51 protein-coding genes and 1 tRNA gene (2 of these 52 running past the window's edge) are annotated in these 57,215 nt (G+C 73.3%); 25 read left to right on the top strand and 27 right to left on the bottom strand.

Annotation, left to right across the window (positions count from 1 at the left end; translation table 11 throughout):
• The 6 genes in view from FHX74_RS16245 to FHX74_RS16270 are tightly spaced (at most 12 nt apart) and all read right to left on the bottom strand, a layout consistent with a single transcriptional unit that may run on beyond the window.
• Positions 1-1,224, bottom strand: partial view of a UvrD-helicase domain-containing protein gene (locus FHX74_RS16245; RefSeq protein ID WP_182561233.1) — the start only. The gene continues 2,640 nt to the left of window position 1, outside the view; the window shows 1,224 of its 3,864 coding nt (coding positions 1-1,224); its start codon is at positions 1,222-1,224; its stop codon lies off the left edge, out of view.
• On the bottom strand, positions 1,221-4,637 hold the full coding sequence (locus FHX74_RS16250) for an ATP-dependent helicase (RefSeq protein ID WP_328823868.1): 3,417 nt from the start codon (positions 4,635-4,637) through the stop codon (positions 1,221-1,223). The genes FHX74_RS16245 and FHX74_RS16250 overlap by 4 nt, the downstream gene beginning before the upstream one ends.
• Before the next feature lie 12 nt (positions 4,638-4,649).
• Positions 4,650-6,506 (bottom strand): hypothetical protein, encoded by a 1,857-nt coding sequence (locus FHX74_RS16255; protein ID WP_182561234.1) that lies wholly within the window; start codon positions 6,504-6,506, stop codon positions 4,650-4,652.
• The gene (locus tag FHX74_RS16260; protein WP_182561235.1) at positions 6,503-8,443 is read right to left on the bottom strand and encodes an outer membrane protein assembly factor BamB family protein; all 1,941 of its coding nucleotides are present in this window, start codon (positions 8,441-8,443) and stop codon (positions 6,503-6,505) included. Before FHX74_RS16260 ends, FHX74_RS16255 begins: the two co-directional genes overlap by 4 nt.
• Positions 8,444-8,447: 4 nt before the next feature.
• Positions 8,448-9,674 (bottom strand): phosphoserine phosphatase SerB, encoded by a 1,227-nt coding sequence (serB, locus tag FHX74_RS16265; protein ID WP_182561236.1) that lies wholly within the window; start codon positions 9,672-9,674, stop codon positions 8,448-8,450.
• A complete protein-coding gene (locus tag FHX74_RS16270; RefSeq protein ID WP_328823869.1) occupies positions 9,671-10,423 on the bottom strand; it encodes a pirin family protein in 753 nt (250 codons plus the stop codon). The genes serB and FHX74_RS16270 overlap by 4 nt, the downstream gene beginning before the upstream one ends.
• An 80-nt stretch (positions 10,424-10,503) precedes the next feature.
• Here FHX74_RS16270 and FHX74_RS16275 point away from each other — a divergent pair, with 80 nt between their 5' ends.
• The 3 genes from FHX74_RS16275 (at position 10,504) to FHX74_RS16285 (ending at position 11,835) form a co-directional block, all read left to right on the top strand.
• Positions 10,504-11,016: a DUF427 domain-containing protein gene (locus tag FHX74_RS16275; protein WP_182561237.1), complete on the top strand. Its 513-nt coding sequence runs from the start codon at positions 10,504-10,506 to the stop codon at positions 11,014-11,016.
• Positions 11,013-11,360, top strand: coding sequence for an MGMT family protein (locus tag FHX74_RS16280; protein ID WP_182561238.1), 348 nt, complete (start codon positions 11,013-11,015; stop codon positions 11,358-11,360). Before FHX74_RS16275 ends, FHX74_RS16280 begins: the two co-directional genes overlap by 4 nt.
• 271 nt (positions 11,361-11,631) lie before the next feature.
• Entirely contained in the window at positions 11,632-11,835 is a 204-nt protein-coding gene (locus FHX74_RS16285) for a cold-shock protein (protein ID WP_182561239.1), read from the top strand.
• Positions 11,836-11,945: 110 nt separating this feature from the next.
• Here the strand turns inward: FHX74_RS16285 and FHX74_RS16290 are convergent, their stop codons facing one another.
• On the bottom strand, positions 11,946-12,734 hold the full coding sequence (locus tag FHX74_RS16290; RefSeq protein WP_182561240.1) for a FadR/GntR family transcriptional regulator: 789 nt from the start codon (positions 12,732-12,734) through the stop codon (positions 11,946-11,948).
• 299 nt (positions 12,735-13,033) lie between these two features.
• On the opposite strand from FHX74_RS16290, the gene FHX74_RS16295 reads away from it, so the two are divergent.
• The 3 genes from FHX74_RS16295 to FHX74_RS16305 all read left to right on the top strand — a co-directional run bounded on the left by FHX74_RS16295 (position 13,034) and on the right by FHX74_RS16305 (position 16,772).
• Positions 13,034-14,809, top strand: coding sequence for a type 2 periplasmic-binding domain-containing protein (locus FHX74_RS16295; RefSeq protein WP_182561241.1), 1,776 nt, complete (start codon positions 13,034-13,036; stop codon positions 14,807-14,809).
• 74 nt (positions 14,810-14,883) lie between these two features.
• Positions 14,884-15,774, top strand: a complete 891-nt coding sequence (locus FHX74_RS16300; RefSeq protein WP_182561242.1) for a carbohydrate ABC transporter permease — start codon at positions 14,884-14,886, stop codon at positions 15,772-15,774.
• Positions 15,771-16,772, top strand: coding sequence for an ABC transporter permease (locus tag FHX74_RS16305; protein WP_328823870.1), 1,002 nt, complete (start codon positions 15,771-15,773; stop codon positions 16,770-16,772). The genes FHX74_RS16300 and FHX74_RS16305 overlap by 4 nt, the downstream gene beginning before the upstream one ends.
• Before the next feature lie 75 nt (positions 16,773-16,847).
• Here the strand turns inward: FHX74_RS16305 and moeZ are convergent, their stop codons facing one another.
• Positions 16,848-18,020: an adenylyltransferase/sulfurtransferase MoeZ gene (gene moeZ, locus FHX74_RS16310; RefSeq protein ID WP_182561243.1), complete on the bottom strand. Its 1,173-nt coding sequence runs from the start codon at positions 18,018-18,020 to the stop codon at positions 16,848-16,850.
• A 202-nt stretch (positions 18,021-18,222) separates the two neighbouring features.
• Here moeZ and FHX74_RS16315 point away from each other — a divergent pair, with 202 nt between their 5' ends.
• The 3 genes from FHX74_RS16315 (at position 18,223) to FHX74_RS16325 (ending at position 20,531) form a co-directional block, all read left to right on the top strand.
• The gene (locus FHX74_RS16315; protein ID WP_328823871.1) at positions 18,223-18,834 is read left to right on the top strand and encodes a TetR/AcrR family transcriptional regulator; all 612 of its coding nucleotides are present in this window, start codon (positions 18,223-18,225) and stop codon (positions 18,832-18,834) included.
• A gap of 112 nt (positions 18,835-18,946) precedes the next feature.
• A complete protein-coding gene (locus tag FHX74_RS16320) occupies positions 18,947-20,245 on the top strand; it encodes a PP2C family serine/threonine-protein phosphatase (RefSeq protein WP_182561244.1) in 1,299 nt (432 codons plus the stop codon).
• A 61-nt stretch (positions 20,246-20,306) separates the two neighbouring features.
• Positions 20,307-20,531 carry a DUF3107 domain-containing protein gene (locus FHX74_RS16325; RefSeq protein ID WP_182561245.1) on the top strand — a complete coding sequence of 75 codons (225 nt, stop codon included), beginning with the start codon at positions 20,307-20,309 and terminating at the stop codon, positions 20,529-20,531.
• A gap of 58 nt (positions 20,532-20,589) precedes the next feature.
• Here the strand turns inward: FHX74_RS16325 and FHX74_RS16330 are convergent, their stop codons facing one another.
• A complete protein-coding gene (locus tag FHX74_RS16330) occupies positions 20,590-21,615 on the bottom strand; it encodes an aldo/keto reductase (RefSeq protein ID WP_182561246.1) in 1,026 nt (341 codons plus the stop codon).
• A gap of 89 nt (positions 21,616-21,704) precedes the next feature.
• On the opposite strand from FHX74_RS16330, the gene FHX74_RS16335 reads away from it, so the two are divergent.
• Positions 21,705-22,292, top strand: a complete 588-nt coding sequence (locus FHX74_RS16335; RefSeq protein ID WP_328823873.1) for a TetR/AcrR family transcriptional regulator — start codon at positions 21,705-21,707, stop codon at positions 22,290-22,292.
• 27 nt (positions 22,293-22,319) lie between these two features.
• Here FHX74_RS16335 and FHX74_RS16340 read toward each other — a convergent pair whose 3' ends face one another.
• Positions 22,320-23,015 carry a ferritin-like fold-containing protein gene (locus tag FHX74_RS16340; protein ID WP_182561248.1) on the bottom strand — a complete coding sequence of 232 codons (696 nt, stop codon included), beginning with the start codon at positions 23,013-23,015 and terminating at the stop codon, positions 22,320-22,322.
• A 230-nt stretch (positions 23,016-23,245) separates the two neighbouring features.
• Between FHX74_RS16340 and FHX74_RS16345 the strand changes: the two genes are divergently transcribed.
• Positions 23,246-24,817: a DEAD/DEAH box helicase gene (locus FHX74_RS16345; RefSeq protein ID WP_407941498.1), complete on the top strand. Its 1,572-nt coding sequence runs from the start codon at positions 23,246-23,248 to the stop codon at positions 24,815-24,817.
• A gap of 18 nt (positions 24,818-24,835) precedes the next feature.
• Here the strand turns inward: FHX74_RS16345 and FHX74_RS16350 are convergent, their stop codons facing one another.
• Positions 24,836-25,450 carry a class F sortase gene (locus FHX74_RS16350; protein ID WP_182561359.1) on the bottom strand — a complete coding sequence of 205 codons (615 nt, stop codon included), beginning with the start codon at positions 25,448-25,450 and terminating at the stop codon, positions 24,836-24,838.
• 92 nt (positions 25,451-25,542) lie between these two features.
• The gene (locus FHX74_RS16355; RefSeq protein WP_182561249.1) at positions 25,543-26,364 is read right to left on the bottom strand and encodes a DUF4397 domain-containing protein; all 822 of its coding nucleotides are present in this window, start codon (positions 26,362-26,364) and stop codon (positions 25,543-25,545) included.
• A 250-nt stretch (positions 26,365-26,614) separates the two neighbouring features.
• On the opposite strand from FHX74_RS16355, the gene FHX74_RS16360 reads away from it, so the two are divergent.
• Complete coding sequence (locus tag FHX74_RS16360; RefSeq protein WP_182561250.1) at positions 26,615-27,427, top strand: hypothetical protein; 813 nt, start codon at positions 26,615-26,617, stop codon at positions 27,425-27,427.
• Positions 27,424-28,227 carry a hypothetical protein gene (locus FHX74_RS16365; RefSeq protein WP_182561251.1) on the top strand — a complete coding sequence of 268 codons (804 nt, stop codon included), beginning with the start codon at positions 27,424-27,426 and terminating at the stop codon, positions 28,225-28,227. The genes FHX74_RS16360 and FHX74_RS16365 overlap by 4 nt, the downstream gene beginning before the upstream one ends.
• 289 nt (positions 28,228-28,516) lie before the next feature.
• Here the strand turns inward: FHX74_RS16365 and FHX74_RS16370 are convergent, their stop codons facing one another.
• Genes FHX74_RS16370 through FHX74_RS16380 form a run of 3 tightly spaced genes read right to left on the bottom strand, consistent with a single transcriptional unit; the run spans position 28,517 to position 31,584 of the window.
• Positions 28,517-29,842: a M20/M25/M40 family metallo-hydrolase gene (locus FHX74_RS16370; protein ID WP_182561252.1), complete on the bottom strand. Its 1,326-nt coding sequence runs from the start codon at positions 29,840-29,842 to the stop codon at positions 28,517-28,519.
• A 59-nt stretch (positions 29,843-29,901) separates the two neighbouring features.
• The gene (locus tag FHX74_RS16375; RefSeq protein ID WP_182561253.1) at positions 29,902-30,819 is read right to left on the bottom strand and encodes an aminoglycoside phosphotransferase family protein; all 918 of its coding nucleotides are present in this window, start codon (positions 30,817-30,819) and stop codon (positions 29,902-29,904) included.
• Positions 30,820-30,843: 24 nt separating this feature from the next.
• Positions 30,844-31,584 carry a VIT1/CCC1 transporter family protein gene (locus tag FHX74_RS16380; RefSeq protein ID WP_182561254.1) on the bottom strand — a complete coding sequence of 247 codons (741 nt, stop codon included), beginning with the start codon at positions 31,582-31,584 and terminating at the stop codon, positions 30,844-30,846.
• A gap of 153 nt (positions 31,585-31,737) precedes the next feature.
• Between FHX74_RS16380 and FHX74_RS16385 the strand changes: the two genes are divergently transcribed.
• Positions 31,738-31,823 (top strand) — tRNA-Leu (locus FHX74_RS16385).
• A 39-nt stretch (positions 31,824-31,862) separates the two neighbouring features.
• Here FHX74_RS16385 and FHX74_RS16390 read toward each other — a convergent pair.
• A complete protein-coding gene (locus tag FHX74_RS16390) occupies positions 31,863-33,275 on the bottom strand; it encodes an MFS transporter (RefSeq protein WP_328823874.1) in 1,413 nt (470 codons plus the stop codon).
• A 161-nt stretch (positions 33,276-33,436) separates the two neighbouring features.
• Here FHX74_RS16390 and FHX74_RS16395 point away from each other — a divergent pair, with 161 nt between their 5' ends.
• Entirely contained in the window at positions 33,437-34,459 is a 1,023-nt protein-coding gene (locus tag FHX74_RS16395; RefSeq protein ID WP_182561255.1) for an aldo/keto reductase, read from the top strand.
• Positions 34,460-34,551: 92 nt separating this feature from the next.
• On the opposite strand, the gene FHX74_RS16400 is transcribed toward FHX74_RS16395, so the two are convergent.
• Positions 34,552-35,712, bottom strand: coding sequence for an NAD-dependent epimerase/dehydratase family protein (locus FHX74_RS16400; protein WP_182561256.1), 1,161 nt, complete (start codon positions 35,710-35,712; stop codon positions 34,552-34,554).
• A 171-nt stretch (positions 35,713-35,883) separates the two neighbouring features.
• Between FHX74_RS16400 and FHX74_RS16405 the strand changes: the two genes are divergently transcribed.
• Positions 35,884-36,408, top strand: a complete 525-nt coding sequence (locus FHX74_RS16405) for a GtrA family protein (RefSeq protein WP_220484062.1) — start codon at positions 35,884-35,886, stop codon at positions 36,406-36,408.
• On the opposite strand, the gene FHX74_RS16410 is transcribed toward FHX74_RS16405, so the two are convergent.
• Together FHX74_RS16410 and FHX74_RS16415 are read right to left on the bottom strand one after the other, a co-directional pair.
• The gene (locus FHX74_RS16410; RefSeq protein ID WP_182561257.1) at positions 36,335-38,584 is read right to left on the bottom strand and encodes a glycosyltransferase; all 2,250 of its coding nucleotides are present in this window, start codon (positions 38,582-38,584) and stop codon (positions 36,335-36,337) included. The genes FHX74_RS16405 and FHX74_RS16410 overlap by 74 nt on opposite strands.
• Positions 38,581-39,636, bottom strand: coding sequence for an NAD-dependent epimerase/dehydratase family protein (locus FHX74_RS16415; RefSeq protein WP_182561258.1), 1,056 nt, complete (start codon positions 39,634-39,636; stop codon positions 38,581-38,583). The genes FHX74_RS16410 and FHX74_RS16415 overlap by 4 nt, the downstream gene beginning before the upstream one ends.
• Before the next feature lie 478 nt (positions 39,637-40,114).
• Between FHX74_RS16415 and FHX74_RS16420 the strand changes: the two genes are divergently transcribed.
• The 3 genes from FHX74_RS16420 to FHX74_RS16430 all read left to right on the top strand — a co-directional run bounded on the left by FHX74_RS16420 (position 40,115) and on the right by FHX74_RS16430 (position 42,961).
• Positions 40,115-41,275, top strand: coding sequence for an ROK family transcriptional regulator (locus FHX74_RS16420; RefSeq protein ID WP_182561259.1), 1,161 nt, complete (start codon positions 40,115-40,117; stop codon positions 41,273-41,275).
• Between the two features lie 107 nt (positions 41,276-41,382).
• Complete coding sequence (locus FHX74_RS16425) at positions 41,383-42,096, top strand: hypothetical protein (RefSeq protein ID WP_182561260.1); 714 nt, start codon at positions 41,383-41,385, stop codon at positions 42,094-42,096.
• Between the two features lie 31 nt (positions 42,097-42,127).
• Positions 42,128-42,961, top strand: coding sequence for a DedA family protein (locus FHX74_RS16430; protein WP_235970876.1), 834 nt, complete (start codon positions 42,128-42,130; stop codon positions 42,959-42,961).
• 40 nt (positions 42,962-43,001) lie between these two features.
• On the opposite strand, the gene murQ is transcribed toward FHX74_RS16430, so the two are convergent.
• Both murQ and FHX74_RS16440 read right to left on the bottom strand, forming a co-directional pair.
• Positions 43,002-44,030: an N-acetylmuramic acid 6-phosphate etherase gene (gene murQ, locus FHX74_RS16435; protein ID WP_182561262.1), complete on the bottom strand. Its 1,029-nt coding sequence runs from the start codon at positions 44,028-44,030 to the stop codon at positions 43,002-43,004.
• A gap of 248 nt (positions 44,031-44,278) precedes the next feature.
• Entirely contained in the window at positions 44,279-45,220 is a 942-nt protein-coding gene (locus tag FHX74_RS16440; protein ID WP_182561263.1) for a MurR/RpiR family transcriptional regulator, read from the bottom strand.
• 196 nt (positions 45,221-45,416) lie between these two features.
• Here FHX74_RS16440 and FHX74_RS16445 point away from each other — a divergent pair, with 196 nt between their 5' ends.
• Together FHX74_RS16445 and FHX74_RS16450 are read left to right on the top strand one after the other, a co-directional pair.
• Positions 45,417-47,465 carry an ATP-binding protein gene (locus tag FHX74_RS16445; RefSeq protein WP_182561264.1) on the top strand — a complete coding sequence of 683 codons (2,049 nt, stop codon included), beginning with the start codon at positions 45,417-45,419 and terminating at the stop codon, positions 47,463-47,465.
• A 4-nt stretch (positions 47,466-47,469) separates the two neighbouring features.
• Positions 47,470-48,195, top strand: a complete 726-nt coding sequence (locus FHX74_RS16450) for a response regulator transcription factor (RefSeq protein ID WP_328823875.1) — start codon at positions 47,470-47,472, stop codon at positions 48,193-48,195.
• A 19-nt stretch (positions 48,196-48,214) separates the two neighbouring features.
• Here the strand turns inward: FHX74_RS16450 and FHX74_RS16455 are convergent, their stop codons facing one another.
• Positions 48,215-48,931, bottom strand: a complete 717-nt coding sequence (locus FHX74_RS16455) for a dienelactone hydrolase family protein (protein ID WP_182561265.1) — start codon at positions 48,929-48,931, stop codon at positions 48,215-48,217.
• A gap of 95 nt (positions 48,932-49,026) precedes the next feature.
• On the opposite strand from FHX74_RS16455, the gene FHX74_RS16460 reads away from it, so the two are divergent.
• The 3 genes from FHX74_RS16460 to FHX74_RS16470 are packed head-to-tail and all read left to right on the top strand — an operon-like array spanning position 49,027 to position 50,485.
• A complete protein-coding gene (locus FHX74_RS16460; protein ID WP_182561266.1) occupies positions 49,027-49,797 on the top strand; it encodes a trans-aconitate 2-methyltransferase in 771 nt (256 codons plus the stop codon).
• Between the two features lie 9 nt (positions 49,798-49,806).
• Positions 49,807-50,163 (top strand): DUF5655 domain-containing protein, encoded by a 357-nt coding sequence (locus FHX74_RS16465; protein WP_182561267.1) that lies wholly within the window; start codon positions 49,807-49,809, stop codon positions 50,161-50,163.
• Between the two features lies 1 nt (position 50,164).
• Positions 50,165-50,485: a GNAT family N-acetyltransferase gene (locus FHX74_RS16470; protein WP_328823884.1), complete on the top strand. Its 321-nt coding sequence runs from the start codon at positions 50,165-50,167 to the stop codon at positions 50,483-50,485.
• A gap of 71 nt (positions 50,486-50,556) precedes the next feature.
• Here the strand turns inward: FHX74_RS16470 and FHX74_RS16475 are convergent, their stop codons facing one another.
• From FHX74_RS16475 to FHX74_RS16485, 3 genes are all read right to left on the bottom strand, one after another.
• Positions 50,557-51,807, bottom strand: a complete 1,251-nt coding sequence (locus FHX74_RS16475) for an ATP-grasp domain-containing protein (RefSeq protein ID WP_182561269.1) — start codon at positions 51,805-51,807, stop codon at positions 50,557-50,559.
• Positions 51,808-51,877: 70 nt separating this feature from the next.
• A complete protein-coding gene (locus FHX74_RS16480; RefSeq protein WP_328823876.1) occupies positions 51,878-52,654 on the bottom strand; it encodes an esterase family protein in 777 nt (258 codons plus the stop codon).
• 5 nt (positions 52,655-52,659) lie between these two features.
• Positions 52,660-53,304, bottom strand: a complete 645-nt coding sequence (locus FHX74_RS16485) for a hypothetical protein (RefSeq protein WP_182561271.1) — start codon at positions 53,302-53,304, stop codon at positions 52,660-52,662.
• A gap of 249 nt (positions 53,305-53,553) precedes the next feature.
• Here FHX74_RS16485 and FHX74_RS16490 point away from each other — a divergent pair, with 249 nt between their 5' ends.
• Entirely contained in the window at positions 53,554-55,584 is a 2,031-nt protein-coding gene (locus tag FHX74_RS16490; protein WP_182561272.1) for a penicillin-binding transpeptidase domain-containing protein, read from the top strand.
• A 412-nt stretch (positions 55,585-55,996) separates the two neighbouring features.
• Here the strand turns inward: FHX74_RS16490 and FHX74_RS16495 are convergent, their stop codons facing one another.
• Both FHX74_RS16495 and FHX74_RS16500 read right to left on the bottom strand, forming a co-directional pair.
• On the bottom strand, positions 55,997-56,653 hold the full coding sequence (locus tag FHX74_RS16495) for a class I SAM-dependent methyltransferase (protein WP_182561273.1): 657 nt from the start codon (positions 56,651-56,653) through the stop codon (positions 55,997-55,999).
• A 143-nt stretch (positions 56,654-56,796) separates the two neighbouring features.
• Positions 56,797-57,215, bottom strand: the 3' end of a protein-coding gene (locus FHX74_RS16500; protein WP_182561274.1) for a DNA-processing protein DprA. Its footprint extends 808 nt past the window's final position; the window shows 419 of its 1,227 coding nt (coding positions 809-1,227); the start codon falls outside the window, past its right edge; it ends in the stop codon at positions 56,797-56,799.

A 57,215-nucleotide genomic window follows, 5' to 3' on the forward strand; every position in this document is an offset into this window, starting at 1 on the left:
GCCGTCGGGGGCCCGCAGCGGGTCGAGGTCCGGTCGCCCGCTCGGGTCCGGGCCGACCAGCGCGGCCAGCCGCTCGCTCACCTCGACCCGCAGCGGCCCGGCCAGCCGGTTGGCCACGTCCAGGATCCGCGGCCCGCTGCGCCGGTTGACGGTGAGCGAGAACCGCGCCGCCGGGGTGTCGTCGCGACGCCGGAACTGGTCGGCGAACTGGAGGATGTTGCTCGCGGCCGCCCCGCGCCAGCCGTAGATGGCCTGGAACGGGTCGCCGACCGCGGTCACCGGGTGACCGCGACCGGTCAGCGGCGCGTGACCCGAGAACAGTCCGCGGAGCATGATCGCCTGCGCCGCCGAGGTGTCCTGGTACTCGTCGAGCAGCACCACGCCGAACGCGCTGCGCAGCTGGTCCGACACCTCCGGCACCTCGACCGCGAGCCGGGCGGCGATGGCCATCTGGTCGGCGAACTCGATCACCCCCAGGCGGCTCTTGAGCTGCTGGTAGTCGCGGACCAGCGAGGCCAGCTCGAGCCGCTCGTCGGTGGCGGCCAGCGCCTTCTTCACCTCCGCGTAGGTGTTGCCGCGCTGGTTCGGCGGGGCGGAGGCGAAACCGATCCGGTTCGCCCGGGCGTGCCTGTCGAGCCGGGCCGGGTCGACCAGGTGCGAGGCCAGGTCGGCGTCGAGCTTGAGCACCCGCTCGGCCACGGTGTCGGGCCGCAGCCGGGAGAGGTGCTCGAACGGCCCGGCCGCGCTGCGGACCACCCGCGAGGCGAGCCGGAACCGGGTGGCGCCGGTGATCATGGTCGCGTCGGCGTCCACCCCGATCCGCAGACCGTGCTCGGCGACCAGCCGGGCGGCGAACGCGTCGTAGGTCATGATCAGCTGCTCGCCGGCCTCGTCGACCCCGCGCTCGTCGACCACGCCCGCCGAGAGCAACGCGGTGCGCACCCGCGCGGACAGCTCGGCCGCGGCCTTGCGGGTGAAGGTGAGCCCGAGCACCTCCTCGGGCCGCACCGCGCCGGTGCCGACCAGCCAGACCACCCGGGCCGCCATCACCGTGGTCTTGCCCGACCCGGCGCCGGCGATGATCACCCCCGGCTCGAGCGGCGCGGTGATCGCCTCGAGCTGTTGCTCGGAGAACGGGATCCCGAGCGCGTCGACGAGGTCGCCCGGCCCGGCGAGGACGCGGGCGTTCGACCGCCGCGGGACCGGCAACGCGGTGACGGTCACGCCACCACCATCCGGCCCTCGGTGCGGGCCGGGCAGCTCGCCCGGAACGGGCAGTAGCGGCACGACGGACCGGGCCGGGCCACGAACCGCTCGGAGCGGATCACCGCGGCCGCCTCGGCGAGCCGGCGGTGCACCCACGTCGGGTGCGCGGTGCCGTCGGCCGGGTCCGGGGCGCCGTGCGGGAACGGGACGTCCTCGAGCGAAGCCTGCCCGAACACCTTGGGCAGCCCGGTCTCGCCGTCCGGCAGCCGCAGGTAGACCAGCTCGGCGCCGCCGCAGCGGTGGTCGTCGCCGGTCACGTCCCGGAACGCGCCCTGGGCCACCGCGAGCTGGTAGACGCCGAGCTGGTCCTGGACCGCCACCTCGGCCCCGGTGGGAGCTCGCCTCCCGGTCTTGAAGTCGACGATCCGGATCCGTCCCGCGGCGTCCCGCTCGACCCGGTCGGCGGTGCCGGTCAGCCGCATCCGCTCACCGTCCAGCTCGAGCTCGCAGGCGAACGGGACCTCGGTGCCCAGCAGCGTGCGGTCGGTCTGCGCCTCCTGCCAGGCCACGAACCGCTCGTAGGCCGACTCGGCCTCGATCCGCTCGACGTCGGAGAGCCAGTTGGCGTCGAAGTCGAGCTGGTCCCACACGCTCTCCAGGTGGTCGCTGACCTGCTGCCGCGCCGCCGTCCGGTCCGGGTCGTCCCCGGTGCCGAAGTCGGCGCCGAACTCGGCCAGGACGTGCACCACCGACCCGAAGCTGGCCGCGGTGCTCCGGCTCGACTCGGCGGCCGCCCGCCGGGCCAGGAACCACTGCCGCGGGCAGTCGAGCACCGAGGCGAGCTGGCTGCCCGACAGCTGGACCGGGACGTCGGGGGCGAGCACCGGCCGGCCGACCTCGGTCAGCTCGGCCATCCCCCACCAGCGGGCCGGGTCGGCCCCCGGGGCCAGCGGCCGGCCCTCGTCGTCGACCGCGTCGGCGAGCCGGGCGAGCCGCTGGGCGGCCGCCTCGCGGAGGGCCGGGACCGTGTCGGGGTCGGTGCTGATCCGGCGGAGCTCGCCGACCAGGGCGGGCAGGGTGAGCGGCCGGGCCGGGCGCCCGCTGAGCCGTCGGACCGGCACCTCGAGCTCGGCGAGGAATCGCGACGGCTGGTCGCCCTCCCCCTCGGTCCCCTCGACGGCACTGACCACCAGCCGGCGCCGGGACCGGGTGCACGCCACGTAGAACAGCCGGCGTTCCTCGGCGATCCGCTGCGCGGTCGGCACCAGTTCGGCCAGCCCGGTGCGGCTCAGCCGGTCGGCCTCGAGCAGCGACCCGCGACGGCGGACGTCGGGCCAGCTGCCCTCCTGCACCGAGGCGACCACCACCAGCGGCCACTCGAGCCCCTTGGCCCGGTGTGCGGTGAGCAACCGGACCGCGGTGCCGCGGAGCTCGGACTCGGTGCGCGGGTCGGCCGGGATCTCCTGGGCCTGCACCTCGGCGAGGAAGCCGGTGACCCCGCGGAGGCCGGCCACCTCCTCCGAGCGCGAGGCGATGGCGAACAGCGCGCAGACGGCGTCGAGGTCGCGGTCGGCCCGGCGGGCCTGGTCGCCGCCGCCGGCCGCGCGGCGCTGCAGCCGTTCGGGCCAGTCGGTGCCGGTCCAGAGCTGCCAGAGCGCCTGCTCGGCGGTCCCGCCCGCGGCGATGGTGCCGGCGGTCTCGGCCAGCAGCCGGGCCAACGCCCGGGCGGCGACGACCTCGGGGCGGTCGAGATCGGCCTCCGGCAGCTCGTCGAGGACGTCCGGGTCGGCGAGCGCGCGCTGCAGCAGCTCGTCCGACGGCCGCGGCAGCCCGGTGCCGGCCAGCAGCTCGACCTCGGCCCGGCGGAGCACCCGGCCGAGCCGGCGGACACCCAGGCTGTCGAGGCCGCCGAGCGGTGAGGTCAGCAGCAGCTGCGCCTGCTCGCCGGTCAGGTCGCCGCCCGCGCTCGGCGCGGCCGCTCCGGGCACGCGGTCGGAACAGCGTCCGGCCGCCACGGACAACGCCACCAGCAGCGGCCGGACGGCCAGCTCGGCGACCAGCGGGATCTCGTCGCCGGCGACCTCGACCGGCACCCCGGCGGCGACCAGCGCCCGGGACAGCGCCGGGATGGTCTGCCGGCCCGAGCGGACCAGCACCGCCATCTCGTCCCAGCCGAGCCCGTCGTGCAGGTGCGCCCGGCGGAGCAGGTCGGCGATCTGGTCGGCCTCGGCCCCCGCGCTGGCGCAGGTCATCACCTCGACCCGGCCACGCGGCGCCGCCGGATCGGGCCGGGGGTGGCGGAAGTCGGTGAACACCTCGGCGGGCAGCGACCGCGGCATCCCCAGCCGGACCGCGATCCGCCGGGTGGCCTCGAGGATCTCCCGGCCGAACCGACGGGTGGTGCCGAGCGCGAGCACGGTGGCCGGCCGGCCGGAACGGGTCGGGAAGCGCTCGGGGAAGTCGAGGATCCCGCGGGCCTCGGCGCCCCGGAAGCCGTAGATCGACTGGTCGGGATCGCCGAAGGCGATCACGTCGCGGCCCTGCCCGGCGATCGCCTGGAGCAGCTTGACCTGCGCGGGGTCGGTGTCCTGGTACTCGTCGACGAAGACGCAGCCGATCTCGGCACGCAGGGTGGCCAGCACCTCGGGGTCGGAGAGCAGGATGCGGCACCGGTGCACGAGCTCGGCGTAGTCGAGCACCTGCTCGGCGTCGAGGACGTCGAGGTACTCGTCGAAGAACTGCCCGACCGCGCTCCACTCCGGACGTCCGGCGGCCAGCCCGGCGTCGACCAGGTCCTCGGGGTCCATCCCGAGCTGGCGGGTCTTGGCCAGCACCGCGCGCACCTCGGCGGCGAACCCGCGGGTCGGGAAGGCCCGGTCGACGCTCGGCGGCCAGTCGACCCGGCCGTACTCGGGGCTGCCGGCCAGCGTCTCGCGGACCCGGAACTCCTGCTCGGGCGCGGTCAGCAGCCGGAGCCGGCTGATCCCGTCGGGCTCGGGTCGGCCCGGGACGACCTCGCCGGCCACCGCGGAGAACCGCCGGAGCAGCGCGAAGCAGAACGCGTGGAAGGTCATGGCCAGCGGGGTCAGCGTCGACCGGCCCAGCCGGGCGGCGATCCGGGTGCGGAGGTCGGCGGCGGCGCGCCGCGAGAAGGTCAGCGCCAGCACGGCGTCCGGGGCCAGGCCGCGCCGGTCGATCCGGTCGACCACGGCCTCGACCAGCGTGGTCGTCTTCCCGGTGCCGGGGCCGGCGAGCACCAGCAACGGGCCGGACGGGTGGGCGACCACGGCCCGCTGCGCGGCGTCGAGCTCGGGCGCGGGACGCCGGACGTCGGCGGTGCGGACCAGCTCGTAGGCGGGTGCCGCGGCGCCGCGCTCGCGCCCGGCCTCCGCTGTTCCCGTCCGACCCGCGCCGACCCCCGTGCTCACCACCCGGTCATTGGATCAAACGGCACCGACACCGCCCGGTCGACCCGCGGCGCCCGCGGGATCCGGGCCACCCGGACCGGCGGAACCGGGCCGGTCGGGGCCCGGCTCCGGAGCCGCGCCGGTCGGGACGTCCTCCTCGACCGCGCGGAGGATCACCAGGAACGCGGCGGCCACCAGCGCGGTGCCGAGCACCAGGTCGCCGAGCTCGGCGTAGACGTCGGGGTCGGCGACGTTGACCGCGCTGCGGGCCAGCGCGGCATAGCCCACCACCAGCAGGCCGAGCAGGGTCTTGGCCAGCGCGAGCAGCACCCGGCTCGCGGCCGGCAGCCGGCGGCTCGACCGGTTCGCCCACTCCGACCCGGTCAGCAGGTCCCAGAACACGCCGAAGACGACCAGGGCGACCCCGGACACCCCGAGCGCCGCGCCGAGCGGGTCGGCGAGCACGTCGCGGGCCGAGAACAGCGCCGAGAGCACCAGCGCGGTGGCGAGCTGGACCGCGCACCGCGGGGTGAGCCGGTGGCGCAGCCACGCCGAGACCCCGATCACCAGCACCGCCAGCGTCCCCACCAGGTTGAGCAGGTCGGGGTCGAGGGTGGTCGGCCAGCGGAAGCCGGTGAGGAACCGGCTGCTCAGCCCGACCAGCACCACCCCGGTCAGCCCGAGCACCAGGCCCTGGCGGACGTCGCGGCGGCGGGCACGGCGGAAGCCGAGCAGCACCAGCACCACGCCGAGCACCAGCCGCGAGCCCGACGAGAGCGCGGTCAGCCCTGGCAGGTCGACGCTGCCGGTGACGCCGCTGAGCACCAGCACGCCGAGCGCACGGACGATGATCACCACGCTGGCCACCACCCCGAGTCCGGCCAGGGCCACCCCGACCGGGAGGCCGATCCGGTTCGCCTGCTCGGGCAGCTGCTCGGCGGTGCCGGCCGCCGGCCGTCCGGCGATCCTGATCACCGTCAGCCCGACGCCGGCGAGCAGTCCGGCGACGGCGAGCGTGGTGATCACCGTGGCCGGCCCGTCGGCCACCGGGTCCCAGCCGAGCAGCTGGACGACGGCCTGGGTGAGCCGGACCGCCGCGACCGCGCCGAGCACCAGGTAGGCCCAGCGCCGGCCGGAGACCCGGGCAGCCTGGGTGCCGGCCTGCACGGTCAGTCCGACGGTCAGCTCGGCCACCGACAGCCCGGCGGCGATCATGACCGGGACGGCGAGCAGCGCCGAGTCCTGGATCGAGGTGGCGACCAGCAGCGGGACGGCGTCGTAGCCCAGCGCCTGACCGGTGGCGACGAGCCCGCTGGTCAGCGGCCCGGCGGCGACGCCGATCCCGAGCACCGCCAGCACCGCCGGGAACTCCCACCAGGCCGGGCGTCGCGGGGCCCGCAGGACGACCAGCACGAGCAGCACGATGATCAGGCCCAGCGGCACCACCGGGCTGAGCCGGGCCAGCCCGTCGGCCTGGACCAGGCCGAAAAATCCCCACAGCAGCAGGGTTCCCACCGAGATCAGGGTGCCCAGCGTGCGCAGCCACCACGGGGCGTGCAGCGCCGCCGTCTGGACCAGCGCGAGCAGCACGATGATCGACAACAGCAGCGGCCAGACCGTCGCACGCGGGAGCACCGCCTCCTGGGCCTCGATCGTGAACAGCGGCAGGGTCGCGCGGAGCAGCGGCGAGGTGATCGCCAGCAGCGCGGACAGCACGCAACAGCCGAGCGCCACCGCGACCACGCTGCGCCAGCCCGGCGGCCAGTCGTGGGCGCGCGGGCGGCCGTCGCGGACGGGGTCGACGACCGCCCGCCGGACGACGACGCCGACGAACCGGCGGGTCCGGTCGACGACCCGGCCGGCGGCCGGGTCGCGCGTCACCGGCGTGCTCACGTGATCACCTGGACGGCACCGAAGACCGAGGACGTCATGATCACGCCGTCGCCGGCCCGCACCAGCGTCCGGGTCTCGTCGGCGCGGGCCGGGGCGACCGGTACCCGGGCGACCGTCCGGCCGTCCCCGGTGATCACCAGCAGCGCGTCACCGGACAGCCCGGCCACCGCCGTCCCGTCACCGACGGCGGTGGACAGCGGCGGAGCGGTCCAGCGCGGGGTGCCGTCGAGCCCGAGACCGGTGGTGGTCCGGTCGGTGCCGGCGACGACCGTCCCACCGAGCCCGACCAGCGACCGGACCAGGTCGGCGTGCGGCCAGCGCCAGCGCAGTCTCCCGTCGGCCAGCGACCGTCCCTCCAGCGTGCTGGCGTCGTCGGTGACCAGCAGCCCGTCGGCGGTGGTCATCCGGGACACACCGGGCTCCTGCGCCGTCCACCGCACCGTCCCGTCGGCGACCGCGAGCGCGGTCAGCGTGCCGGAGCGGTCGGCGACCAGCAGCTGCGCCCCGTCGGTGACCGGGGGCGCCGACGGGTCGGCCCCCACGTCGTGGCGCCAGCGCACCCGCCCGGTCCGCGGGTCGACCATGATCACCGTGCCGGCCGCGGTGGTGACGGCCAGGTCGCCCCCGACCGCCAGTCCCGGCAGCGTGATCGCGTCCGGGACCGCCAGCGTCCAGCGGCGCAGGCCGTCGGTGCCGTAGCCGACCAGCTCGCGCCCGGTGGTGGCGACCACCACCGCCGACCCGAGCGCCGTGATCATGGTCGGCAGCCCGCCCGGGTGCAGCCGGCGGACCAGCAGCAGGTCCTCGGTGCGGGGGGTGGTGATGATCACGTCGCGACCCTGCACGACCGGACGCGCCAGCAGTCCGGTGGCGGTGACCGCGGCGGACTGCTGGGTGACCGCGACGCCGAGCGAGCCGGGGTCGGCGCCGCCCTCGACCGAGCGCAGCGGCAGGGTGCGCGCCCGCCAGCGGGCAGGGTCGCCCCAGGGGTCGGTACCGGTCGCGGTGACCGGGATCTGCGGGAGCGCGGTGCGGGGGGCGAAGCGCTCGGTGCTGCCGACGTCCTGTCCGGCCGCGGAGCTGCGGTCCGCCAGCTGCACCGCACCCTCCCGGCGGCACCAGGTGCGGGTGAGCCGGTGCGGCGCCGTGTCCCCGGAGCCGGCGAAGGTCAGCGTCCCGGTGACCTGCAGGCAGCCGGTGCCGGCCGCGGCCGCGGACATCGAGGCGGTGTAGGTGCGGCCCGCCCCGGCGCTCCCCCGGCTGGTCCAGCGGTCACCGGGCTCCGGTTCGGCGGGCAGCTCGCGCAGCCCCGGGTCGAAGGTGGTGAGCCCGTCCGGCCCGCTGTCCAGCACCAGCTCGACCCCTCGGTCGACCCGGTAGAACCGGCTGCGCTGGGCGTCGGGCCGGGTGGTCGGGTCGGTTCCGGCGAGCCCGACCGGGGTCGAGGTCACCCGCCAGACCCGGGCCGGCGAGCGGGTGTCGCGGATGCCCAGGGCGGTCAGCAGCTGCACACCCACCTGGTTGCCGAGGGTCTGGGTGGCCTCGACCCCGCCCAGCCGGGCCGACTCGACCACCGCGACCGTGCGGTCGGTGCCGGCCGGGGTCGTCGACTCGACCACCGAGGTCCAGGCGGCCCCGTCGGCGGGCAGGTAGTCGCTGCTCGGCGCCTCACCGCCCGCCCCGGCGCGAGCAGCCACCCCGAGACCGGCGGCGACCAGCACGAGCACCAGCGCGACGGTGACCGGCGGCAGCAGCCGGTGCCGGAGTGCGGTGCGCCGGTTCTCCGGCCGGTGCGACGGCCGGGTCGGCGACCCGGTCGGCGGGCCCCAGCCGGGTGACGGGTCGAGCTCGCTCCCCGCGGCGGGCATCCGTGACCAGTCCTGCACCGGGAACGGCGCCCAGGGCGTCGGCTGGTCGTCGCCGGAGCCCGCGGTCATCCGCTCACCCCTCGTCGCTGCGGTCCACGTCGGCGCCGCGGATGCCGAGCATGAAGAGGATCGCGTCAAGATAGGGCACCGAGACGGTGGTGTCGGCCTGTCTACGGACCACCGGCTTGGCGTTGAACGCGATGCCGAGCCCAGCGGCGGCGAGCATGTCGAGGTCGTTGGCGCCGTCGCCGACCGCGACGGTCTGGGTCAGCGGGACGCCCTCGGCCGCGGCGATCTCGGCCAGCAGTTCGGCCTTGCGGGCGCGGTCGACCACCCGCCCGACCACCCGTCCGGTGAGCCGGCCGTCGACCACCTCGAGGCGGTTGGCGTAGGCGTGGTCGAGCCCCAGCTCGGCGGCCAGCGCGTCGGTGAACGGCGTGAACCCCCCGCTGACGACGCCCACGGCGAAGCCGAGCCGCTGCAGCGTCCGGACGAAGGTGCGGGCGCCCGGGGTCAGCCGGATCCGGCGCCGCACCCGCTCGATCGCGTCCTCGTCGAGCCCGGCGAGCAGCGCCACCCGCTCGGTCAGCGAGTCGGTGAAGTCGAGCTCGCCGGCCATCGCCCGGTCGGTGATCGCCCGGACCCGGTCGCGGCAGCCGGCCTCGTCGGCGAGCAGCTCGATCACCTCGTCGGTGATCAGGGTGGAGTCGACGTCCATGACCACCAGCCGCTTGGCCCGGCGCTCGAGCCCGTTGACCTGGACGGCGATGTCGCAGCCGTGCTCGCCGGCCACCTCGACCAGCGCCCGGCGCATCCGCTCGACGTCGCCGGCGATCACCACCAGGTCGTAGGCGGTGACCGGGTCGGTGGCCAGCCGGACGATCCGGTCGATGTTGCCGCCGGTGCCGGCCACCGCGTCGGCCACGGCGGCCAGCACCGCCGGCCCGAGCCGTTCGCCGAGCACGGTGATCGCGTGCCGGCGGAGGTTGGCCCGTTGCGAGCGGCGCTCGACCTGCTCGAAGTCGACGGCCAGGCCGTGGGTGAACCCCCAGAACAGGACGTCGCGGACCAGCGCCTCGTCGGCGCCGTCGAGCCGGACCAGGACGTCCAGGGTGAGCCGCTCGCGGACCACCAGCTGCTCCATGTCCTCGACCTGCGCGCCGGCCTCGGCCACCAGCCGGAGCAGGTCCGCGGTCAGCCGGGGACGGTCGCGGCCGGAGACCCGGATCAGCAGCGGCGACCGCGGACCGGCCGCAGGCTCACCGGCCGTGCGGGCGGGGTCGGCGGTGTGGTCGGTCATCGGAGCTCCCAGACCAGCAGCTCGCTGTCCCGGCGACCGGTCAGCCGGAGCGCGGCCGGCCCTTCGACGCGGAGGCTGTCGCCGCTGTCGAGCCGTCCGGCCCCCTCCACCCCGACAGCACCGCGGGCGACAAACAGGTGCACCCGGGGCGCCTCGGGCAGCACCCGGCGCTCCCCCGTCCCGAGCCGGGTGACCCACAGCGTGCTGCCCTCGGCACCCAGATCGATCGCCGCGTCCGGGTGCCGGCCGGAGGCCACCGGGACCCAGCCGGCGGCGAGGTCGGCGTCGGCGACGAGACGCTGGGCGTAGGACGGCTCCCGCCCGGGCTCGTCGGGGCGCAGCCACATCTGGACGAAGTGCACCGGCTCGGTCACCCGGTCCGGGTCGAGCCGCCAGCCGGAGGCGTCGCGGTAGGCGTCGGCACGCTCGGCGTGGCTGATCCCGCGCCCGGCCGACATCCGCTGCGCCAGCCCGGGGTGGACGACGCCGCTGCGGCCCTCGGTGTCGGTGTGCGCGAGCGCCCCGGAGAGCACCCAGGTGACGATCTCGGCGTCGCGGTGCGGGTGCAGGTCGAATCCGGTCCCGGCCGCCACCTGCTCCTCGTTGTGCACGAGCAGCGGGCCGAAGCCGACGTTGGCCGGGTCGTAGTGGGCGCCGAAGGAGAAGCTGTGCCGGCTGCTCACCCAGGACGTGCTGGTGCGGAACCGCTCGCCCGAGCGCAGCACCTGCAGTCGGGGGTCCTGACGCACCCGGTCACCGTAACCAGCGAGCCCGGGCCGGGCCAGGCGATCTCACCCGTCCCGTGCGGGGCGGCGCCTACGCTGGCGGCGTGTGGGGACGACGTCCGAAGCCCGAGCAGCCGGGCCCTGGTCAGGAATCGGTGTGGGACTACCCGCGGCCGCCGGCGCTCCGGCCGGCCGGGCAGCACGTGGTCGTGGTGCTCGGTGGGGTGCGGGTCTGCACCACCGACGCGGCGCTCCAGGTGCTCGAGACCTCGCACCCGCCGACCTACTACCTGCCGCGGACCGACTTCGTCGAGGGCTCACTGCGCCCGGCCCCGGGCCACTCGTTCTGCGAGTGGAAGGGCCAGGCCTCCTATCTCGACGTGGTCGGCGGCGAGCACGGTGAGGTGGTGGCCGCGCAGGCCGCCTGGTACTACCCCAGCCCGACCGCTCCGTTCGCCGCGCTGGTCGACCACGTCGCGCTCTACCCGGGCCGGATGGACCAGTGCCTGGTCGACGGCGAGGTGGTCCGACCGCAGCCGGGCGGCTTCTACGGCGGGTGGGTGACCGACCGGGTGGTCGGGCCCTTCAAGGGCGGGCCGGGCAGCACGGGCTGGTGAGTCCCTCGTCGCCGCCCGACCGGACGGGCCCCGACGGCGCCGACGAGCGCCGGGAGCGGTACGCCGAGACGGTGCTGGCCGCGGTCGAGCAGGTCCCGCAGGGACGGGCCACCACCTACGGCGCGCTGGCCGCGCTCGTCGCCGACGAGCTCGGCTGGGGCGGACCCCGCCAGGTCGGTGCGGTGCTGGCCCGGCACGGGGCCGCGGTGTGCTGGTGGCGGGTCGTGCGGGCCGACGGCCGCCCGGCCCGGGGACACGAGACCGAGGCGCTGCGCCGGCTGGCGGCCGAGGGCGTCCCGCTCCGCGACGACCGGGTCGCGCTGGCCCGGTGCCGCTGGCCCTGACCGCTCCGGCGCTCCCGAGCCCGATCCCGTCGTCGAATCCCGGTGTCACCAGGCGCGACGCCTGCGGAAAACCACGGAAAACCGGAAGAAGGCCGGACGGTGGTTACGCAGCGGCGCCAACTTGTGCCAGGCTAGGCCTGCTGTTTGCAAGTCTCTGTGTCGTGGTTCGTGCTACGCCCGGTGTACTTCATGGGCGTCACCCGTGTTTCGCCCGACAGCAATCGAAGCCGTGAGGTGCGGCTTCGAACGCCAGATGCTTAGGGAGATTTTCATGGCGCAGGGAACCGTCAAGTGGTTCAACGCTGAGAAGGGCTACGGCTTCATCGCCGTGGACGGCGGCGGCCCGGACGTTTTCGTCCACTACAGCGCGATCGACTCGTCCGGCTTCCGGACCCTCGACGAGGGCCAGCGGGTCGAGTTCGAGACGACGCAGGGCCCGAAGGGCCCGCAGGCCGACCAGGTCCACGCGATCTGAGGTCGACCGACTGAGTCTTCGGACGAACGCCGACGCCCCCGCACCGTGAGGTGCGGGGGCGTCGTCGCGTTCCGGGGGCCCGCTCCCCGCGGACGCCGACGCCCGAGACCTCAGGCCACCGGGCGTTCGGCCGGGCGTTCGGGGACGGGTCGTTCGGGGACGGGACGCCCGTTCGCGCCGTAACCGGGGCCGGTCCGCAACCACTGCTCGACGCCGGCGATGTGCACCGCGATCGCCGCGGCGGCGACGTCGGGCTGCCGGCTCCGCAGCGCGCGCACCACGGTGGCGTGCTCGGAGGCCGTCCGCTGCCGGACGTTGAGCTCGGTCACCCCGCGCCAGAGCCGGGCCCGCTGGATCGGACCGGAGATGCCGTCCAGCAGCGACATCAGCACGGTGTTGCCCGAGCCGGCCACCATCAGGCGGTGGAACTCGAGGTCGTGGGCCACCATCGCGTCCACCGAGGTGTCGTCGGACAGCAGGGCCAGGTGGACGTCGAGCGCGTCGAGGTCCGCCTCGGTCATGGCCTGCGAGGCCAGGGCGGCCGCGGCCGACTCGAGGATCCGCCGGACCTGGAGGAACTGCAGCACGGAGTCGTCGGTGTGGAAGTCGACCAGGAACTCCATGGCGCCGAGCAGCATCGAGGGCTCGAGGCTGGTCACGTAGGTGCCGGCGCCCTGCCGGACGTCGAGCACCCGCATCAGGGAGAGGGCCTTGACCGCCTCGCGCAGCGAGCTCCGCGACAGCCCGAGACGTACCGCGAGGTCGGCCTCACGCGGTAGCTTGTCGCCGGGTGCCAGCTCACCGCTGGTGATCATCTGCTTGATCTTGCCGATGGCGACGTCGGTGACCGCCGCGCTCTCCAGCACCGGCGTCCGGTTGGCCGCGGGGATCGTGACCATCGGCACCTCCTGACTGCAACGTCGATCGGTGGGCCGGCGTGGGGCAAACATCGGACCCTTGGTGGCGGACATGGTGACACGACACCCTCGGACTGTCCATCACCCACTCCGCAGCGATCCGCGCAAACCGTTATCCAACGGAGATACACGCGGGAGATGCGCTCGGATGCCGTCCTGAGGGCCTCGAAAAGACACCTCAGGAAGCCTTTGCAGAGATCTGGTCATCCGATCTTTCGTGTGCCACACTCCTGCCACACACGCCCGGTGTGAATCCACGGACGCATCAACGAGGAGCTCCCATGTCACAGGCCGACGGCACCACGCCGTTCACCCGCCGGTCACTTCTGAAAGCGTCCGCGGTGGGGACCTCCGCGCTCGCCGTCCCGTCGCTGCTGGGGGCCTGCAGCTCCAGCGGCAGCGACTCGGGATCCGGAAGCGACAACACCAACGGCAAGGCGCCGCTGGAGCTCCCGGCGGACGCGACCGACGGACCCACCTATCCCTCGCCCTACGTCGGACCGCGTGCCCGCGACCTCAAGCCGTTCGGGGATGGCAGCACCACCTTCAAGATCGTCGTCCCGACCGACGCCACCGTGGTGGGCAGCTGGGCGAACAACAAGGCGACCGCCTACTTCGAGAAGCTGACCGGGGTCAAGATCCAGTTCCAGGAGGTGCTGACCACCGCCTCGGACGGCTCGACCGACCTGACCAAGGTCAACGCGATCCTCTCCAGCGGCGACCTGCCCGACGCCTTCATGGGCATCCCGCTGACCCAGGCGCAGGTGTCGCTCTACGGCCAGCAGGGCGCCTTCACCGCGGTCGACGACCTGATCAAGGTCTACGCCCCCGCGGCGCGCAAGATGTTCGAGGAGGTCCCGGGCCTGCGGGCGCTCAACGCCAGCAGCGACAACAAGCTCTACCAGATGCCCGGCGTCAACGACTGCTACCACTGCCGCAGCAGCCAGGGCCGCGCCTGGATCAACAAGGAGTACATGGACAAGGTCGGCGGCCAGATGCCGACCACCACCGAGGAGCTCCGCCAGCTGCTGCTCGAGTTCCAGGGCAAGAACCCCTCGGGCAAGTCGGGCTTCCTGCCCTTCACCGCCGGCCAGGGCAACCCGCTGGACAACTACTTCATGCAGTCCTTCCTCTACAGCCCGCCCGGGTCGAACACCGGTGGCTGGCTGCGGCTCAACCAGGGCAAGGTCGAGCTGACCGCGCGGCTCGACGAGTGGCGCGAGGCGCTCAAGTACCTCAACCAGCTCAACAAGGACGGCCTGCTCACCGCCCAGGCGTTCTCGATGACCGGCGCGGAGCTCCAGCAGGCCGGCAACACCGGCCGGGTCGGATTCTCCCGCTCCTATTGGTGGGGTTCGTTCTTCAACCCGGTGCCGCTCGACGCCAACGCGCTCTGGCGCGACTACGTCGCGGTCCCGCCGGTCAAGGGCCCGAGCGGCGTCAACTACTCCCAGTGGGACTACTACAGCTACTCCACCGGCCCCGGCGGCGGTCTGGTCATCACCAGCAAGTGCACCAAGCCCGAGGTGCTGGTGCAGTGGGCCGACTACATGTACGACCTGCGCTCGATCATGTGGGCCTACGACGGCATCTACGAGAGCAACTGGTGGTGGGGCGACAAGGACCAGAAGGGCATCAACGGCAAGGGCGCCCTGTTCCGCGACAAGCAGTGGCCGGCCCCGGCGGGGATGTCCTGGAACCAGTACGCCCCGATGTACCGCTCGATCGACTTCCGCGGCGGCCAGCAGGTCGACCCGAAGGCGCCGACCTTCGAGGCCGGGCTCTGGGCGGCCGGCGAGGCCTACAAGCCGTTCGCCGAGCCGCAGGACATGCAGCTCCCGCCGCTGATCATCCCCGACGACTCGGCGGCCACCCAGGCCGACATCGCCACCTCGGTCTACCAGGCGGTCAGCGTGGGCCTGTCGAACTTCTCGCTCGGCAAGAAGGACCCCAACAACGACGCCGACTGGCAGGCCTACGTCGCCCAGTTCGACGCGATGAAGGTCCAGGACTACCTCGACATCTACCAGAAGGCCTACGACACCCGGCCCAAGTGATCGGCGCCGTCCGGGGTGGCGGGAGCATCCGCCACCCCGGCACGACGGCCGCCACGGACTGAAAGGGGACGGACGTGGCCATCCACGACTCGAGAAGCGACCGGGCCTACTACCTGGTCAACTACCTGGTGCTCGGCATCTTCTGCGCACTGGTGCTCTATCCGCTGATCTACGTGCTGAGCGCCTCGTTCTCCGACGCCACCGCGATCGCCAACAACGAGGTCTACCTCTGGCCGGTGGGGTTCAGCACCCAGGCCTACCAGGCGATCTGGGCGTCGCCGCGACTGTTGATCGGCTTCGGCAACTCGGTGCTCTACACCGTGACCGCGGCGCTGATCGGGACCACGCTGACCGTCCTGGCCGGCTACGTGGCCTCGCGGGAGGAGCTGCCGTTCCGGCGGGTGATCGTGGTGTTCTTCCTGCTCCCCACGCTGATCTCCGCGGGCATCGTCCCGCTCTACATCGTGATCAAGCAGATGGACCTGCTGGACACCCGGTGGGCGATCATCCTGCCGACCGCGATGAGCATGTTCCAGGTGATCATCACCCGGACCTTCTACCAGATCAACGTGCCCAAGGAGCTGGTCGAGGCGGGTCGGGTCGACGGGGCCAACGACTTCTCGATGTTCTTCCGGATCGCGCTGCCGCTGAGCAAGCCGATCATCGCGGTCAACCTGCTCTTCTACGGCCTGGCCCAGTGGAACGACTGGTTCAACGCCTTCCTCTACACGTCCAACCCCGACCTGTCGCCGCTGCAGTTCGTGCTGCAGCAGCTGCTGGCCGAGAGCTCGGTGAGCCCGTCGATGATGGGCAGCGGTGACGTGGCCGCGATCCTGGCCAAGAAGGAGCTGTTCGACAAGCTCAAGTACGCGATGATCGTGGTGGCGATGGTGCCCCCGCTGATCGCCTATCCGTTCGTCCAGAAGCACTTCGTCAAGGGCGCGCTGATCGGAGCCGTCAAGTGACCGCCACCCAACTGCCCCAGCTGACCCCGGCCGCCGCGGTCGTCAACGTCGAAAAGCGTCGCGGCCGCAACAAGGGCCAGTACCGGTCCCAGCTCCCGCTGCGCACCCGGATGGCGCGCTCCTGGCAGCTCTACGTGCTGGTCATCCCGCCGGTGATCTTCGCGCTGCTCTTCCTGTACTGGCCGATGTACGGGCTGCAGCTCGCGTTCAAGAACTACAACATCACCAAGGGCATCACCGGCAGCCCGTGGGCGGGCACCCGCTACGTCGAGCAGTTCATCAACAGCTACCTGTTCTGGCCGGTGCTGAAGAACACGCTGATCCTGAGCTTCTACAGCCTGGTGGCGACCTTCCCGCTGCCGATCATCCTGGCCCTGCTGCTCAACACGGTCCGCCGCTCGAAGTTCAAGAAGGCGGTGCAGATGATCACCTACGCACCGCACTTCATCTCCACGGTGATCGTGGTCGGCATCATCTTCATGCTGTTCTCGCCGAGCTCGGGCGTGGTCAACGTGGCCATCCAGGCCCTCTTCGGCCAGACCGTCGACTTCGTCAGCGCGGGCTGGTTCCGGCACACCTACGTCTGGTCCGGCGCCTGGCAGCAGATGGGCTTCGCGGCGATCATCTACCTGGCGGCGCTGGCCGGGATCGATCCCGAGCTGCACGAGGCGGCCCGCGTCGACGGCGCCGGTGTGCTCCGCCGGATCTGGCACATCGACGTCCCCGGCATCCTGCCGGTGATGATCACCCTGCTGATCCTAAGCATGGGCAACATCCTCAGCAGTGACTTCACCAAGATCCTGCTGATGCAGAACAACAACAACCTGGGCACCTCGCAGGTGATCGACACCTACAGCTACCAGATCGCCTTCCGCTCGGCGATCCCGCAGTACTCCTACGCGACCGCGATCGGCCTGTTCAAGTCGATCATCTCGTTCGTGCTGCTGATGACGGTGAACTTCCTCAGCAAGAAGATCACCAAGAACAGCCTGTTCTGACCGACTCCGCCCCGGACGCACGACGAGCCGCCACCCCGGTCGGGGTGGCGGCTCGTCCGGTGTCGGGCGGTGCGCTCAGTAGGCGGGCTGGCTCGGGTCGATCTGGCTGACCCAGGCGCTCACTCCCCCGCCGACGTGCACGGCGTCGGCCAGGCCCGCGCCGTGCACGGTGGCGAGCGCCTCGGCCGAGCGGGTGCCGGCCTTGCAGTAGAGGACCACCTGCTTGTCCTGCGGCAGCTTACCGAGCGCCGACCCGTTGAGGAAGTCGCCCTTGGGGATCAGGATCGAGCCGGGGATCTGGTTGATCTCGCGCTCGACCGGCTCGCGCACGTCGATCAGCACGAAGTCGCGCGCCCCGGTCTCCCGGTCGCTCAGCCAGTGCTCGAGCTGCTGAACGCTGATGGTGTGTCCGGCGACGGCCTCGGCGGCCTCGTCGGTGATCGCGCCGCAGAAGTCGTCGTAGTCGATCAGACCGGTGATCGGCTCGCTGGCCGGGTCCTTGCGCAGCTTGAGCGTCTTGTAGCTCATCTCGAGCGCGTCGTAGACCATCAGCCGGCCGATCAGCGGCTCACCGATGCCGGTGATCAGCTTGATCGCCTCGGTCACCATGATCGAGCCGATCGAGGCGCAGAGCACCCCGAGCACGCCGCCCTCGGCGCAGCTGGGCACCATCCCGGGCGGCGGCGGGACCGGGTACAGGTCACGGTAGTTCGGGCCGTGGTCGTCCCAGAACACGCTGACCTGGCCCTCGAACCGGAAGATCGAGCCCCACACGTACGGCTTGTGGCTGAGCACCGCCGCGTCGTTCACCAGATAGCGGGTGGCGAAGTTGTCGGTGCCGTCGACGATCAGGTCGTAGCCGGCGAAGATGTCCATCACGTTGTCGTTGTCGAGACGGGTGTCGTGCACGACGACGTTCACCAGCGGGTTGACCTCGGCGATGCTCTCCTTGGCCGAGAGCGCCTTCGACTTGCCGATGTCGGACTGGCCGTGGATGATCTGGCGCTGCAGGTTCGACTCGTCGACCGTGTCGAACTCGACGATGCCCAAGGTGCCGACCCCGGCGGCGGCCAGGTAGAGCAGCGCGGGGCTGCCCAGACCGCCGGCACCGATCACCAGCACCTTGGCGTTCTTGAGCCGCTTCTGGCCGTCCATCCCGACGTCGGGGATGATCAGGTGCCGGCTGTAGCGCCGGACCTCCTCGACGGTCAGCTCGGCGGCGGGTTCCACCAGCGGTGGCAGGGCCACGTCACTCCTCCAATGCGATCGCACTCGTCCGGGACGGCGCGGCTGTCGCCAACTCGCTCCTCGGTCCAACTGTGCGGTCAACGCCCCCGGCCGGGCCGCTATTCCGGATGCCGGACCCGGCGCCGCACCGCGGCTCGCCGCGTGCGCCGGCAGACCGGCTCGGTGGACCGGGCCGGAAGCTACCGGTCGGTAGCATGCCGACGTGGCCAGCCAGCGCGTCGTCCGGATGCCCCGGGACCAGCGTCGCGCCCAGCTGCTCGAAGTCGCGCGCGAGCTGTTCGCCGAGAAGGGCTACTACGCCGCCGCGATGGACGACATCGCCGAGGCGGCCGGAGTCTCGAAGCCGGTGCTCTACCAGCACTTCGGCTCCAAGCTCGAGCTCTACCTGGCGCTGCTCGACGCCAGCTGCGAACGGCTGACCGCGCTGCTCGCCCGTGCGCTCGCCTCGACCCGGGACAACGCCGAACGGGTGCGCGGCACCACCCGGGCCTTCTACGAGTTCGTCTCGCACGAGGGCGCCGAGTTCCGCTTCGTCTTCGAGAGCGACCTGACCGCCGAGCCGCTGGTGGCCGAGCGGCTCTGGCGGCTCAACGACGAGATCGCCGACTCCGTCGCCCTGGTGATCGCCGAGGACACCGCCCTGCCGCCCGCCAAGGCCAAGCTGCTGGCCATCTCGCTGGTCGGGGCCGCCCAGGTCAGCGCGCGCTACTGGATGTCCGAGGGCCGCGAGATCGACGCGGCCGAGGCCGAGCAGCTGATCGCCACCCTGCAGTGGCGCGGCATCGGCGGGTTCCCGCGCACCGAGCAGCACTGACCGCAGGTCGCCCGCGCGTCGGATCCGCGCCCGGGGTCGGGTGTCGGTGCTGCCGACTAGAGTCGAAGCCCTGCCGCCCGTGCACCCGACCCCGCGACCGAGGAGTGGGCCGATGTCGACCAGCGCGCCCGGCCCGACCGCCGGATCGCCCGACCGCCCGCCGGTCGCGCCCGCCGGGGGTGCCGGGCCCACCGACCCGTCCGCGTTGGATCCCGCCCGGCTCGATCCCGCTCGGCTGGATCCCGCTCGGCTGGATCCGGCCCAGCTGGACCCGGCCCAGCTGGAGGTCGGCGTGGCCGACGCCGGCGTCGGGGCCGCGCTGCTCGAGGCGGCGGCCGGCACGACCACGGCCGGAGGTGGTGGCGGTCCGGGCGCGACGGCGGGCGCAGAGGACGACGAGCCCCCGCAGCTGACCATGGAGCTGGCCCCCGCGGACCGCCCGGTCGGCGGTGCGCTGCGCAGCTGTCCGGTGTGCGGGACGCCGGCCGCCTTCGAGGACGTCTTCTGCGAGGCCTGCGGGCTGCAGCTGACCAACGACCGCGACCACTACAGCGAGCAGCCGAGCCAGTGGGTGGCGGCGGTCAGCGACCGCGGGATGCGTCACCCGCACAACCAGGACGCCGCCGCCACGGACGACCTCCACGCCCCTGACGGCACGGATGGCGACCCGTCCGTCCGGCGCGCGGTCCTGGTGGTCTGCGACGGGGTGACCACGGCGCCGGACTCCGAGCTGGCCAGCCTGGTCGGTGCCCGCGCGGCCCGTGAGGTGCTCCGCGACGGGCCGCTCGCCGACCGGACCGCCACCGTGGAACGGCTGACCCGGGCCGTCCGCGCCGCGCACGAGGAGGTGCTGGCCCAGACCGGGCCGGACAGCCGCGCCGCCACCACGGTCGCCCTCGCCGTGGTCGACCAATCAGTCGACCAACCAGTCGACCAACCGCCCGGCGAGGGTCCGGCGCTGGCCGGCTGGGCCTCGGTCGGGGACTCCCGGATCTACTGGCTGCCCGACGCCGGCGACCCGCGGCTGCTGTCCACCGACGACTCGATGGCCCAGCTCCGGGTCGAGGCGGGGGTGCCGCGCGCCGAGGCCGAGACCGGGCCGGGGGCGCACGCGATCACCGGCTGGATCGGCGGGGGCGACGCCCCCGAGCTGCGTCCGCGGGTCGAGCTGCTCGAGCTCGACGGCCCGGGGTGGCTGCTGGTCTGCAGCGACGGGCTGTGGAACTACGCCTCCGACCCGCGCGCGCTCCAGGCGCTGGTCGACGACCTCGCCGGCCGGGTGCGTCCCGGCGCGTTGGCGCTGGCCGACGCACTGGTCGGCTGGGCCAACGAGCAGGGCGGGCGCGACAACGTCACCGCCGCGCTGGCCCGGGTCGGGGCGACCACCCCGGCGTCCGCTCAACCCGGCTGAGTCGGGCCGCTGGGAACGGGTGGCTAGGGTTGAGCCCGCTCAGCGCGTCGAGGAGGCACAAGTGGAGATCAAGGTCGGGATCCAGAACGTCAACCGCGAGGTGGTCCTCGAGGTCAAGGAGGCACCCGCCGACATCGAGCAGGCGGTGCTCAGCGCGATCAAGGACGAGACCCTGCTCAGCCTGACCGACGAGCACGGCCGCCGGGTGCTGATCCCGGCCAAGTCGATCGGCTACGTCGACATCGGCGAGGAGAACGGCCGCCGGGTCGGCTTCGGCGCCGTCTGACCTCCGGGTCACCTGCTCGCGCGACCACCGGACCGGGTGTCCGGTGGTCCGTCGGCGTCTAGGCCGCGGCCGACCGGGCCGCCGGAGGACGGCGCCGCAGCGCCGGATCGGCGACCTCGGGCCCGCGGTAGACCATGTCCATCGCCCCGATGCTCTCGCCGGGAGGGACGATCGCGTCGATGCGGTCGAGGAGGTCGTCGCCCAGCACCACCTCGGCCCCGGCCAGGGTGTCCTCGAGCTGCTCCATCGTCCGCGGGCCGGGGATCGCGGCGGTCACGCCCGGGTGGCTGATCGCGAAGGCCATCGCCAGGTGGGTGAGCGGGACCCCGGCCTCGTCGGTGAGGGCCACCAGCTGCTCGATGACGGCGAGCCGACGCTCGTCGTGGAAGTGCCGCATCCCGGTCGAGGCCCGGAAGTTCGCGTTCTCCCCATCGGCCCGGTAGCGCCCGGTCAGCGCGCCGCCGGCCAGTGGGCTGTAGACCAGCGTCCCCATCCCGTAGCGCTGAGCCACCGGGAGGATCTCGCGCTCGATCTCACGGTCGAGGATCGAGTAGTTCGGCTGCTCGGTGCGGAACCGGGCGTACCCGCGGCGTTCGGCGGTCCACTGCGCCTCGACGATCTCCGAGCCGCGCATCGAGGAGGTGCCGATCGCCCGCACCTTGCCCTGCTGGACGAGGTCGGTGAGCGCTGACAGGGTCTCGTCGATGTCGGTCTCCGGGTCGGGCCGGTGCAGCTGGTACAGGTCGATCCAGTCGGTGCGCAGGTTCCGCAGCGAGCGGTCGACGGCCTGGACGATCCAGCGTCGCGAGGCGCCGCGGTGGTTGACGTCGTCGTCGACCGGCCCGAAGAACTTGGTGGCGAGCACGACCTCGTCGCGTCTGCCCTGCAGTGCCTCACCGACCACCTCCTCGGAGTCCCCGTAGCGGTCGGCGGTGTCGACCAGGTTGATCCCGGCGTCGAGGGCGCGCCGGATGATCCGGACGCCCTCCTTCCGGTCCGGGTTGCCGAACGAACCGAGCATCATCGCGCCGAGCGCGTAGGGCGTGATCTTGATCCCGGTGCGTCCCAGGGTCCGGTAGCGCATGGCGTCTCCTCTAGACTGATGCGGAACACCGTTCCGCTGCCTCTCAGCATACGGAACATTGTTCCGTTTCGGCAAGGGAGGTGAGCGCAGTGACGACAGCGCCCAAACGCGCGGCGCGCGCGGACGCACGACAGAACCTCGATGCGCTGCTCGTCGCGGCCCGGACCGTATTCGCCCGCTCGGGGGTCGACGCCCCCGCCCGCGAGATCGCCGCCGAGGCCGGGGTCGGCGTCGGCACGCTCTACCGGCACTTCCCGCACCGCGCGGCCCTGGTCGCCGCGGTGTTCACCAGCGAGATCGACGCGACCGCGGCGGCCGCCGACGACCTGCTCGCCGCCCACCCGCCGGGACGCGCGCTGGATCTCTGGGTCGAGCGCTTCACCCGGTTCGTGGCCACCAAGCAGGGGCTGTCGGCTGCGCTGCACTCCGGCGACCCGGCCTTCGACGCGCTCCCGGCCCACTTCACCGACACCCTCGGTCCGGCGATCAGCACCCTGCTCCGGGCCGCCGAAGCCAGCGGGGAGGTGCGGAACGGGGTCGATCCGCTCGACTTCCTGATGGCGGTCGCCGACCTCAGCCACCGAGCACCGTCGGTCGACGGCGTCCCCAACCCGATGGTCCGGCTGCTGCTCGACGGACTGCGCAGCCGCCCCGGGGTCCCGTCCGCGGGCGGCTGAGCGCGGTCGTGGACCCCGGCGGGACGCTCAGGCCTGCAGCCCGAGGTCGGACATCCGGGCCGCGTGCTTCTCCACCAGGCGGCTGAACATCCGGCTGGCCGCGGCCAGGTCCATCCCCGGCCGCTCGTCCGTCCCGGTCAGCAGTCCGGTCAGCGCGTCCCGGTCGGCCGCCACCCGCTGCGCCTGGCTCAGCGCCTCGCCGACCAGCCGCCGACCCCAGAGCGCCAGCCGTCCGGCCACGTCCGGGTCGGCCGCGATCCCGGCCCGGACCCGGTCGACCACGAAGGCGGCCTGCGCGTCCTCGGCCAGCACCTCGTCGACCACCGCACGGGTCCGCTCGTCGACGAAGGCGGCGATCTCGCGGTAGAAGTCGGCGGCGAACCCGTCCCCGACGTAGGCCTTGACCAGGCCCTCGAGCCACGAGTTCGGTGCGGTGTGGGCGTGGAAGCTGTCGAACGGCCGGTGGAACGGGCGCATCGCGGTCATCACGTCGGTGCCCAGCTCGGCCAGTCGGGCCTCGATCAGCCGGAAGTGCTCGAACTGGGTGGAGGCCATCGCGACCATGTGCACCTTGTCGGCCAGGCTCGGCGCCAGCCGGGCGTCCTCGGCCAGCCGGTCGAAGGCGGTCAGCTCGCCGTAGGCGAGCACCCCGAGCAGGTCCACCGCCCCCGCGGTGTAGCCGGGGTCGTCGGCCGCGACGGGCCCGGGCGCGGGTTCGGACACGGGCGCATCCTAGGGGGTCGCCCCGCCCGGCCCGCGCGCTCGTCACGGGTCGGTGGCGGGAACGGCTAGGATGGATAGGTACGCACACCAAGGTGCGTCCTTGGACGCAGCGACCGCTGCCCGCCGCTCCCCCTCCGGACGGGCCGGCCGGTCTCCGTCCAGGTCCAGTCCACCGCCCCGCGCGGGCGACGCAGATCAAGGCTCTGATCCTGACCGAGACACACACCGACCTGGCCGCCGACGCGGCCGAACCCGCCACCACCCCGGCGACCGACGAGGGAACGACCGAGGCCGAGCGCCCGCTCCCGGAGACCTTCGCCGACCTCGGCGTCCGCTCCGACATCGTGGCCGCGCTCGAGGACGCCAACATCCGGCATCCCTTCCCCATCCAGGCGATGGCCATCCCGATCGCGCTGACCGGCGCCGACATGATCGGCCAGGCGCGCACCGGCACCGGCAAGACGCTGGCCTTCGGCGTCACCCTGCTGCAGCGGATCCTGGTGCCCGGCGACCCGGACTTCGAGGCCCAGGCCAAGCCCGGTGCCCCGCAGGCGCTGGTGGTCGCCCCGACCCGTGAGCTGGCCAGCCAGGTCAGCAAGGACCTCCAGGTCGCCGGGGCCCGCAGCACCGCACGGGTGATGACGATCTACGGCGGCGTCGGCTACGACGGCCAGCTCGACAGCCTGTCCGACGGCGTCGAGGTCGTCGTCGGCACCCCGGGCCGCCTGCTCGACCTGGCCGACCGCGGCTCGCTCGACCTCAGCCACATCAAGGTGCTGGTGCTCGACGAGGCCGACGAGATGCTCGACCTGGGCTTCCTGCCGGACGTCGAGCGGATCCTCGCCAAGACCCCCGAGCTGCGCCAGACGATGCTGTTCTCGGCCACCATGCCGTCGGCGATCGTCGGTCTGGCCCGCCGGCACCTGCGGCACCCGGTCAACATCCGGGCCGAGTCCGCGGGCGACAGCACCACCGTCCCGACCACGGCGCAGTTCGTCTACCAGGCCCACGACCTCGACAAGCCCGAGGTGGTGGCGCGGATCCTGCAGGCCGAGGACCGCGACAAGGTGATGATCTTCTGCCGGACCAAGCGCAGCGCGCAGCGGCTCGCCGAGGACCTCGAGGAGCGCGGTTTCGCCGCGGCCCCGATCCACGGCGACCTGTCGCAGGTGCTCCGGGAGAAGGCGCTCAAGCGCTTCCGCGAGGGCAAGATCGACGTGCTGGTGGCCACCGACGTCGCCGCCCGCGGCATCGACGTCACCGGCGTCAGCCACGTGATCAACTACCAGTGCCCCGAGGACGACAAGACCTACGTGCACCGGATCGGCCGCACCGGTCGGGCCGGCGCCTCGGGCGTGGCGATCACCTTCGTCGACTGGCCCGACACCACCCGGTGGAAGGTCATCAACAACACCCTCGGGCTGCCGTTCGAGACGCCCGAGGAGACCTACTCGACCTCGGCCCACCTGTTCCACGACCTCGGCATCGACCCGGCGGTCAAGGGCCGGATCGTCCCGCCGAAGCCGGCCGCCGACCGCGACGACCGGTCGCGTGGTGACCGTGGTGACCGGGGCGAGCGCGGGGACCGCGGTCGCCGGTCGGGTCGGCGCCGTTCGGGCGGCGAGGGCCACGGCGACGCGCGCGACGACCGTTCCGAGACGCGGGCCGAGTCGCGACCCGAGGCCGCGGGCGACACCGACGGCGCGAACGGCGACGGCGCCACCGCCGCCAAGCCCCGCCGGCGTCGCAACCGGTCGCGGCAGCGACTGCACAACGGCGTCCCGGTCAGCCGCGAGGGCTGACCGGCCCGTCCGGATCGATCAGCCGAGCGGCTCGGCGACCACCACCAGGTTGCTCTGGTAGCCGCCCCGGCTCGGCAGATAGGCCCCGGCGCAGGTGATCAGCACCAGCCGCCGGGGCCCGTCCTGTTCGAAGGCCTGGCTGTCGCTGGACAGCGCGTCCTTGGCCACGGTGCGCACCGAGGTGATCCGGAAGGCCGCGTGCCGCACGGTGGCGTCCGGCGCGTCGGTCGCGGCCGCCCCGCGCACCACGACCTGCTCCCCCGTGCGCAGCGACAACAGACGCGAGAAGAACCCGAGCCCCTCGGTGGCCGAGTCGATGTGCCCGGCGATCACCGTGGCGCCGTACGGATCGCCGACCAGGGCGCTGCCGTCCCACCAGCCGACGTGCTGGACGTTCTCGGGCACGCTGAGCACCCCGTTGACGGTCGCGGCCGGCACCACCGCCGCCGACGATCCGCCGGGCAGTTCGATCCGGGTCGGCCGGAAGGCCAGGTTCGGGCGCGCCGGGCGCCCCTCGCGGACCGGCTCGGGGCTCGGCTCCGCCGGTGTGCTCGACGCGTTCGCGCTCGACCGGACGCTGGGAGCCGCGGGGGCCGGCGCCGCACTCTGCGGCCCGGCGCACCCGGACTGCATCACGACGGCGGCGAGCAGCGCGGCGGCCGACGCGCCGAGGCGACCCGGGTGACCCGGTCGGGACCGCGGACCCGGACGGTGCTCGCGGGCGGTCAGCGCAGCAGCTCCCCGATCGGCGCCGGCCGGCTGTCGAGCGCGAGACCGCCGGACCCGGTCGGGACCCGGTTCGGCGCGGACGAGCCGGAGTTGCGCACCGCGATGGTGTGCACGGCGACGTTCATCGTCTTGTCCGAGGGCCGACCGAAGGCGTAGACCCGGTTGAGCGATCCGGCCTTCACGCTGAGCTTCAGCGGGCCGAGGATCACCGGCGAGTCCTTGCCGGTGGGGACGATCTTCACCGAGTAGGTCTCGGCGGGGACGGTCAGGTTGAGCGACTCGCCGTTGGCCACGTTGGCGAACAGCACCTTGCCGTCCACCTGGATGTCGGCGGCGGGGACGGCGGCGACGTGCGCGACCGTCAGGTTGGCCTTGCCCTGCGGCACGGCGGCGAGGTCGTTGCGGAAGGTGGTCACCGTCTCGCCCGAGCCCTGCGCCGGCAGGTGCAGCACCACGTCGGAGTTGCTGCCCGCCTTGACCTCCATGGTGCGGGTCAGCTGCTGCTTGCCGTCCCAACCGAAGCCGAAGGTGACCTTGCCGGCGGACACGCTGAACGGTCCGACGACCTGCGCGCCGGCGACGTCGCTGGCCAGCGTCTTGCCGTTCACGGTGAAGCTGATCTTGTCGCCCGGCAGACCCTGGACCAGATAGAGCGTCGCCTTGTCCGAGGCGCCGCTGGGCAGCAGTCCGGCCGTGAGCAGCGCGCCGGCCAGACCGGCCGTGGCCAGCCCGCCGAGCACGGCGCGGCGGGTGCTGAGCGCGCGCGGCCCACGGGAGCGGATCCCCGGACGCACACCGGTACGGACGTCGTCAGCCATGTTCTCTTTCCCCCGAAAGTCGGGCCCGGCGACGGGCCCACGCGATACGACCCTGCGACCCTAGCCCGGATCGGGGCGTGCTGCGGACCGTCGGCGCAGATCGACGACGGCGGCTAGGGTGGATCGACACACCAGAACGCGAACCGGGGGGTGCGAAACGGTGTCTGTCCCGGGGACGACGTCGCGTCCCGCCGCACCGGGGACGTCGGAGCGCCGGGAGACCGACCGCAGCCCCGCACGTCGCCGACAGGTGCTCGGTCTGGCCGCCACCGTGCTCCTGCTGGTCGCGGCCGTCGTCTTCTTCCTGGTCACCCCGGACCCGGACCGTACGACGGGGCCCGGTGCGGGCGGTCCGGTGGCCGGGCCGGTCGACACCACCGCGGGACCCTCCGGGGCCGCCACCGCGTCGTCGTCCTCGACACCGGGCCCGCGGTCCGGCGCCACCGCGAGCTCGTCCGCGGGCGCGGACGGGACGTCCGCGCCCGGATCTCCCGGGTCGGGGCCGTCCGGGTCCGGGCCGGGCCTCACCACCGCAGGGACGAGCGTGGTGGCCAGCCCGCGCAGCGACGGCAGCTGGGACGTGGTCGAACAGGTCCGGTTGACCGAGCCGACCACCACGCTGCGGCTGGCGGTGCCCCGGATCTCCCGGCTCGGCGGCGACTTCGGCGGCCAGCGCGCCACGGTCACGGACCTCCAGGCCAGCGCCGACGGGCAGGCCGTGCTGATAGACCGCCGCGGTAGCGGCTGGCAGCTCGAGGCCCCGAGCGCGGGGCGCGACTTCCAGCTCCGCTATGTGCTCGGCGGGGTCACCGTGCGCAGCGTCCCCTCCACCGCCGGCCGGGCCCTCGCGGCGCTGGCCCCGCTCAGCCGCCCGACCGACGGCAGCGACGACGTCCAGGTCACCGCGGTCGGCACGGACGTCCACAGCGTCCAGTGCCCGCTGCTGTCCGGCGACGGCCAGCTGTGCCAGCAGGGCTCCGGCGGCGACCGGTGGACGACCCGGGCGCTGCCCCGCGACGAGGCCCTGGTGGTCGTGCAGTTCGACCTCCCGGCACCGCAGTGAGCGGCGCGACCGCCGGCTGGCTCGCGGCGCTGGTGCACGGGCTCGCGGTGCTCGGCTTCGCCCTCTGGGCCGGACCGCTGATCGGGTGGCTGACCACCGCACCCGGACGCCCCACGCCGCTGCTCGGCCGGCTGCACCGGCTCGGGCTGCTGGTGCTCGTGCTGACTGCCGCCGGCGCGCTGGTGCTCGGCCTGACCGGGTCGGACCGGTTGCTGGGTGCCGCCGCGCTGGCCCGGGTGGCCCTGCTGGTGGCGACCGCGGCGCTCCGGCCCGACCTGACCCGGCCGCCGGTGTCCACCCGGGCCCGCGCCCTGGGCCTGGTCCTGGTCGGGCTGGTCGCGGTCACCGTGGTGCTCACCGGGGCCGTCGTCCGTCGGCCCGACTGGCCGCTGGCCAGCTGGGCCGCGGGGCTGCTGCTGGTCGGAGTGGCCGGCTGGGCGGGGGCGCTGATCGCCCTGGTCGCCGGCTCCGAGCGTGACACCCCTCCTGGAGCGGATGCCGCGGTGCGGGGGGCCCGCGCCCGGCTCGCCGCGGCGACCGCCGGGGTGGTCGCCGCCCTCGGCGCGCTGGCCGGTGTGCTGGCCGCCCTGACCGCCCCGTCGGGTGCCGGCGCTGCTCCCGGGCCGGCCACCGCGGCGCTGGTCGGAGTCGGCCTGGCCGCGCTGTGCACCGTGCTCGCGGTCCGTCCGGCGAACGGCACCGGGACCTCCGGAGCCCTCACACTCCCGGTCGCCCGTCCCTGGCTGGCCGCCGCCCTGGTGCTGAGCCTCGTCGTGCTGCTGCTCGGCTCCGCCGCCTGACCGCTTCGACAAGCTCAGCGCACGAGCGCGAGCGCCGCGCCCTGAGCCTGACAAGCTCGGCGCGCGAGCCCGACCACCGTCCCCTGAGCCTGTCGAAGGGCCCGAGCGCCCACTTCCGGCCCAACGCCTCAACCAGCTCAGCGCACGAGCCCGCCCACCGTGCCCTGAGCCTGACAAGCTCAGCGCGCGAGCACGACCACCGTGCCCTGAGCCTGTCGAGGGGCCCGAGCGCCCATCCCCGGCGCAGCGCCTCGACATGCTCGGCGCGCGGACGGCGTGCGTCCCGCCCTCAGGCCAGGGTGAGGAACCGGTCGAGCACCCGGGCGCCGAACTCGAGCGAGGCGGTGGGGACCCGCTCGTCGACGCCGTGGAACATCCCGGCGAAGTCGAGGTCCGGGGGCAGCCGCAGCGGCGCGAACCCGAAGCATCGGATGCCCAGGCGGTCCCAGGCCTTGGCGTCGGTGCCGCCGCTCATCAGGAACGGCACCGCGCGGGCGCCGGAGTCCTCGGCCTGCAGGCAGGTCTGCATGGCCTCGACCAGGGCCCCGGAGAACTCGGTCTCGACGGCGGGCTGGTCGTTGATCACCTCGGCCCGGACCTTGTCCCCGATCAGCTCGTCGACGGTGGCGAGCAGCTCCTCGCGCCCACCGGGGACGAACCGGCCGTCGATCGAGGCGGTGGCCCGGCCCGGGATGACGTTCACCTTGTAGCCGGCCTCGAGCATGGTCGGGTTGACCGTGTTCGACATCGTCGCGCCGACCATCCGCGCGATGCTGCCCAGCCGGGCGAGGGTCTCCTCGGCGTCCTCGGGGTCGAGCTCGATCCCGAACGCCTCGGCCACGGCGTCGAGGAAACCGCGCTGGGAGTCGGTGATCCGGTTGGGCCAGCGGTGCGCACCGATCCGCGCCACCGCCGCGGCCAGCTCGGTGACCGCGTTGTCGTCGTTGCGGAACGAACCGTGGCCGGCCCGGCCGTCGGCGATCAGCCGCAGCCAGGCGATGCCCTTCTCGGCCGTCTGCACCAGATAGAGCCGCAGGTCGTCGCGGACGGTCAGCGAGAACCCGCCGACCTCGCCGATCGCCTCGGTGCAGTCCCGGACGGTCTCCGGGTGGTGGTCGGCCAGCCACTGGGCGCCGAGCCCGCTGCCGGCCTCCTCGTCCGCGGTGAAGGCCAGCCGGATCGGACGCCGTGGCGCCACGCCGGCGCGCGCCCGGGCCCGGACGACGCTGAGCACCATCGCGTCGAAGTCCTTCATGTCGACCGCACCCCGACCCCAGAGGCAGTCGTCGCGCACCTCACCGGCGAACGGGTCGACGCTCCAGTCGTCGGCGTTGGCCGGGACGACGTCGAGGTGCCCGTGGATCAGCAGCGGGGCGGCGTCGCGGTCGACCCCCTCGGGCTCCCAGCGGGCGACCAGGGTGGTCCGCCGCGGCTCGGACTCGTAGAGCTCGACGTCGATCCCGACCTCGTCGAGCAGCGCGGCGACGTGCTCGGTGGCCTTGCGCTCGCCCGGCCCGTCCGAGGTGCCGTAGTTCGAGGTGTCGATCCGGATCAGGTCGCGGGCGATCGCGGTGACCTCGGCGTCGGGCGCGTAGTCGGGGCTCGGCTGCGTCATGCCGTCATCCTCGCACCGGCCCCGCGGCGGCTCCGGTCGCGGGCCCGCGCCGGTCAGGATCAGCCGGCCGTCGCGGCGACCCGGAGCAGGGTGAGGTCGAACCAGTCGCCCTGCGGCTGCTCGAGCTGGTACAGCAGCGAGCTGACCGCCCGGGCCTGCACGCAGGCGCGGCACAGCTCGACATCGAGGCCGGCGACACCCGCGAACCGACGGATCCGCCGGTCGAGCTCGGTGGCGAGCCCGGCCGCGTCCAGCCCGCGGAGTCCCTCCCGGCCGGCTGCGACCACCGTGAACGTGTCGTGGGCGGCCGTTCCGGTCCAGCCCTTCGGGTCGATGGCCAGCCAGGGCTCGCGGCCGGCGGCCAGCACGTTGCCGGCGTGCAGGTCGCCGTGCAGCAGGGTGCTGGTCCGGTCGCCGGCGAGCAGGTCGATCGTCGCGCGGGCGCGCCGGACGGCGGCTGCGGGCAGCGCGTCGGGATACGCGGACAGCTGGTGGTCGAGCTGGTCGTGCCAGCCGGGGCAGGTGTCGGCCAGCCGGGTCAGGCCGGACCCGCGGCCGGGCGGGACCAGGACGGCGAGCCGACGGGCGAGCGCGCCGGCGATCTCGATCACCGCGTCGGGACGGTCCTCGAGAATGGTGAGCGCGGCGGGACCGACGCGTTCCAGCAGCAGGGCGTACCGCTCGGGGTCGTCGTCGAGCAACCGCACCGCCCCGCGGCCGCCGAGCAGCCGCAGTGCGGCTGCCTCCCCGACGTTGCCGGGGTGCGGCATCGAGACCTTGAGCACGGCGGGCTCGTCGTCCCGGCGGACCGGGACCACCAGGCCCACCCCACCGAACCCGGGCGGGCCGTCGGGGCGGCAGCCGAACCGGTCGAGCAGATCGTCGACGAGCGTCGGGAGGTTCGCCAGCCAGGATGCACCGGCGGCGCCTTCGCGCCGGGCGACCAGCTCGGCGAACGGGCGCGGGACGGTGATCACCGGGCCGAGTCTGCCCGGTTCGGCTCAGACGACCGTGCCGACCGCGGTGCCCACCAGATAGGTGACGATCATGGCCAGCGCACCGCCGACCACGTTCCGCAGCATCGCCCGGCGACCCGAGGAGTCGCCGAGCCGGGCGCTCACCGCGCCGGTCAGGGCCAGGGCCGCGATCACCGCGACGAAGGTCAGCGGCACCCGGATGCCGGCCGGGACCAGCAGGATCACCAGCAGCGGCAGCAGCGCGCCCACGGTGAAGGCCGCGGCCGACGCGGCGGCGGCGCTCCACGGGTTGGACAGGTCGTCGGCGTCGAGGTTGAGCTCGGCCTCGAGGTGGGCGCTCAGCGCGTCCTTGGCGGTCAGCTCCTCGGCGACCTGGCGGGCCAGCTCGGGCCGCAGGCCCTTAGCCGCGTAGATCTCGGTCAGCTCGTCGAGCTCCTGCTCGGGCATGGTCGCCAGCTCGTGCTTCTCCTTGGCGATCAGCGCGCGCTCGCTGTCGCGCTGAGTGCTCACCGAGACGTACTCCCCGGCGGCCATCGAGAGCGCCCCGGCGACCAGACCGGCCAGTCCTGCGACGCCGATGGTGCCGCGCGAGACGGAGGCACCGGCCACACCGACGACGATGCCGGCGACCGAGACGATGCCGTCGTTGGCGCCGAGCACGCCGGCTCGCAGCCAGTTGAGCCGTCCGTTGAGGCCCTGCGCGTGCGGCTCGCTCGGGTGCTGCGCATCCGTGGTGCCGGCGGCGGTCGAACTGATCTCGCTCATGGCCCTCAGCCTAGTGGTTTTCTGGAATGATTCCAGACAGGAAAGGCTCACCTCACCTCGCGCCTGGCCCGCCCGCCGGCCTCGCCGATTGGGTCGCCCGGGGCCGCGTTGCTATAGTTCACGGGCCCCGTCGACGCGTCGGCGGGTGACCCGGTCCGGGTGGCGGAATAGGTAGACGCGCTAGCTTGAGGTGCTAGTGCCCTTTGCGGGGCATGGGGGTTCAAGTCCCCCCTCGGACACACACGACACCAGCGAAGCCGGCGAACGACCGTTCGCGGTCAACGCCGCGCGGCGACCTCGTCGCCTGCGGTCCGCGGCAGCACCACCGCCTCCACCAACGGGATCAGCATCAGCACCGCCAGCGCGGCGAAGGCGATCCCGTACGCGCTGATCGACCCGCCGTCCGGAGCCAGGGCGTCACCGAACCGCAGCAGCAGGGCGCCGACCGCGACCCCGAGCCCGACCGCGAGCTGCTGGAGGGTGGCCGAGAGCGTGTTGGCGTCGGCCATGTCGGCAGGTTCGATGTCGGCGAACTGCAGCGAGTTGTAGCCGCTGAACCCGATCGAGCGGAACGCCCCGCTGGCCACCAGCACCGGGACGATCACCAGCAGCGACGTCGTCGGGGTGAACGCGGCGATCGCAGCCATCATCGCTGCCCCGGCGGCGACGCTGATGATCAGCACCAGCCGGAAACCGAACCGGCGGATCAGCGGCGAGGTGACCGGCTTGATGGCCAGGTTGCCGACGAAGAGCAGCAGCACCAGCAGGCCCGCCCGCACCGGGCTGAGCCCGAACCGCAGCTGGAAGAGCAGCGGCAGCAGGAACGGCACCGCGTTGATCAACATCCGGTAGACCAGTCCCCCGGCGTTGCCCGTCCGGAAGGAGGCGACCCGAAGCGATCCGAACCGGAGCAGCGGTTCCGGGGTCCGCCGCCACCACAGCACGACCGCCACGGTGAGCGCCGCGGCCAGCCCGAGCAGCAGCACCACGAGCGTCCCCGAGTCCGCCGCCCCGGCACTGACCGACTCGAGGGCGACCAGCGCCGACCCGAGCAGCCCGGCGCAGAGCAGGAAGCCGACCAGGTCGAGCCGGCCGACCCGCTCGGCGCGCTCGTCCGGGACGATCCGCCAGGCCACCACCGCGGCCACCACGCCGAGCGGGACGTTGATCAGGAAGATCCACGGCCACCCGGCCACGGTGACGATCCAGCCGCCGATCGCCGGCGCCACCACCGGCGCCAGCAGCGCGGGCCAGGTCAGGTAGGCGATGGCGTCGAGGAGGTCGGACCGCGCGGTCACCCGGAGCACCACCAGCCGGCCGACCGGGACCATCAACGCGCCGCCCGCACCCTGGACGATCCGGGCCACCACCAGCATCGGCAGGTTGACGCTCAGCGCGCACAGCACCGAGGACAGGGTGAAGACGGCGATGGCCAGCAGCAGGATCCGGCGGCCGCCGAACCGGTCGGTCAGCCAGCCGCTGACCGGGATGCCGATGGCCACGGTGACCAGATAGGCGGTCATCGCCGCGTTGACGTCGACCGCCGCCACCCCGAGGTCGCGGGCCATCGCCGGCGCGGCCGTGGCGATGATGGTGGCGTCGAGGTTCTCCATGAAGAACGTCCCGGCCACCAGCAGCGCGAGCGGCCGGTTCAGCGTCGACGGACGTCGGGTGGTGGCGGAGCCGGGCACCGGTCCATCCAAACCGGTGCACTCCGCAGCGCCGGACCCACCCCCGGATCGAGGGACGCCGGACCGGCCCGACAGACTGGCCGTTCACCGACTTTCCTCGCGGACCGGCTCGTGAACCCGGGCCCGCCGTCCGCGGATCCCTGACCCGCAAGGAGTTCCGCATGCTCTACCGCACCCTCGGCGCCAGCGGTTGCGCCGTGTCCAACCTCTGCCTGGGCACGATGACCTTCGGCAGCGAGAGCGACGAGGAGGTCTCCTTCGCCCAGCTCGACGCCTTCGTCGAGGCCGGCGGCACGCTGGTCGACACCGCCGACGTGTACTCCGGCGGCGTCTCGGAGGAGATCATCGGGCGCTGGTTCGCCGACCGGCCGGCCGAGGTGACCGACCGGGTGGTGCTGGCCACCAAGGGCCGGTTCGGCGGCGGCGAGCCGAACGCGCTCGGCCTCTCCAACCGGCACCTCACCCGCGCCCTCGACGCCTCGCTGCGCCGGCTCGGGCTCGAGCACGTCGACCTCTACCAGATGCACGCCTTCGACGCGCACACCCCGCTCGAGGAGACGCTGCGCACGCTCGACCGGTTCGTGGCCCAGGGCAAGATCGGCTACTACGGCTTCAGCAACTTCACCGGCTGGCAGCTGACCAAGGCGGTCCGGCTCGCCCACGAGCTCGGGCTGGTGGCGCCGGTCTCGCTCCAGCCGCAGTACAGCCTGATCGTCCGCGAGATCGAGTGGGAGATCGTCCCGGCCGCCATCGACGGCGGGCTGGGCCTGCTGCCGTGGAGCCCGCTCGGCGGCGGCTGGCTGACCGGCAAGTACTCCCGCGACCAGCGGCCGACCGGCGCCACCCGGCTCGGCGAGAACCCGCAGCGCGGCATGGAGGCCTACGACCGGCGCGGCACCGAGCGCACCTGGCGGATCGTCGACGCGGTCCAGACCGTGGCTGAGGGTCGCGGGGTCAGCATGGCCGAGGTCGCGCTCGCCTGGGTGACCGACCAGCCCGGTGTCACCTCGACCATCCTGGGCGCCCGCACCCTCGAGCAGCTGCACGACAACCTCAAGGCCGCCGACCTGCACCTCGACGACGCCGAGACCGCCGCGCTCGACGAGGCCAGCGTGCCCGAGGCCGCCGACTACCCCTACGGCGAGATGGGCGTCCAGCAGCGGCACCGCGCGCTCAACGCCTGAGCCATTAGGTCCGGAGACGACTCAGCCCTCCGACGGGCCCGAAAGGTGTCCCGGTCCGTCGGAGGGCTGTGTGGTCGTCGGGGTCCGGCGGCTCAGCCGACGGAGTTGCGGGTCTCCCGCCACTTCACGCTGGGCAGCAGCCGGTTCCGCTGCACCCGGTCCTGGTGCTGCTCGACGATCCCGAACATCGACTCGATCAGGGTGTCCGAGAGCAGGTGCGGCTGCAGGCCGAGCTCGACCAGCCCGGTGTGCTTGACGTTGTAGTAGTGCTCCGGGGCCTCGACCCGCGGGTTGTCGAGGTGCTCGACCCGCACCTCGCCCGGGTAGGTCCGCGAGACGATGTCGGCGATCTGGCTGACCGAGTAGCTCTCGGTCATCTGGTTGAAGACCCGGAACTCGCCGCGCTCGGCCGGGTGGTCGATGGCCAGCTGGATGCAGGCCACGGTGTCGCGGATGTCGAGCAGGCCACGGGTCTGGCCGCCGGTCCCGTAGACGGTCAGCGGCTCACCGAGCACGGCCTGGATGACGAAGCGGTTGAGCACGGTGCCGAACACCGCGTCGTAGTCGAACCGGGTGGCCAGCCGCGGGTCGCGCTCGGTCTGCGGCGTCTGCTGGCCGTAGACCACGCCCTGGTTGAGGTCGGTGGCGCGCAGCCCCCAGATCCGGCAGCCGAACTCGATGTTGTGGCTGTCGTGCACCTTGGACAGGTGGTAGAAGCTGCCCGGCTTCTTCGGGAAGAGCATCCGGTCGCGGCGGCCGTTGTGCTCGACCTCGAGCCAGCCCTCCTCGATGTCGATGTTCGGGGTGCCGTACTCCCCCATCGTGCCGAGCTTCACCAGGTGGATGTCCGGGTTGACGCTGGCGATCGCGAACATCACGTTCAGGTTGCCGATGACGTTGTTGTGCTGGGTGTACGAGGCGTGCGCCAGGTCGATCATCGAGTAGGGCGCGGACCGCTGCTCGGCGAAGTGCACGATCGCGTCCGGGGCGAAGTGCCGGACCGTCTCGGTGACGAAGTCGGCGTCGAGCAGGTCTCCGGTGTACAGCTCCATCGCCTGGCCGCTGAGCTCCTGCCAGACGTCCCGGCGCACCTTCAGCTCCTCGATGGGGACCAGGCTGCCGCTGCCCAGCTCCTCGTCGTAACCCCGGCGGGCGAAGTTGTCCAGGAGTCCGACGGTGTAGCCCTGGTCGGACAGGTGGAGAGCGGTCGGCCACCCGAGGTAACCGTCGGCTCCGAGTACGAGCACGCGCACGAGAATGATCCTTTACGATCTCGATCGTCTGGCGACCACCGTGGGCCGTCCTTCGGTGGGTTCTCCCGGCGTGGACCGGCACAGCGCCCCGGGGAAGACGCGGTCGCCGGCGACGACAGGACGAACTCGAGGGACATCTTGCCTGAGAAAACCGTGACCGCGCGAAACGGCGTGCCCGCGCGCCCGGCCCGGCGGCCACTCGCGGCCCGGTTCCGGTGGCGGATGCTCGGCAAGTTCGGGGCCAGCTCGCTGATCTCGACCGGGCTCAGCCAGGCGGTCTTCGCCCTCGTCTACTACCTGCACGGCGCGCCCACGGTGGCCAGCGTGTCGGCGTTCGTGGCGGGAGCCATCCCCAACTACTTCCTCAACCGCTTCTGGACCTGGAAGCGGCGGGACCGGATCCGCGGCGTCCGCGAGCTGCTGCCCTACGCGACCGTGGTGGTCGGCACCGCGCTGCTGGCGATCGCGGTGACGAACGTCACCGACCACCTGGTCGCCCCGGTGGGCTCGCACCTGGTGCGGACGGCCGTGGTCACCGGTTCCTACCTGGGCACCTACGCGGTGATGTTCGGCGTGAAGTTCGTGCTGCTCGACCGGCTGATCTTCGGTCCGACCGCCCGGCTCAACCGGCCGGCCGCGACCGCCGCACCGCCGAGCGACGACGCCGACCCAGCCGGGCCCACGTCCCCAGCATGACCCGCGCGTAGTTGGCCCCGTAGACCAGGCTGCCGCCCTTCTTGCTCGCCCCGCTGGAACGCAGCCGCATGCTCGACGGCACCTCGACCACCCGGGCCCCGGCCCCGATCACCCGCAGCAGCAGCTCGGAGGACTGGTACTGCGGCTCGCGCAGCGGCAGCTCGGCGACCAACGAGGTCCGCATCGCCCGGAACCCGAACGAGGTGTCGGTGATCCGGCGGCGGGTCAGCACCGAGGCGACCACCGCGAACACCCGCACCCCCAGCCAGCGCACCCGACTGTCGTGCTGCTCGGAGCCGAGCCGTCGCGAGCCGGTGACGAAGTCGGCCCGGTCCTCGACGATCGGGGCCAGCAGCCGGTCGAGCTCGGCGATGTCGTACTGGCCGTCGGCGTCGGTGGTGACGACCAGCGACGCCCCGTATCGGGCGGCCAGCCGGTAACCGAGCCGGAGCGCCGCGCCCTGGCCGCGGTTGACCGGGACGTCGGCCACCAGCGCGCCGGCGGCGCGGGCGGCGGCCGCGGTGTCGTCGGAGGCGCCGTCGACCACCACCAGCACCGACACCGGGCCGGCGACGCAGCGCGCAGGCATCCCGGTCAGCACCGGTCCGATCCCGGGGCCCTCGTTGTAGGCGGCGATCACCACGGCGACCGGGGCCAAAGCCAGGCCCGGGTGCTCACGGTCGAAGGCGGTGACCGCGGCCGCGTCGACCGGGTCGGGGAACGGGGCCAGCGGCGGACGGGCACGCCGACGACCGAGCAGCGCGCTCAGCCCGAGCGCGCCGCCGAGCGGCAGGGTCAGCAGACCGGGGATCTGGTACCTCCAGGAGAACTCGAACGCGTCCGCACCGAACAGCAGGGTGAGCCCGAGCCCGGTGGTCAGCGCCGCCGCCCGGGTCAGCCGCCGGACTTCCCGGGCCTGTCCGTCGTCGGGTCGGCGCCGCTCCCGGCGGGGCCAGCCTCCCACCACCCCGAGCACCGCGGCGACCGCCAGCGCCGGCCCGGGCGTGTGCCCGACCCCGAGCTGGTAGCTGCGCAGGAAGGACGCGATGCCGACGTCGACCGACGGCTTGATCTTGTCGTAGCGCTGCGACCAGTAGTCGGGCTGGGTGTCGCCGGGCGGGTCGTAGGGATAGCTGGTCTGGAACTGCCAGCGCTCGACCGGCAGCCCGTCGCCGAAGGTGATCTTCCAGGGCGAGAAGTTCTTGGCGAAGTCCCCGAGGATGCCGCCGAAGAAGCCGACCGGCTGGTGGGTCATCACGGTGATCGCGAACTGGCGGGCCAGGGCGTTCTTGTCCGCCCCGGCCGGCAGGTCGGCCGGCCAGTAGTCGTTGCCGAAGACGATGTTGGCGTAGTAGTCGATGTCGTTGCGCGCGTCGAGCCGCTCGACCGGGCAGAACATCCGCAGCGTCGGGTCGAGCGGCAGCCGGTCGCAGTCGGCGATGCTGGCCGCGCGGCCGTAGAGCGCGTTCCCGTGCGCGGTGGTCAGGCCCCAGTGGCCGGTCTGTTCCTTGTAGTGGTGGGCGTAGGCGAGCACCACGCCGCCGAAGGCCAGCGCGGCCAGTCCGGTGCGCAGCACCACCCGCGCCGCGCGGAGCCGGCGGCCGTGGACCGCGGCGGTCAGACAGAAGATCAGCACCGGCACGATCGCCACCCCGCCGATGATCCGGACGAACATCGCCGCCCCGATCACCGCACCGGCCAGCCCGGCACGCCACCAGGACAGCCCGCGGCCGGCGAGCAGCAGCCACAGCGCCACCGTCAGCAGCGCCAGGAACCAGGTCTCCGACATGATCATCTCTTCGATCTGGACCTGGTAGGCGTCGAGCAGGAACGGCGCCAGCCCCAGCGCGGCCAGCCAGGGCCGGACCCCGATCCGCAGCAGCAACAGGTAGAGCGCGAGCGCGATGCCCAGCCCGAGCAGGTGCTGCAGCCCCGCGACCGAGGCGAGGGTGCCGTCGTCGCGGCCCTGGCCGTCGGTGAGCAGATGGGCCAGGATCAGCGGGTAGCCGAGCGGGTCGATCGCGTCGGGTTGCGGTTCGGTGCTCAGGTAGAGATAGCGGAAGCTGTCGATGTAGAGGATGGCCGGCCGGTAGGCGGTCCAGGCCAGCCAGCGCAGCACGGCGCCGCTGACCAGCAGCACCGCGAACAGCAGGTGCGGCAGGACCCGGCGTCTCACCCGTCGGCCGCCGCGCCGCGGAAGTCGCGCCAGACCCCGGCCAGCCCCTCGTCGAGCCCCACCCTCGGGGCCCAGCCGAGGTCGGTGAGCGACCGGCGGACGTCGACCCGGACGGCGGGCATCTCGCCCTTCGGCGCGGGCACGTGCTCGGCGGGCAGCGGGCGGCCGGTGACGGCCCGGACCCGGTCGACCAGCTCGAGGACGGTGACCGACTCCCCCGACCCGATCACCGCCCGCCCGGTGAACCGGCGGTCGATCGCCGCGAGCACCCCCGCGGCCGCGTCGGAGACGTGGACGAGGTCGCGGCTCTGCCGCCCGGTGCCGTAGACCTTCACCGTGTCGCCGGACAGGGCGGCGCGCATCATCCGCGGGACGAAGCTGTCCTTGGCCGCCATCCCGGGTCCGTAGACGTTGGTGAACCGCAGCGCGGCACCGGCGAGGTCATAGCTGCCGGCGTAACCCAGGACGAGCATCTCGGCGGCCGCCTTGGTGGCGCCGTATGGGGTCAGCGGGGTCGGTGCGATCTCGGTGTCGATCACCCGCGTGCCGACGTCGCCGGTGACCGCGTTGGTCGAGGCCAGCACGAAGACCGCGATGCCGCGGGTCCGGGCCAGCTCGAGCAACCGCTGGGTGCAGGCGACGTTGAGCCGGAAGGTGGCCTCGGGTCGTTCCTTCGAGCCGAGCACCGAGGTGACCGCGGCCAGGTGGACGATCGCCGTCGGCGGCTCGGGATCCCGGTCGAGCCGTTCCTCCAGCACCCGGTAGGGCTCGTCGGTGGTCAGGTCGCCCGCGATCCGGTCGACCCCGGGATCCTCGTCGAACGGTGCGGGCACCGGTGCCAGGTCGAGCACGGTGACGCGGTCGCCGCGCTTGCGCAGCCGCGCCAGCACCTCCCGGCCGATGAAGCCCGAGCCGCCGGTGAGCAGCACGTGGGCCGGCCCGTCGGCACCTCCGGACCGATCATCGTGATGATCATGCTGCGCAGTCGCGTGCGCACCCGTCGGCACGTCGCCGGTCGGTACGGGATCGGTCGGGCGGACTGCTCCGGTCATCGGGCCAAGGTAGAGGACCGAGCCGTGGATCCCCGTGTCCGTACACGACCCGGGACGCCCGCCGCACCGCGAGTTCGGATCCCCGTCGAAGCTCCGCAATTAGTGCGGGACGGCGACAAAACCCTCAGGAACGCCTACCGGCGCTGGAACGACCGAATTGACCAAGAACTGAGAAGGAGCGAAGGAATTCCTGACCCGACACGGCACCCGTTCGCGACGTTCGACGCTACTGTCACTGCACGCCGCTCCGGTGACGATGCCGACCCGTGCATCGGCCGGGCTGCACCGCTCACTTCTGCACCACAGCGTTCTGCACCCACCGCAGGTGAATACAGATCGAGGCACCGTGAGTTCGAGAAAGGTGACTGACGTGCGCCCCTATGCCGCCCGCCGGGTGTCGAGTCCTGAGGGAACTCGACCGGTCCCGGTCCTCCGCCTGCCGTCCCACGGCCAGGCCCAGCCCCTCCAGCCCGCCGCGATGCGCGAGATGAACATGGGCTCGCTGCTGCGGGCTCTCCGCGTGCTCGGACCGCGGGCCCGGGTGGAGCTCGCCGAGTACACCGGCATCTCGCCGGCCACCGTCACCAAGCTGGTGGCCAACCTGACCGAGGCCGAGATCCTCGTCGAGCGCGCCGACACCCACAGCCTGCGGTTGACCGGCCGCCCGCGGGTGCCGGTCGACTTCAACCCGCACCGCCGGGCGGTGCTCGCCCTGCACCTCGGCCCGGACTCGATCACCGCCGCGGCTCTCGACCTGCGCGGCACCGTGCTGGTCGAGCGGAGCGCCGACTACCCGGACGGCTCGGCCGCCCGCTCGGTCCAGGCCGGCGCCCGGTTGCTGGCGCGGGTCGTCAAGGCGCTGCCCGACCAGTGCGTGGCCGTCGGCGTCGGCGTGACCTCGGCGGGCCGGGTCGACCGTGAGCACGGTGCGGTCCGCGGGCGGCGCGACCGCGGCTGGGACGACGTCCTCGTCTCCGCTCCGATCGCCGACCACCTGGGTCTGCCGGTCGAGCTCGACCAGCCGGTCCGGGGCGAGGCGCTCGCCGCGCTGGCCACCGACGAACAGGCCCAGCACCTCATCCACCTCTCGGTGGGCGAGGAGATCTCCGCCGCGCTCCTGATCGACCGGCACGTGCACCGTGGCCACACCGGCGAGGCCGGAGGCGTCGCCCACCTGCCCGTCCCCGGCGCCCGCGGCCCCGAGTGCGGCTGCGGCCAGACCGGCTGCCTCGGCGCGGTGGCCACCGACGTCGCGCTGGTCGAGGCGGCCCGGGCCAAGAAGGTCATCGGCGGCGAGGACGGCTACGCCGAGCTCGTCGCCGCGGCCGACGACCGGTCGCGGCCGGCCGTCGCGCTGCTGCGGACCCGAGCACGGGCCATCGGCCAGGCGCTCGCGGTGCTGGCCGACCTCGTCGATCCCGACCGCCTGCTGGTCGGCGGCTCCGCCCTCGCCTGGGGCGGCTTCCAGCCCGAGGTCGAGCAGACCTTCGTCGAGCTGTCCGGCCGTCGCGCCGACCTGCTCCGGTTCGGCCCGGGGCGGGTGGAGCCGGTGGTCGCGGCCGGGATGCTGTTCCTCGACCGCTACTTCGACGACCCGGTGCGGCACGAGCCCGAGCTGCAGCGGCGGCTCAACGCCTGACCCGGCGCGGTGCCCGGGCCCGCGCGATTCCGTCGTGCGCGACCGGATCGGAGCGGTGGGCACCCGTGTGCCGCGCGGGTGCTCCGGCCCTGACATAGCGTGAGCCCGTGCCCGCCGAGGTGATGACGACCGGGCCGCAGCAGAGCCAGGTCCGGCGGCTGCGGCTGCTCGTCGTGCTCGCCGCGGTGCTGGTGCTGGTGGTGGCCGGCGTCGTCGTCGGCCGGCGGGTCTACCGGGTGGAGACCGACACCATCAGCCTGGCCGAGCTGCGCGCCGCGTACGCCGCCTTCCTCACCCCCGACGGCCGGAACACGGTCACCGACCTCCAGCCCGCTCCCCCGGACACCACGCCGCTCTCGGTCCGGCCCGAGGCGTGCGCCCCGCTGGTGCTCACCGCGTTCGACGCCCGGTTCCCGGCCGGGGCCGCCCAGGGCGTCTCCACCTTCCAGGGCGGCGGCTACGGCTACTCGGTCTCGCTGTTCAGCTACCGCTGGGACGACGAGGCCGGGGCCGAGCGGGCCTTCGCCACGCTGCAGCGGGCCGCGGACTCCTGCCGCAGCACGCCGATCGTCGTCGGCAGCCCGTTCTCGGCCCGGCTCGCGCTGAGCCTGCTCGACACCACCGTGCCGCAGACCGACGCCAGCCTCGACCTGGTGCTCCGGCAGAGCCCGGACCAGCTCTACCAGGAGACCGTGGTTCGGCAGAAGAACGTGCTCAGCTGGGAGTACACCTACCGCAGCGGCCGCGGCGCCACCCTCGAACACAACCTGTTGACCGGCCTGTGCAGCCGCGTCCGGTCGCTCGACAAGGTGGGCACCTGACCCTGCCGGGTACCGTGTCCCCGTGCCGCCGATGCGACCCGAGGACCCCGAGACCACGCGGACGGCGGGTCCGGAGTCCGTGCAGCGGGACACCGGAGCCGAAGCCTCCGACACCACAGCCGAGCCAGCGACCGACAGCACGACCGACCCCACGAGCGACAGCACGACCGAGCGCGAGGTCGAGGAGAAGCCCTGGTGGGACGACCCGCGCCTGCCCTGGCGGGGCAAGCCCCGCCGCGCGGACATCGCCTGCTGGGTGGGCATCGTGCTGATCGGGATCTACTCGTTCGCCATGCTGCCGCTGCGGCCGGTGCTCATCGGCAGCTACCCGTTGCTGCTGGTGGGGCTGACCGGCTCCCGGTCCGGGCTGGTGACCATCGGGGCCCTGGCCGCGGTCGGTCGCGCCGACTGGTGGTGGATCGGGCTGGCGCTGGGGTGCATCAGCCTGGTCAAGTTCGACCTCATCTACTACGCGGCCGGCCGGCTCTGGGGCCGCGGGCTGCTCGAGATCGTCGCCGGCCGCTCCGCGCGTGCCCGCCGCAACGCCGAGCGCGCCGAGCGGCTGGCGCAGCGGTTCGGGGTGCCCGCGGTGCTGCTCAGCCAGCTGATCCCGGTGATCCCCAACGCGGTCATCTACGCCACCGTGGCCGCGGCCGGGATGCGGTTCCGCACCTTCGTGCTGCTCGACCTCGCCTCGGCGCTGGTGATCAACTCGCTCTGGGTCTACCTCGGCAGCCGGCTCGGCCAGCGCGCGGTCGACGTGGTCGAGGTGATCGCCCGCTACTCCACCTGGATCTCGCTGGCCCTGCTGGCCTTCGTCATCGCCAGCGCGGTCATCCGCTCCCGACGCCGCCAGGCGGTCTGACCACCGCCGTCCGACCCGTCGACCCCGCGCCCGCCCGGGATCAGACCCGGTGCAGCCCGGGGTGCTCCGAGCTCGGCCGACCGATCGCCACCGCGAGCCGGCCGTCGGCCCGAGCCAGCCGGTTCCGGGCCGCCGCCGCGGTCTCGTGCTGGATGAGCATCACCGAGGCCACCTTGATGTCGTACCCGGACTGCTCGAGCGCACCGACGGCCACCACCGGGTCGACCTCGGCGATCTTGGCCACCAGCTCGACCGCCCGCCGGCGCAGCTTGGTGTTCGACGGGTTCATGCTGACCATCAGGTTGCCGTAGGTGCGACCGGCCCGGACCATCAGCGCGGTGCTGATCATGTTCAGCACCTGCTTCTGCGCCGTTCCGGCCTTGAGCCGGGTCGACCCGGCCAGCACCTCGGGACCGGTGTCGATCTCGATCGCGTGGTCGGCGGCCGCGGACACCGCGGTGTCGACGTTGGCCGAGATCCCCACCGTCAGCGCGCCGGAGCGACGGGCCTCCTCGAGCGCTCCGATCACGTACGGCGTCCGGCCGCTCGCAGCCAGACCGACCACGGTGTCCGCCCGGCCCGGCCGCAGCGCCGCGAGGTCGAGGGCGCCCTGCTCGGCGTCGTCCTCGGCACCCTCGACCGCGGTGGTCAGCGCGGTCGGTCCGCCGGCGATGATCCCGACCACCCGGCTGGGATCGGTGTGGAAGGTCGGCGGGCACTCGGAGGCGTCGAGCACCCCGAGCCGCCCGGACGTGCCCGACCCGACGTAGATCAACCGGCCGCCGGCGCAGAACCGCGGCTCGGCCGCCTCGATCGCCCGACTGATCTGCGGCAGCGCCGCCTCGATCGCCCGCGGGACGTCGAAGTCGGCGGCGTTCATGGCGGCGACGATCTCGCCGACCGTCATCTCGTCCAGCCGGCCGAACCGCGGATCGGCCCGCTCGGTGGACGAGGGCAGCGAGCCGACGGTCCGGGCGGCCGGGCGTGCGGACGGAACGGCACCGGTCGCAGGACCGGTGCCGACGGGAGCGCGGTCGGGCCCCGAGGGGGCCGGCCGGACAGCAGTCATAGGGAGCCTCGTGCAGACGGGTCGGGTAGATGGACGTCATTTACCCGGAAACTGGGCCAAAGGTAACTTCTGTACAAGCCGATTTCAACGCGCCCGGCGGCCCGACGCGTCGCGGGGTCGGGACCGGCTCAGGATTGAGCTGAGGATCGGGCTGGGAAGAACGAGCGAAAGGATCGGGACGGACCGGCTCGCGCTGGAGGTCGGGAGCTGGGGCGCCGTGAGGACCGACCGGTCGGGTCGGCCCGGACTCAGCGCTTGCGGCGTCCGCTGCGGCGGCTCTGGACGGCCGCGAAGGTACTCTCCAGCGCCTCCACCGCGGAGTCGTAGGACCGCTGCGCGACGCCGGCGAACAGGCAGTCGACCAGCGCCAGCTGGGCGATCCGGCTGGACATCGCGCCCGAGCGGAAGGTGGTCTCCCGGGCGGCGGTGACCAGCAGCAGGTCGGCTTCCTCGCTGATCGGCGAGCCGTCGAAGTTGGTGATCGCGATGGTGGTCGCGCCCCGGCGACGGGCCACCCGCAGCGCATCGATCGTGTCGATGGTGGTGCCGGTGTGCGAGATCCCGATGGCCACGTCGGCCTCGGTGAGCAGGGCCGCCGAGGAGAGCGAGACGTGCGGGTCGGCCCAGACGAAGGAGATCATCCCGATCCGGTGCAGCTTCTGGTGCAGGTCCTGCCCCACCAGCGCGCTCGCGCCGGCCCCGATGATGTTGACCCGGCGGGCGGCGACGACCGCGTCGACCGCCTTCTGCAGGACGTCCAGGTCGAGCGCCCGGGCGGTGTCCTGGATCGCGTTGGCGTCCGCGTGGGTGATCTTGGCGACCACGTCGGACAGCGGGTCGGTGGCGCTGATCTGCCCGGTGATCGGCGCGCCGGCGTGGTCGCTCTCCTCCCACTGGGCGGCCCGGGCCAGTGCGATCCGGAGCTCGGGGTAACCAGCCAGACCGATCGCGCGACAGAAGCGCAGCACCGTCGTCTCGGAGGTGTTGCACTGCTTGGCGACCGTGGTGATCGAGCTCTCCGACACCGCGGCCGGGTCGTCGAGGACGGCGCGGGCGACCCGCTGCTCGGCGGGACGCAGGTTGGGCAGCGCCCGCCGGACACGGATCAGCACCGACAGGGTGGGGCGGGCGCGGGTGGCCGGCGCGCTCTCGGCGACCGCCTGTTCCTGGTCCTCCGCGACGTGGGTCATCTCGTCTCCTCGGTCGGACCGGCGCGACGGTTCCGGCCCCGGGACGCGGGTGTCGCGCTGGAGCGGGCAACCCGGCGGGACCGGTGCTCGTCCGAACTCTAGCGACCAAGCGCCCCCGGAGCGGTGCGTTGAGTCAAAAAGTGCCCACGCGTCCTGCCTGCCCGGTCCGTCGCGACCGGTCGTGTAGACACCTGTCGTGGAGACCGGACCGGCGACGCCGACGCCCGCCGCGCCGACCCCGCGCGAGCGGGTGGTGGTCGCCCTGTCCGGTGCTCCCGAGGGCGAGACGCTGATCCGCCGGGCCGCCGCGGTGGCCGGTCGCCGTCCGGACACGGAGCTGGTCGCCGTCCACGTCGAGCACGGCGTCGGCGACCGCGACCTCCGGGCCGACGCCCCCGGCGCCCTGCAGGCGCAGCGGGCGTTGTGCGAACGGCTCGGCGGCACCCTGCACCGGGTGACCGGGTCGCGGGTGGCTCCGGCGGTGATCGACTTCGCCACCGGCGCCCACGCCACCCTGCTCGTGGTCGGGCTCCCCCGCCGGTCGCGCTGGGCGCGGTCGGCCCGCGGTCTGCTCGGCGACGAGACCGGCGCCGAGATCGTCCGGCGCGCGGCCGAGCGCGGACCCGACCAGCGCGGGCCGCTCGACGTGCTGGTGGTCGGGCTGGATCCCGGTCCGGACGAGACGGGCCCGCTGCTGCGCGGACGGGACGGCCGCAGCAGCCGGCTGGTGCCGCGCTCCGTGCTCAGTCCCGGACGCCGGATCGCCGGTTGGGCGCTGGCTCTGCTGCTCCCGGTCCTCCAGGTGCTGCTCACCCGCGCGGCCGGTCATCCCGGGCTGCCGGTCGACCTGTTGCTGCTGGTCGTCGTCACCGTGCTCGCCGCCCTGGTCGGCGGTCTGGCGCCGGCGCTGGCCGCCGCGCTGTTCGGCTCGCTGCTGATCAACTACTTCCTCACGCCGCCGCTCCGCAGCTTCAGCATCGCGAGCCCCGAGAACGCGTTCGGGTTGGTGGTCGGCGTGCTGGTCGCGCTCGCCGTCGGCACCGTCGTCCGGCTGTCCGCCCGGCGGCTGCTGCAGGCCCGGCGGGCATCCGCTGAGGCCGAGGTGCTCAGCGAGCTGGCGGGCAGCGTGGCCCGCGGCGAGGACACCCTGCCCGCGGTGACCGAGCGGCTGCGGAGCACCTTCGGCCTCGCCCGGGTCACGCTCGAGGAACGCCGCACCGAGCCCGACGGCTGGGCGGTGCTGGAGTCGGCGACCGCAGACACCCCGCCGTCCGGTGCTGAGTCCGCGACCCCCCAGACCGCGCCGGGAACGACCCTTCAGACAGCGCCGGGGAGGGCGACGGTGACCATCACCGACCGGCTCCGGCTCGTCCTCACCGGACCGACGCTGAGTGCCGCGGACCGGCGGGTGCTGCAGGCCTTCGCGGCCCGGGTCGGCGCGATCGTCGAACGCGACCGGCTCCGCGAGCAGAGCCGCCGGACCGAGCTCGTCGAGGCCGGCGACGCGATGCGCCGCAGCCTGCTGGCCGCCGTCTCGCACGACCTGCGGACCCCGCTGGCCTCGCTCACCGCCGGGATCAGCAGCCTGCGGCAGACCGACGTCGACTTCGCCCCCGAGGACCGGGCGGCGCTGCTCGAGCTGGTGGCCGACTCCGGGCGGCGGCTGGAACGGCTGATCGACAACCTGCTCGACCTGTCCCGCCTCGAGGCCGGCATCGCCACCCCCACCCTGCGCACGGTCAGCGTCGACGAGATCGTCTGGCCCGCGCTGCCGCCGGGGACGGACGACCTGCCGGGGACCGTGCCGGTGCCGAACGGCGACCCGCCGCCCACGGTCGGCGTCGACCTGCCCGAGGGCCTCCCCCTGGTCCGGACCGACGCCGGGCTGCTCGAGCGGGCGCTGGCGAACCTGGTGGACAACGCCCGCAAGCACGCCTCCGGGCCGGTCGAGGTCCGGGTGCGGCTCGACCCCGGTGCCGACCCGGGTGCCGCCGAGCTCTCCTTCGCCGTGGTCGACCACGGTCCGGGCGTGCCGGTGGAGCTGCGGGAGGCGATGTTCGCGCCGTTCCGCCAGGTCGGTGACCGGCGACGCGACGGCGTGGGGCTCGGGCTCGCGGTCGCCTCGGGGTTCGCGCAGGCACTCGGCGGGCGGATCGAGGTCTCCGACACCGACGGCGGCGGGCTGACCATGACCCTCGTCGTGCCGGTCGGGCTGGGCCACGCGGCACCGGTCGCGGGAGACTGATCCGGTGGAGCGAGACCCCCGGGAACCGGACGCGGCGCGGACCGCGCTGGTCGTCGACGACGAACCGGCGCTGGCCCGGACGATGGCGCTCAACCTGCGGGCTCGCGGCTGGAACGTGGTCACCGCCGCCGACGGCACGGCGGCGCTCCGCGCCGCCACCGAGCTGGCCACCGGCGACGGGTCGTTCGACGTCGTGGTGCTCGACCTCGGGCTGCCCGACCTCGACGGGATCGAGGTCATCCGCTCGCTGCGGTCGTGGTCGTCGGTCCCCATCCTGGTGCTGTCGGCGCGGCACGACTCGACGGACAAGGTGACCGCCCTCGATGCGGGCGCCGACGACTACGTCACCAAGCCCTTCGGGATGGAGGAGCTGCTGGCCCGGCTGCGCGCCGCGGTCCGCCGTGGCCGGTCGGCCGGCGAGGCCGAGGAACCGGTGGTGGTGGCCGGCGACCTGGCCATCGACCTGGCCCGCCGCCAGGTCAGCCGCGGCGGTCGCGAGGTGAAGCTCACCCCCACCGAGTGGGCGCTGCTCGAGGCGCTGGTCCGCCGGCGCGGACAGCTGGTCCCGTCCCGGCAGCTGCTGGCCGAGGTGTGGGGGCCCGGCTACCGCACCGAGACCAACTACCTCCGGGTCTACTCGGCGCAGCTGCGACGCAAGCTCGAGACCGACCCGTCGGCGCCGGTGCACCTGATCACCGAGCCGGGGATGGGCTACCGCTTCGAGGTCTGACCCGCCGCACCGGGGCCGGTCAGCCCCGGCCGGGGACGGGGAGCTGTGCAGCCAGGAACGCGGTCGTGGTCCGCCAGGCCGCCATCGAAGCCTGCTCGTCGTGCAGCCCGGGCATCGGTCCGTCGAACGCGTGCTCGGCGCCCTGGTAGGTCTCGATGGTCACGCCGGGCCGGGCGATCGCCGCACGGATCCGCTCCTGCACCTCGGGCCCGAGATAGCTGTCGGCCAGCCCGAAGTGGTGCAGGCTCGGTGCGGTGACCTCGGGAGCCAGGTGCAGCAGGTCGGGCAGCGCCGACCCGTAGTAGGAGACCAGCACGTCGGGATCGCGGACCGCGGCGAGGTTGAAGGCGAGGCCACCGCCCCAGCAGAAGCCGATCACGCCGGCCCCGGTGACCTCGGGCCGGTGCCGCAGGGCGTCGAACGCGGCCGCGGCGTCGCCCACGGTCTGCTCCCAGTCGATCCGCTGGGCCAGCGCCATCCCGCGTTCGAGCACGCCCTCGCCGGTGCCCTCGACCGAGGTCTCGCCGAGCCGGAAGTAGAACTCGGGCACCAGCACCCGGTAGCCGAGGGCGGCCAGGTCGGCGGCCCGCGACGCGATGTAGTCGGTCACCCCGAAGATCTCCTGGATCAGCACCAGCCCGGGTCCGGGCACCGGCTGCGGCGGCGCGAAGAGCCGGGCCGGCAGCTCCTCGGCACCACGGGGGACGGTCAGGCGTTCGGGCGCGGCGTCGGGCACGTCGGTCACCCTACCGAGCCGGTGCGGGGAGCCGTTCGGCCAGATCTCTTGACATCGTGTATCTTGACATCAAGAGAATCTGTCGAGGAGGACCGATGGCCGGCTGGGACCCGACGCAGTACCTGCGGTACGCCGACGAGCGCGGCCGGCCGTTCGCCGACCTCGTCGCCCGGATCGGTGCCGAGCAGCCGGCCCGGGTGGTCGACCTCGGCTGCGGCCCGGGACGGCTGACCGCCGGGCTCGCCGCGCGCTGGCCGGGCGCGGAGGTGACCGGGGTCGACTCCTCCCCCGCGATGATCGCCGACGCCCGCCGCCAGGCCCTCCCGGACCGGGTGCGTTTCGTCGAGCAGGACCTGCGTGACTGGACGCCCGCCGAACCCGTCGACGTGATCGTCAGCAACGCCACCCTGCAGTGGCTCCCGGACCACCGGTCGCTGCTGCCGCGCCTGCTCGACCGGCTCACCCCGGACGGCTGGTTGGCCTTCCAGGTGCCCGGCAACTTCGGCGAGCCGAGCCACCGGCTGCTGCACGAGCTGGCCGCCGAGCCGCCGTACAACGCCTTCACGGCCGACGTCGAGCGTCCGGCCAGCGCCGAACCAGCCGACTACCTCGCCGACCTGCTCGCGCTCGGCTGCCGGCACGCCGACGTCTGGGAGACCACCTACCTGCACCTGCTGACCGGTCCCGACCCGGTGTTCGACTGGATCGCCGGCACCGGCGCGCGTCCGGTGCTCCAGGCCCTGCCCGAGGCGGTGCGTGCGACGTTCGAGGCGACCTACCGGCAGCGGCTCGCCGCGGCCTACCCGCCCGGCCCGGACGGCACGGTGCTGCCGTTCCGGCGGATCTTCGCGGTCGCCTGTCGCTAATCTGAACCGGTGCTGTCCACCTGGTCGGAGCTCACCGCCGGTCTCGACGACCACGACCTCGGTCTGCTCACCCTCTACCGCGAGGTCGCTCGCGCGCTCCCGGACACCGAGGAGCAGGTACACACCTCGCAGGTCCAGTACCGCCGTCGCCGGATCTTCACCTCCGGATACGTCAAGAGCCACTACCTCGAGATCGGTGTCGAGCTGACCCGGACGGCCGAGCACCCGCAGCTGCGCACCACCGTCGACACCTCGAAGCGGGTGACCCTGCACCGGATCACCCTGCGCGAGCAGGAGCAGTTCGACGACGCCCTCCGGGAGCTGATCACCGAGGCCTGGGAGACGGTCGGACCGGGCTTCCGGTGAGCTGCCGGCGCCCGGCTGCCATCATCGGGACATGAGTCCCGAGTTCCGCCGCGACGACACCGCCTCCCGCTACCTCGCCACCGAGGACGGTCAGCAGCTCGGCCTGATCGACTTCACGCTGAGTGACGACCGGGACAAGATCGTCATCCTGCACACCGAGACCGTCCCCGCCGCCCGCGGTCGCGGCATCGCCGACCAGTTGACCCGGTTCGCCGTCGACGACATCCGCGAGCAGGGGTTCAAGATCGTCCCGGTCTGCCCGTTCACCGAGGCCTGGTTCGACTCGCACCCGGACGAGACCGACATCCTCGGCGTCGTCTGAGCGGCGTCGTCTGAGCGCCGTCGTCTGAGCGGCGTCGTCTGAGCGCCGTCGCCCGGACCGTGGGTCCGCGTTCAGTCGTGGACGCGGAGCTGGGCCTGGTCGTCGATCCAGAGGTCGATCAGCCCGCGGAAGTGGGCGATGAACCGGTCGTGCTCGTGCGCCGGGTAGGTCGCCACCACGGTGTCGCGGAGCAGCACGTCGAAGTCGGGTGAGGTGACCCACTCGAGCACCTGGTCGTCGAGGTCGGGCAGCGCGGTGGCCCGGAACTCGCGGTAGCGGTCGGTCTCGAAGTAGGCGTCGGCCAGCTTCTGGTAGCCGGCCAGCTTGTCGCCGTAGTCGAGGTCCGTGTCGTCCGCGATCGCGAACCACGGCCGCGGGTCGACGTGCAGGTTCGAGGTCCGTCCGCTGGCCGCGCAGAACGCCGTCCAGGCCAGCAGCGACTTCATCGCCCAGGGGAAGTAGTAGTGCAGCGAGGTGATCGCCACGTCCGGGCAGGCGTTGGCGTAGTCGATCGGCAGCACCGTGTCGCCCTGGACCAGCATCTCGCAGGAGTTGAACTCCCAGCGGAAGAAGGCGTTGACGGTCTGGCTGATGGTGATCGCCTCCTGTCCGGCGCCCGGGGACAGGAAGTCGTGGTCGACGGCGTAGCGGTTGTGCATCGGCTCGTCGGGACGGAAGTGCATGACCATGGTGTCGGGGCCGATGCTCAGCGAGCGGGCGAAGACGTCGAACGGCTCGACCGACTTCTGCAGGTGCATGAGCATCTCGCCGGAGGTGTTGTAGGACTCCCACAGGTCGTGCTCGTCCTTGATCCGGCTGACCCCGCGCCAGCCGCCGCCGTCGAACGGCTTCATGAACAGCGGGTAGCCCATCTCGCCGGCGATCGCGGCCAGGTCGAACGGGTCGTTGTAGTTGCTGGCGGTGTAGGCCCACCGGTCGTTGTCGATCGGGTTCTTGTACGGCACCAGGACGGTGTCGGGGACGTGCATGCCCAGCCGCATCAGCGCGCAGTAGGCGGAGTGCTTCTCCATCGACTGAAACGTGAACGGGCTGTTCAGCAGGTAGAGGTCGTCCATCAGGGCGGCCTTTTTCAGCCACTCCCGCGGGTGGTAGTACCAGTAGGCCAGCCGGTCGATCACCACCTCGTGGCGGACCCGGTCGCGCAGGTTGAACGGCGCGATGTGCACCCGCTCGGTGGTCAGCTCGTGCCGCCGGCCGGCGTACTCGAAGACCCCGACGGTGCGGGCCAGCCGTTCGAACGCCCGCGGCCAGTCCTCCTCGGCACCCAGCAGCAGGCCGACCAGATGCGCGTTCGTGTCCACGGTGCCTCCCGAGCTCGTCCAGCGTGTTCGACCGGGCCTCTCCGACCTCGGTCGATTGTCCCCGACCGGTTCAGCAGAACCGCGGCAGGTGGTGCGCGAGCTGTCGCGCCCACCACTCCCAGTCGTGACTGACGTCGTAGCCCCACAGGTCGAGCTCGGAGCGGATCCCCTTGCTGCGCAGGATCTCCGCGAACCGGACGCTCGACGGCAGCGCCCCGGTCGGGTGGGTCTCCCAGGCGCCCTGGCCGACGACCAGCAGGATCGAGACCCGCTGCCGCAGCCACTCCAGGTGGTCGCCGTGCAGGTGCGGGACGTAGCTGGTGGGGTTGGCGAAGTAGAGCGCCTCGCCGGTCTCGCCCCAGGGCCGCCAGGTCGAGGGGTCGTAGTTGCCCGACAGCCCGATGGCCAGCGGAGCGAGGTCGGCGCGCTGCAGGGTGAACTGGACCGCGTGGTAGGCGCCGAGCGAGCAGCCGGTGGTGATCAACTCCGAGCCGGGGGCGGGCGGACCGCCGGAGTCGGCGTGCACGAACGGCACCACCTGGTCGATCAACCAGCGGGTGTAGACGCCGTGGCGCCGCGCCCGCTCCTCGGTGGGCAGCCACTGGTCGGACCAGGTCTCGGCGTCGAGCGAGTCCACGCAGTAGAGCTTCACCCGGCCGGCCTCGATCAGCGGCCGGACCGCCTCGATCATCCCGTTGTTCTCGAAGTCCCAGGCCCGGCCCGCCTCGCTCGGGAACACCAGCACCGGCCGGCCCCAGTGGCCGTAGCGGATCACGTGCAGGTTCCGGGTCCCCTCGTGGCCCGGACGGTGCTCGTGCAGCGGGAGCTCGACCTGGTGGCGGTTCACGCCGGTCATTCTGGCGGCCCGGGCGGAGTCGGGGCCAGCGCCGTCCGGTCCGGGGGACGCAGCCCGACCCGGCGCAGCTCGCTCTCGGCGAGCGCGTCGATCACCGCCCGGTCGCCGCGCCGCCAGGCCCCGACCGGGTCGTCGCTGATCCGGGCCAGCACGTGCATCGGCTGGTTGGTCATGGCGCGCAGCGCGAACAGATCGAGATCGGCGCGGGCGTCGACGAACCGCTGCGCGGCGCGCGACCGGCGGACGAACCGGACCCTCGCCGGGAGCCAGAAGGCCAGCACCACCGACACCGGGATGACGAAGACCAGCGCCCCGCCCCAGGTCGCCAGCCGCTCGACTGCCTGCACCTGCTGCTGCGCGGCGGCGACGATCGCCCCCAGCGACCCGGTGGCCTGGTCGAACGGCGTCCGCAGGGTGTCGCCGACGCCGGGAACCGCGCCGAGCCGGTCGGCGGCCGCGCGGAGGTCGGCGGCCAGCGCGCCCGCCGAGGACGCGGTGCGCCGGGCGGGGTCGGCGACGCCCCGGACGGCGGTGTCGGCGGCCCGGCCGAGCAGCCACCAGACCACCACCCAGACCACCACGAGCACGTCCGCGGTGACCTGACCGGCCAGCCGCCAGGAGCGGTGCGCGTAGAGGCTCACGGCCGCGTCCCGTCCGGGCGCGTGCGGTGGCCCCGGTCGGGCGGCGGTCCGGCCGTCGGGGTCCGCGCCGTCGGGGTCCGCGGCGTCGGGGTCCGCGGCGTCGGGGTCCGCGGCGTCGGGATCCGCGGCGTCGTCGAGGTCGTCGCCGTCGTCGAGGTCGTCGCCGTCGTCCAGGTCGTCACCGGACCATCCTCGCCGAGGCGGCCGGGTGGCTCGGATCGGGCGACCGCGGCAGGCACAATGGCGACGGTGACCCGACGTCGTGACGCCTCCCCCGCTCGCCGCCGTCCGCTCGCCCCGTGGTCGGCCGCGGGCACCGCGGCCCTGCTGCTGCTGGCCGGCTGCACCGGCGGCAAGGTCTCGCTGCCCGGGCAGGGATCGAGCGAGCCGGTGGCGCAGGCGGCGACCGCGCTGGCGACTGCGATGGCCAAGGACGACGTCTCCGGCGTCGGCTGGTCCCAGCTGAGTGGCCAGCAGGCCCAGAACGACTGGACCACAACGACCGCCGGGCTCACCGGCGCGAAGCTCGCCGCCACCGCGGGCACCGCGACCCGGGACGGGTCGAGCGGGAGCGCCACCCTCCAGCTGGTCTGGACCTTTCCCGGCGTCCCGCAGACCTGGAGCTACCCGGTCACCGCGCAGTTCACCCAGGAAGGTGACCGCTGGCTCGCCCGCTGGACCCCGACCCTGGTCCAGCCCGACCTGACCAACGGCGCACGGCTCGTGGTGGAGCGGACCCAGGGCACGCGCGGCACCATCCGGGCCGGTGACGGCACCGCGCTGATGAGTGAGCGCCCGGTGGTGCGGATCGGTATCGACAAGACCAAGGTGAAGGCGGACCAGGCGGCCGCGTCGGCGTCGGCGCTGGCGAAACTGGTCGACGTCGACGCCAAGAGCTTCGTGACCGCCGTCCGGAACGCCGGGCCGCAGGCCTTCGTCGAGGCGATCACGTTCCGTGCGAACGACCGGGACCGTCCGAGCGCGGCGCAGCTGGCGAAGATCGACGGGGCGGTCGGGATCGACGGCACCGCGGTGCTGTCGCCGACGCGAGGCTTCGCGGCGCCGCTGCTGGGCCAGGTCGGCAGCGCGTCGAAGGAGATCGTCGACGACTCGAAGGGCACCATCGCCGCCGGCGACCAGGTGGGGCTGTCCGGGCTGGAGCGGCGCTACGAGAGCCGGCTGGGCGGGACGCCGGGGGTGACGGTGTCGGTCCGGCAGCCGAGTGCGTCGGCCAGCCCGTCCGCCGGTTCCTCAGCCGGTGGATCGGCGACGCCGACGGGTGGTGGGTCGACGAGCCCGACGGCAGACCCCTCGGCGATGCCGGGGTCCAGCCGGACGGTGTTCGAGGCGGCGCCGAAGTCGGGCCGCGACCTCGATCTGACCCTCGACGAGGACCTGCAGCGGCTGGCCGAGTCGGTGCTGGCCGGGACCAAGCCGGACAGCGCCCTGGTCGCGGTGCGGCCGTCGACCGGGGCGATCCTGGCCGCGGCCAGCGGTCCCGGTGCCGACGGGGCCAACAGCGCGACCTTCGGGCAGTACCCGCCCGGCTCGACGTTCAAGCTCGCCAGCTCGCTGGCGCTGCTGCGGGCGGGGCTCAAGCCGTCGAGCCCGGTGAACTGCCCGAAGACGGTGGTGGTGAACGGCCAGACGTTCAAGAACTACAACGACTACCCGGCCTCGAAGGTCGGCCGGATCGACCTGCAGACCGCGGTGGCCAACTCCTGCAACACGGCGTTCATCGGTGAGCGCGACGAGCTGTCCGGCTCCGACCTCGCCGACGCCGCGGCGTCGCTCGGGATCGGCACGGACTACGACGTGGGCTTCCCGGCCTACTTCGGTTCGGTGCCGGCGCCGCGGTCGGAGAACGAGAAGGCGGCCTCGATGATCGGTCAGGGACGGGTGCAGGCCTCGCCGATGACGATGGCCGGCGCGATCGCCTCGGTGCAGGCCGGCCGGACGGTGCTGCCCTACCTGATCAGCGACGACAAGCCGACTTCGAAGGCCGACCCGCTGACCGCGACCGAGGCGAGCCAGCTGAAGCAGCTGCTCGGAGCGGTGGTCAGCGAGGGCAGCGGTGCCCGGCTGCAGGCGCTCGAACCGCCGACGGTGATCGCCAAGACCGGCACCGCCGAGTTCGGCACCGACAAGCCGCCGCAGACCCACGCCTGGATGGTCGCCGCCCAGGGTGACCTCGCGGTCTGCGTCTTCGTCGGCCTCGGCGACTCCGGCAGCGGGGTCGCCGGCCCCCTGCTCCAGGACTTCCTCGAACGCGCCCGCTGATCCGGCCGACTCCGCCCGCTGAGCTCGTCGAAGCGTGCCGTGCAGCGACCTTTTCGAACCGCTCGGACCCTTCGCCCTTCGACAGGCTCAGGGCACCGTGGTGCCGAACGCTGCCAAAGCGCACCCGTGCGCTGAGCTTGTGCAAGCGCATCCGTGCGCTGAGCTTGTCGAAGCGCGTCGGGCCCATGCCCGTCGACAGGCTCAGGGCACCGTGGTGCCGAACGCTGCCCCGGCTCGCGAACGCGCGCTGAGCTCGTCGAAACGCACTCGCCCCGAGCGCTGTTGAAGCGCACCGTGCGCTGAGCTTGTCGAAGCGCGCGGGACCCTCGCCCGTCGTCATGCTTAAGGCACCGTGCCCGCGCCGCGTCCTTCGACAGGCTCCGGGCACCGTGGTTGCGTCCGCCGGACTGGATCAGTCCCAGGCCGGCTGCGAGTGGGCCAGGCCGTAGGTCACCACCGACCAGGCGTGGTGGCCTGAGGTGACGGTGCGGTGCTCGAGCTCGCGGAGCCGTTGGCCGAGCTGGCGGAGCAGGCGGCGTGAGGCCCACGAGCGGGCGTAGATCGAGACCACCACGATGCCGCCCGGGGCGAGCCGCCGGGCGTGGTGCGCGACGGCGGCGAGCGGGTCGGGCAGGTAGTACAGCACCTCGTTGAAGACCACGACGTCCGGTCGCCGGTCGGCGACGAAGCTCGGACCGTCGGCGCAGACGAACCCGGTGCGCTCGTCGGCCTTGCGGGAGGCGATGGCGATCGCCTCGGGGAAGCTGTCCACGCCGAGGTAGCGGCGATAGCGCAGCCCTTCCTGGAGGATCCCCTGCGAGCACCCGATGTCGAGCACGAACCCGTCGGCTCCATGGCGCTCGACCGCCTCGCGGACGGCGGCGTACCGCTCCCGCTCCCCCTCGGCGCGCAGTCGGTTCCAACTGTCCTTGGCGTTCTCCAGGGCGTTGTCGCGGAGCATCGCCCCGCGAGCCAGCCGCAGCGGAACCGGCGCGCACGACATGGTCGCGAGCGCCACGCGACTCGCCAGCAGCCGCTCGACGAAGGTCGCCCCCTGCTGGCTCACCACGACGGCCGCCGGTCGACCGGTCGGGTGACGGCGTCGATCATCGCGGGCCTGTTCTGGTCGGGGGCGGTGGTCGCGGCCAGCCTGCCAGGTGCGTTCAACCCGGCCGCGCGACGCACCCGGCGGACGAGCCGCCACCACCGCGCTCACCGGCGCGCCACCCGCCAGCCCCGCTCGTCGCTCTCGGCCAGTCCCAGCTCGGCGAGCGTGGCCAGCTCGGCCAGGCACCGGCCCGGAGCCAGCCCGGCGAGCAGCGCGACCTCCCCGGCCGGGCGGTGGCGACCGACCGCGAGCGCCTCGTAGACCGACAGCGTGACCGGCTCGAGGCGGTCGGTGGGTCGCCCATTCGGCTCCTGCGCCGCGGCGGTGTCCGCGGGTGCCCGCGACGTCGCCGATTCGGCGGACCCGACCGGCGAGATCAGCTCGACCACGTCGGCCGCCGTGGTCACCAGCGCGGCCTGCTGATCACGGATCAGCCGGTGCGGAGCGACCGAGAGCGCCGAGTGCACCGGCCCCGGCACCGCCATCAGCACCCGGCCGCACGCGCTCGCCCAGCTCGCGGTGT

The sequence above is a fragment of the Microlunatus kandeliicorticis genome, from assembly GCF_014137855.1.
Taxonomy (GTDB): domain Bacteria; phylum Actinomycetota; class Actinomycetes; order Propionibacteriales; family Propionibacteriaceae; genus Microlunatus; species Microlunatus kandeliicorticis.

Coding starts and splice junctions, on each gene's coding strand:
- FHX74_RS16260 (WP_182561235.1), bottom strand. CDS start 8,443: ATGACCGCGGGCTCCGGCGACGACCAGCCGACGCCCTGGGCGCCGTTC.
- serB (WP_182561236.1), bottom strand. CDS start 9,674: ATGACCGACCACACCGCCGACCCCGCCCGCACGGCCGGTGAGCCTGCG.
- FHX74_RS16285 (WP_182561239.1), top strand. CDS start 11,632: ATGGCGCAGGGAACCGTCAAGTGGTTCAACGCTGAGAAGGGCTACGGC.
- FHX74_RS16290 (WP_182561240.1), bottom strand. CDS start 12,734: ATGGTCACGATCCCCGCGGCCAACCGGACGCCGGTGCTGGAGAGCGCG.
- FHX74_RS16295 (WP_182561241.1), top strand. CDS start 13,034: ATGTCACAGGCCGACGGCACCACGCCGTTCACCCGCCGGTCACTTCTG.
- FHX74_RS16320 (WP_182561244.1), top strand. CDS start 18,947: ATGTCGACCAGCGCGCCCGGCCCGACCGCCGGATCGCCCGACCGCCCG.
- FHX74_RS16330 (WP_182561246.1), bottom strand. CDS start 21,615: ATGCGCTACCGGACCCTGGGACGCACCGGGATCAAGATCACGCCCTAC.
- FHX74_RS16350 (WP_182561359.1), bottom strand. CDS start 25,450: ATGCAGTCCGGGTGCGCCGGGCCGCAGAGTGCGGCGCCGGCCCCCGCG.
- FHX74_RS16355 (WP_182561249.1), bottom strand. CDS start 26,364: ATGGCTGACGACGTCCGTACCGGTGTGCGTCCGGGGATCCGCTCCCGT.
- FHX74_RS16370 (WP_182561252.1), bottom strand. CDS start 29,842: ATGACGCAGCCGAGCCCCGACTACGCGCCCGACGCCGAGGTCACCGCG.
- FHX74_RS16380 (WP_182561254.1), bottom strand. CDS start 31,584: ATGAGCGAGATCAGTTCGACCGCCGCCGGCACCACGGATGCGCAGCAC.
- FHX74_RS16395 (WP_182561255.1), top strand. CDS start 33,437: ATGCTCTACCGCACCCTCGGCGCCAGCGGTTGCGCCGTGTCCAACCTC.
- FHX74_RS16415 (WP_182561258.1), bottom strand. CDS start 39,636: ATGACCGGAGCAGTCCGCCCGACCGATCCCGTACCGACCGGCGACGTG.
- FHX74_RS16420 (WP_182561259.1), top strand. CDS start 40,115: ATGCGCGAGATGAACATGGGCTCGCTGCTGCGGGCTCTCCGCGTGCTC.
- FHX74_RS16430 (WP_235970876.1), top strand. CDS start 42,128: ATGCGACCCGAGGACCCCGAGACCACGCGGACGGCGGGTCCGGAGTCC.
- murQ (WP_182561262.1), bottom strand. CDS start 44,030: ATGACTGCTGTCCGGCCGGCCCCCTCGGGGCCCGACCGCGCTCCCGTC.
- FHX74_RS16440 (WP_182561263.1), bottom strand. CDS start 45,220: ATGACCCACGTCGCGGAGGACCAGGAACAGGCGGTCGCCGAGAGCGCG.
- FHX74_RS16460 (WP_182561266.1), top strand. CDS start 49,027: ATGGCCGGCTGGGACCCGACGCAGTACCTGCGGTACGCCGACGAGCGC.